This is a genomic window from Streptomyces sp. NPDC046870 (genome assembly GCF_040704595.1).
Taxonomy (GTDB): Bacteria; Actinomycetota; Actinomycetes; order Streptomycetales; family Streptomycetaceae; genus Streptomyces; species Streptomyces argyrophylli.
The window spans coordinates 1-55,818 of sequence record NZ_JBEYXM010000014.1 but is presented as its reverse complement, the minus strand read 5'-3'; the positions used below and the strand labels follow the sequence as shown (position 1 = coordinate 55,818).

The 55,818-nt window shown below is 69.6% G+C and carries 51 protein-coding genes and 8 pseudogenes (1 of these 59 only partly in view); 30 read left to right on the top strand and 29 right to left on the bottom strand.

Annotated elements, in window-relative coordinates; genetic code table 11:
• The 3 genes from AB0946_RS26610 to AB0946_RS26600 all read right to left on the bottom strand — a co-directional run.
• Nucleotides 1-957: the 5' portion of a sugar ABC transporter substrate-binding protein gene (locus AB0946_RS26610; protein ID WP_366763164.1), read on the bottom strand. The gene continues 120 nt to the left of window position 1, outside the view; only the first 957 of its 1,077 coding nucleotides appear in the window; the start codon lies at nucleotides 955-957; the stop codon falls past the left edge of the window.
• 101 nt (nucleotides 958-1,058) lie between these two features.
• Entirely contained in the window at nucleotides 1,059-1,817 is a 759-nt protein-coding gene (locus AB0946_RS26605) for an SDR family oxidoreductase (RefSeq protein ID WP_366763162.1), read from the bottom strand.
• Entirely contained in the window at nucleotides 1,814-3,121 is a 1,308-nt protein-coding gene (locus AB0946_RS26600; protein WP_366763161.1) for an enolase C-terminal domain-like protein, read from the bottom strand. Before AB0946_RS26600 ends, AB0946_RS26605 begins: the two co-directional genes overlap by 4 nt.
• 303 nt (nucleotides 3,122-3,424) lie before the next feature.
• On the opposite strand from AB0946_RS26600, the gene AB0946_RS26595 reads away from it, so the two are divergent.
• The 8 genes from AB0946_RS26595 (at nucleotide 3,425) to larE (ending at nucleotide 10,978) form a co-directional block, all read left to right on the top strand.
• A complete protein-coding gene (locus tag AB0946_RS26595; RefSeq protein ID WP_366763160.1) occupies nucleotides 3,425-4,129 on the top strand; it encodes a FadR/GntR family transcriptional regulator in 705 nt (234 codons plus the stop codon).
• 112 nt (nucleotides 4,130-4,241) lie between these two features.
• The gene (locus AB0946_RS26590; RefSeq protein ID WP_366763159.1) at nucleotides 4,242-5,093 is read left to right on the top strand and encodes a fumarylacetoacetate hydrolase family protein; all 852 of its coding nucleotides are present in this window, start codon (nucleotides 4,242-4,244) and stop codon (nucleotides 5,091-5,093) included.
• Nucleotides 5,093-6,088, top strand: coding sequence for an aldo/keto reductase (locus tag AB0946_RS26585; RefSeq protein WP_366763157.1), 996 nt, complete (start codon nucleotides 5,093-5,095; stop codon nucleotides 6,086-6,088). Before AB0946_RS26590 ends, AB0946_RS26585 begins: the two co-directional genes overlap by 1 nt.
• Nucleotides 6,085-7,020, top strand: a complete 936-nt coding sequence (locus AB0946_RS26580; protein ID WP_366763156.1) for an amidohydrolase family protein — start codon at nucleotides 6,085-6,087, stop codon at nucleotides 7,018-7,020. The genes AB0946_RS26585 and AB0946_RS26580 overlap by 4 nt, the downstream gene beginning before the upstream one ends.
• Entirely contained in the window at nucleotides 7,017-8,297 is a 1,281-nt protein-coding gene (gene larA / locus AB0946_RS26575; protein ID WP_366763155.1) for a nickel-dependent lactate racemase, read from the top strand. The genes AB0946_RS26580 and larA overlap by 4 nt, the downstream gene beginning before the upstream one ends.
• On the top strand, nucleotides 8,294-8,983 hold the full coding sequence (larB, locus tag AB0946_RS26570) for a nickel pincer cofactor biosynthesis protein LarB (protein WP_366763154.1): 690 nt from the start codon (nucleotides 8,294-8,296) through the stop codon (nucleotides 8,981-8,983). Before larA ends, larB begins: the two co-directional genes overlap by 4 nt.
• A complete protein-coding gene (gene larC, locus AB0946_RS26565; RefSeq protein ID WP_366763153.1) occupies nucleotides 8,980-10,161 on the top strand; it encodes a nickel pincer cofactor biosynthesis protein LarC in 1,182 nt (393 codons plus the stop codon). Before larB ends, larC begins: the two co-directional genes overlap by 4 nt.
• Complete coding sequence (gene larE, locus AB0946_RS26560) at nucleotides 10,151-10,978, top strand: ATP-dependent sacrificial sulfur transferase LarE (RefSeq protein WP_366763152.1); 828 nt, start codon at nucleotides 10,151-10,153, stop codon at nucleotides 10,976-10,978. Before larC ends, larE begins: the two co-directional genes overlap by 11 nt.
• 252 nt (nucleotides 10,979-11,230) lie before the next feature.
• On the opposite strand, the pseudogene AB0946_RS26555 reads toward larE, so the two are convergent.
• Nucleotides 11,231-11,356: pseudogene (locus tag AB0946_RS26555) on the bottom strand (IS5/IS1182 family transposase); the annotation flags it as partial.
• Nucleotides 11,357-11,414: 58 nt separating this feature from the next.
• On the opposite strand from AB0946_RS26555, the gene AB0946_RS26550 reads away from it, so the two are divergent.
• Nucleotides 11,415-11,687 carry a YrhB domain-containing protein gene (locus tag AB0946_RS26550; RefSeq protein ID WP_366763151.1) on the top strand — a complete coding sequence of 91 codons (273 nt, stop codon included), beginning with the start codon at nucleotides 11,415-11,417 and terminating at the stop codon, nucleotides 11,685-11,687.
• Between the two features lie 527 nt (nucleotides 11,688-12,214).
• Here AB0946_RS26550 and AB0946_RS26545 read toward each other — a convergent pair.
• On the bottom strand, nucleotides 12,215-14,614 hold the full coding sequence (locus AB0946_RS26545) for a right-handed parallel beta-helix repeat-containing protein (protein ID WP_366763150.1): 2,400 nt from the start codon (nucleotides 14,612-14,614) through the stop codon (nucleotides 12,215-12,217).
• Nucleotides 14,615-14,969: 355 nt separating this feature from the next.
• The gene (locus tag AB0946_RS26540; protein WP_366763149.1) at nucleotides 14,970-16,001 is read right to left on the bottom strand and encodes an aldo/keto reductase; all 1,032 of its coding nucleotides are present in this window, start codon (nucleotides 15,999-16,001) and stop codon (nucleotides 14,970-14,972) included.
• Between the two features lie 139 nt (nucleotides 16,002-16,140).
• Here AB0946_RS26540 and AB0946_RS26535 point away from each other — a divergent pair, with 139 nt between their 5' ends.
• From AB0946_RS26535 to AB0946_RS26500, 8 genes are all read left to right on the top strand, one after another.
• A complete protein-coding gene (locus tag AB0946_RS26535) occupies nucleotides 16,141-17,127 on the top strand; it encodes an alcohol dehydrogenase catalytic domain-containing protein (protein WP_366763267.1) in 987 nt (328 codons plus the stop codon).
• Entirely contained in the window at nucleotides 17,124-17,885 is a 762-nt protein-coding gene (locus AB0946_RS26530) for an SDR family oxidoreductase (protein ID WP_366763148.1), read from the top strand. The genes AB0946_RS26535 and AB0946_RS26530 overlap by 4 nt, the downstream gene beginning before the upstream one ends.
• 922 nt (nucleotides 17,886-18,807) lie before the next feature.
• Nucleotides 18,808-20,178, top strand: coding sequence for an extracellular solute-binding protein (locus AB0946_RS26525; protein WP_366763147.1), 1,371 nt, complete (start codon nucleotides 18,808-18,810; stop codon nucleotides 20,176-20,178).
• A gap of 1 nt (nucleotide 20,179) precedes the next feature.
• The gene (locus AB0946_RS26520; protein WP_366763146.1) at nucleotides 20,180-21,133 is read left to right on the top strand and encodes a sugar ABC transporter permease; all 954 of its coding nucleotides are present in this window, start codon (nucleotides 20,180-20,182) and stop codon (nucleotides 21,131-21,133) included.
• Nucleotides 21,134-21,135: 2 nt separating this feature from the next.
• On the top strand, nucleotides 21,136-22,038 hold the full coding sequence (locus AB0946_RS26515; protein ID WP_366763145.1) for a carbohydrate ABC transporter permease: 903 nt from the start codon (nucleotides 21,136-21,138) through the stop codon (nucleotides 22,036-22,038).
• A 31-nt stretch (nucleotides 22,039-22,069) separates the two neighbouring features.
• Complete coding sequence (locus AB0946_RS26510) at nucleotides 22,070-23,263, top strand: mandelate racemase/muconate lactonizing enzyme family protein (RefSeq protein WP_366763144.1); 1,194 nt, start codon at nucleotides 22,070-22,072, stop codon at nucleotides 23,261-23,263.
• Nucleotides 23,247-23,585, top strand: coding sequence for an L-rhamnose mutarotase (locus AB0946_RS26505; protein WP_132791680.1), 339 nt, complete (start codon nucleotides 23,247-23,249; stop codon nucleotides 23,583-23,585). The genes AB0946_RS26510 and AB0946_RS26505 overlap by 17 nt, the downstream gene beginning before the upstream one ends.
• Nucleotides 23,582-24,418, top strand: coding sequence for an amidohydrolase family protein (locus AB0946_RS26500; protein WP_366763143.1), 837 nt, complete (start codon nucleotides 23,582-23,584; stop codon nucleotides 24,416-24,418). The genes AB0946_RS26505 and AB0946_RS26500 overlap by 4 nt, the downstream gene beginning before the upstream one ends.
• Here the strand turns inward: AB0946_RS26500 and AB0946_RS26495 are convergent.
• The gene (locus tag AB0946_RS26495; protein ID WP_058084308.1) at nucleotides 24,403-25,185 is read right to left on the bottom strand and encodes a FadR/GntR family transcriptional regulator; all 783 of its coding nucleotides are present in this window, start codon (nucleotides 25,183-25,185) and stop codon (nucleotides 24,403-24,405) included. The genes AB0946_RS26500 and AB0946_RS26495 overlap by 16 nt on opposite strands.
• 324 nt (nucleotides 25,186-25,509) lie before the next feature.
• Between AB0946_RS26495 and AB0946_RS26490 the strand changes: the two are divergent.
• A pseudogene (locus AB0946_RS26490) lies at nucleotides 25,510-25,885 on the top strand (transposase); the annotation flags it as partial.
• Nucleotides 25,886-26,487: 602 nt separating this feature from the next.
• On the opposite strand, the pseudogene AB0946_RS26485 reads toward AB0946_RS26490, so the two are convergent.
• Nucleotides 26,488-26,620 (bottom strand): annotated as a pseudogene (locus tag AB0946_RS26485) (IS5/IS1182 family transposase); the annotation flags it as partial.
• A 45-nt stretch (nucleotides 26,621-26,665) separates the two neighbouring features.
• Between AB0946_RS26485 and AB0946_RS26480 the strand changes: the two are divergent.
• A pseudogene (locus tag AB0946_RS26480) lies at nucleotides 26,666-27,283 on the top strand (IS5 family transposase); the annotation flags it as partial.
• A gap of 392 nt (nucleotides 27,284-27,675) precedes the next feature.
• On the opposite strand, the gene AB0946_RS26475 reads toward AB0946_RS26480, so the two are convergent.
• The 3 genes from AB0946_RS26475 to AB0946_RS26465 form a co-directional block, all read right to left on the bottom strand.
• Nucleotides 27,676-28,599, bottom strand: coding sequence for a right-handed parallel beta-helix repeat-containing protein (locus AB0946_RS26475; RefSeq protein WP_366763142.1), 924 nt, complete (start codon nucleotides 28,597-28,599; stop codon nucleotides 27,676-27,678).
• 344 nt (nucleotides 28,600-28,943) lie between these two features.
• A complete protein-coding gene (locus tag AB0946_RS26470; RefSeq protein WP_366763141.1) occupies nucleotides 28,944-29,795 on the bottom strand; it encodes an SMI1/KNR4 family protein in 852 nt (283 codons plus the stop codon).
• A 74-nt stretch (nucleotides 29,796-29,869) separates the two neighbouring features.
• Nucleotides 29,870-30,511 carry a GNAT family N-acetyltransferase gene (locus AB0946_RS26465; RefSeq protein ID WP_366763140.1) on the bottom strand — a complete coding sequence of 214 codons (642 nt, stop codon included), beginning with the start codon at nucleotides 30,509-30,511 and terminating at the stop codon, nucleotides 29,870-29,872.
• A 239-nt stretch (nucleotides 30,512-30,750) separates the two neighbouring features.
• On the opposite strand from AB0946_RS26465, the gene AB0946_RS26460 reads away from it, so the two are divergent.
• Together AB0946_RS26460 and AB0946_RS26455 are read left to right on the top strand one after the other, a co-directional pair.
• Nucleotides 30,751-30,978, top strand: coding sequence for a hypothetical protein (locus AB0946_RS26460; protein WP_366763139.1), 228 nt, complete (start codon nucleotides 30,751-30,753; stop codon nucleotides 30,976-30,978).
• Between the two features lie 125 nt (nucleotides 30,979-31,103).
• Complete coding sequence (locus AB0946_RS26455) at nucleotides 31,104-31,700, top strand: hypothetical protein (protein ID WP_366763138.1); 597 nt, start codon at nucleotides 31,104-31,106, stop codon at nucleotides 31,698-31,700.
• A 991-nt stretch (nucleotides 31,701-32,691) separates the two neighbouring features.
• Here the strand turns inward: AB0946_RS26455 and AB0946_RS26450 are convergent.
• A complete protein-coding gene (locus AB0946_RS26450; RefSeq protein ID WP_366763137.1) occupies nucleotides 32,692-33,240 on the bottom strand; it encodes a hypothetical protein in 549 nt (182 codons plus the stop codon).
• A 56-nt stretch (nucleotides 33,241-33,296) separates the two neighbouring features.
• Between AB0946_RS26450 and AB0946_RS26445 the strand changes: the two genes are divergently transcribed.
• Complete coding sequence (locus AB0946_RS26445) at nucleotides 33,297-34,067, top strand: transposase (RefSeq protein WP_366763136.1); 771 nt, start codon at nucleotides 33,297-33,299, stop codon at nucleotides 34,065-34,067.
• Nucleotides 34,068-34,122: 55 nt separating this feature from the next.
• Here the strand turns inward: AB0946_RS26445 and AB0946_RS26440 are convergent, their stop codons facing one another.
• The 3 genes from AB0946_RS26440 to AB0946_RS26430 all read right to left on the bottom strand — a co-directional run bounded on the left by AB0946_RS26440 (nucleotide 34,123) and on the right by AB0946_RS26430 (nucleotide 36,535).
• Nucleotides 34,123-34,680, bottom strand: a complete 558-nt coding sequence (locus tag AB0946_RS26440; protein ID WP_366763135.1) for a hypothetical protein — start codon at nucleotides 34,678-34,680, stop codon at nucleotides 34,123-34,125.
• A gap of 368 nt (nucleotides 34,681-35,048) precedes the next feature.
• Nucleotides 35,049-35,747: an alpha/beta hydrolase gene (locus AB0946_RS26435; protein ID WP_366763134.1), complete on the bottom strand. Its 699-nt coding sequence runs from the start codon at nucleotides 35,745-35,747 to the stop codon at nucleotides 35,049-35,051.
• Nucleotides 35,748-36,226: 479 nt separating this feature from the next.
• Entirely contained in the window at nucleotides 36,227-36,535 is a 309-nt protein-coding gene (locus AB0946_RS26430) for a hypothetical protein (protein ID WP_366763133.1), read from the bottom strand.
• Nucleotides 36,536-36,906: 371 nt separating this feature from the next.
• On the opposite strand from AB0946_RS26430, the gene AB0946_RS26425 reads away from it, so the two are divergent.
• The 4 genes and pseudogenes from AB0946_RS26425 to AB0946_RS26410 all read left to right on the top strand — a co-directional run bounded on the left by AB0946_RS26425 (nucleotide 36,907) and on the right by AB0946_RS26410 (nucleotide 41,030).
• Entirely contained in the window at nucleotides 36,907-37,233 is a 327-nt protein-coding gene (locus tag AB0946_RS26425) for a hypothetical protein (RefSeq protein WP_366763132.1), read from the top strand.
• A 264-nt stretch (nucleotides 37,234-37,497) separates the two neighbouring features.
• Nucleotides 37,498-38,490 (top strand): annotated as a pseudogene (locus AB0946_RS26420) (amidohydrolase family protein); the annotation flags it as partial.
• Nucleotides 38,491-38,963: 473 nt separating this feature from the next.
• On the top strand, nucleotides 38,964-39,899 hold the full coding sequence (locus tag AB0946_RS26415; protein WP_366763131.1) for an SAM-dependent methyltransferase: 936 nt from the start codon (nucleotides 38,964-38,966) through the stop codon (nucleotides 39,897-39,899).
• 348 nt (nucleotides 39,900-40,247) lie between these two features.
• Entirely contained in the window at nucleotides 40,248-41,030 is a 783-nt protein-coding gene (locus AB0946_RS26410; RefSeq protein WP_366763130.1) for an alpha/beta fold hydrolase, read from the top strand.
• A gap of 112 nt (nucleotides 41,031-41,142) precedes the next feature.
• Here AB0946_RS26410 and AB0946_RS26405 read toward each other — a convergent pair whose 3' ends face one another.
• The 3 genes from AB0946_RS26405 to AB0946_RS26395 all read right to left on the bottom strand — a co-directional run bounded on the left by AB0946_RS26405 (nucleotide 41,143) and on the right by AB0946_RS26395 (nucleotide 43,874).
• The gene (locus AB0946_RS26405) at nucleotides 41,143-42,435 is read right to left on the bottom strand and encodes an MFS transporter (protein WP_366763266.1); all 1,293 of its coding nucleotides are present in this window, start codon (nucleotides 42,433-42,435) and stop codon (nucleotides 41,143-41,145) included.
• A 447-nt stretch (nucleotides 42,436-42,882) separates the two neighbouring features.
• A complete protein-coding gene (locus AB0946_RS26400; protein ID WP_366763129.1) occupies nucleotides 42,883-43,614 on the bottom strand; it encodes a nitroreductase in 732 nt (243 codons plus the stop codon).
• A gap of 14 nt (nucleotides 43,615-43,628) precedes the next feature.
• Complete coding sequence (locus AB0946_RS26395) at nucleotides 43,629-43,874, bottom strand: hypothetical protein (RefSeq protein WP_366763128.1); 246 nt, start codon at nucleotides 43,872-43,874, stop codon at nucleotides 43,629-43,631.
• 764 nt (nucleotides 43,875-44,638) lie between these two features.
• Here AB0946_RS26395 and AB0946_RS26390 point away from each other — a divergent pair.
• Together AB0946_RS26390 and AB0946_RS26385 are read left to right on the top strand one after the other, a co-directional pair.
• Nucleotides 44,639-45,172, top strand: a complete 534-nt coding sequence (locus tag AB0946_RS26390; protein ID WP_366763127.1) for a DUF4863 family protein — start codon at nucleotides 44,639-44,641, stop codon at nucleotides 45,170-45,172.
• Between the two features lie 128 nt (nucleotides 45,173-45,300).
• The gene (locus tag AB0946_RS26385; RefSeq protein ID WP_366763126.1) at nucleotides 45,301-46,068 is read left to right on the top strand and encodes an IclR family transcriptional regulator; all 768 of its coding nucleotides are present in this window, start codon (nucleotides 45,301-45,303) and stop codon (nucleotides 46,066-46,068) included.
• 282 nt (nucleotides 46,069-46,350) lie between these two features.
• Here AB0946_RS26385 and AB0946_RS26380 read toward each other — a convergent pair whose 3' ends face one another.
• The 4 genes and pseudogenes from AB0946_RS26380 to AB0946_RS26365 form a co-directional block, all read right to left on the bottom strand.
• On the bottom strand, nucleotides 46,351-46,680 hold the full coding sequence (locus AB0946_RS26380; protein WP_030939023.1) for a nuclear transport factor 2 family protein: 330 nt from the start codon (nucleotides 46,678-46,680) through the stop codon (nucleotides 46,351-46,353).
• 383 nt (nucleotides 46,681-47,063) lie between these two features.
• Nucleotides 47,064-47,223, bottom strand: a pseudogene (locus AB0946_RS26375) (alpha/beta hydrolase); the annotation flags it as partial.
• 38 nt (nucleotides 47,224-47,261) lie between these two features.
• On the bottom strand, nucleotides 47,262-47,540 hold the full coding sequence (locus tag AB0946_RS26370) for an antibiotic biosynthesis monooxygenase family protein (RefSeq protein WP_366763125.1): 279 nt from the start codon (nucleotides 47,538-47,540) through the stop codon (nucleotides 47,262-47,264).
• Nucleotides 47,537-48,100 carry a cupin domain-containing protein gene (locus tag AB0946_RS26365; protein ID WP_366763265.1) on the bottom strand — a complete coding sequence of 188 codons (564 nt, stop codon included), beginning with the start codon at nucleotides 48,098-48,100 and terminating at the stop codon, nucleotides 47,537-47,539. The genes AB0946_RS26370 and AB0946_RS26365 overlap by 4 nt, the downstream gene beginning before the upstream one ends.
• A 349-nt stretch (nucleotides 48,101-48,449) precedes the next feature.
• Here AB0946_RS26365 and AB0946_RS26360 point away from each other — a divergent pair, with 349 nt between their 5' ends.
• Both AB0946_RS26360 and AB0946_RS26355 read left to right on the top strand, forming a co-directional pair.
• Nucleotides 48,450-48,821 carry a RidA family protein gene (locus AB0946_RS26360; protein ID WP_366763264.1) on the top strand — a complete coding sequence of 124 codons (372 nt, stop codon included), beginning with the start codon at nucleotides 48,450-48,452 and terminating at the stop codon, nucleotides 48,819-48,821.
• 744 nt (nucleotides 48,822-49,565) lie between these two features.
• The gene (locus AB0946_RS26355; RefSeq protein WP_366763124.1) at nucleotides 49,566-50,570 is read left to right on the top strand and encodes an aldo/keto reductase family protein; all 1,005 of its coding nucleotides are present in this window, start codon (nucleotides 49,566-49,568) and stop codon (nucleotides 50,568-50,570) included.
• A gap of 678 nt (nucleotides 50,571-51,248) precedes the next feature.
• Here the strand turns inward: AB0946_RS26355 and AB0946_RS26350 are convergent.
• The 7 genes and pseudogenes from AB0946_RS26350 to AB0946_RS26320 form a co-directional block, all read right to left on the bottom strand.
• Nucleotides 51,249-51,389 (bottom strand): annotated as a pseudogene (locus AB0946_RS26350) (trypsin-like serine protease); the annotation flags it as partial.
• Nucleotides 51,390-51,437: 48 nt separating this feature from the next.
• Nucleotides 51,438-52,367, bottom strand: a complete 930-nt coding sequence (locus tag AB0946_RS26345) for an aldo/keto reductase (RefSeq protein ID WP_366763123.1) — start codon at nucleotides 52,365-52,367, stop codon at nucleotides 51,438-51,440.
• 208 nt (nucleotides 52,368-52,575) lie between these two features.
• The gene (locus AB0946_RS26340) at nucleotides 52,576-54,042 is read right to left on the bottom strand and encodes a catalase (protein WP_366763122.1); all 1,467 of its coding nucleotides are present in this window, start codon (nucleotides 54,040-54,042) and stop codon (nucleotides 52,576-52,578) included.
• Nucleotides 54,012-54,533 carry a Fur family transcriptional regulator gene (locus AB0946_RS26335; protein ID WP_366763121.1) on the bottom strand — a complete coding sequence of 174 codons (522 nt, stop codon included), beginning with the start codon at nucleotides 54,531-54,533 and terminating at the stop codon, nucleotides 54,012-54,014. Before AB0946_RS26335 ends, AB0946_RS26340 begins: the two co-directional genes overlap by 31 nt.
• A 416-nt stretch (nucleotides 54,534-54,949) precedes the next feature.
• Nucleotides 54,950-55,038: pseudogene (locus tag AB0946_RS26330) on the bottom strand (IS5/IS1182 family transposase); the annotation flags it as partial.
• Nucleotides 55,039-55,266: 228 nt separating this feature from the next.
• Nucleotides 55,267-55,452, bottom strand: coding sequence for a hypothetical protein (locus AB0946_RS26325; protein ID WP_366763120.1), 186 nt, complete (start codon nucleotides 55,450-55,452; stop codon nucleotides 55,267-55,269).
• Between the two features lie 102 nt (nucleotides 55,453-55,554).
• On the bottom strand, nucleotides 55,555-55,818 hold a 264-nt coding region (locus AB0946_RS26320), incomplete at its 5' end, for an alcohol dehydrogenase catalytic domain-containing protein (RefSeq protein WP_366763119.1).

Genomic DNA, 55,818 nt, shown 5'->3' with positions numbered 1-55,818 from the left:
GCGGACCTGGATGATTGTGCTGTCGTGATCGGTCTTGCCGGGCTTGAACGTCTTGCCGTCGATCGCCGCCTTGAGGTAGTAGAGGGCGTACTTGGCGTAGAGGTCGGCCGGCTGGGAGACGGTGGCGTCGATCCTGCCTGCGGCTATGTCCTTGAGCTCCTCGGGGATGCCGTCGTTGGAGACCACGAACACGTGCTTCTTGTCCTCGGGTCCGACCAGCAGGCCCTTCTGCTTGAGCACCTGCAGGGTGCCGGAGAGCGCGAAGCTGGACTGCATGTAGACGCCCTTGATGTCGGGGTGGGCGGTCAGGTCGGTCTGGAGTTTCTGCGCCGCGACCGCGCCGTCCCAGTTGGCGGCTTCGCCGAAGACCCTGATGTCCGGATAGTTCTTCTTCATGCAGTCGTTGAACGCCTCCGTGCGGTCACGGCCGTTGACGGAGGCGAGATCGCCCTGGAGCATGACGACCTTGCCCTTGCCGCCCAGCTTGCTCCCGAGGTACTGGCAGGCCTTCTCGCCGTAGGCGCGGTTGTCCGCGCGCACGACCATGTACACGTTGCCGGTGTCGGGGCGGGTGTCCACGGAGACGACCGGGATCTTCTTCGCCTCCAGCTGCGCCAGGGTGGGTGCGATGGCGGCGGTGTCCTGAGGTGCCATCGCGACGCCCTTGACGCCCTGGCTGATGAACGTCTGGACGTCGGCGGTGAGTTTGGCGACGTCGTTCTGCGAGTTGGTGGTCTTCAGGTCGAGCTTGAGCTCCTTCGCGAACTGTGGGGTGTACTTGATGTACGAGTTCCAGAAGTCGGTGTCGGAGCGCGGGTAGTCGACCCCGACCACGGTGGAACCACCGCCCTGGCCCGAGGCCGACGCGGATCCCGAACCCCCGCAGGCGGTGAGTGCGGGGACGGACAGGGCGGCGAGGGCGCCGAGACAGGCGTACCTGGTGAACCTGAGCTGCATTGCACGCTCTCCTTGCTGACGGGGTCGCGCGGACGGGCTGCGTGCGCGACCGGTCGTGCGGTGTGCGGGTGCCGGTCGCGAGAGGAAGGGAAGGAGCGGAGTCAGGTACGCGGACGGATCCGCAGGCCCTGCATACCGCCGTCGACGGGGAGGTCGGTGCCGGTGGTGGAGCCGGACAGGGGGCTTGCGAGGTAGGCGATGGCCGCGGCGACCTCGTCGGCGGAGACGAGACGGCCCATCGGCTGACGGGCGTTGAGAGCGGCGCGTTCGGCCGCGGGGTCCGCGGCGCGGTCCAGGAGGCGGCCGATCCAGGGAGTGTCGGCGGTGCCGGGGTTGACGCAGTTGACACGGATCCCGCAGTGCACGAGGTCGGCCGCGGTCGCCCGGGTCAGGGCCAGCACGGCGCCCTTCGTCGCGGAGTACAGCACCCGGTCGGGGAGCCCGGCGGTGGCGGCGATGGAGCAGGTGTTGACGATGGCCGCGCTGGCGGAGCGGCGCAGATGGGGGAGGGCGGCCCGGGTCACCCGGACCATGCCGAGGACGTTGACGTCGAACACCCGGTGCCACTCGTCGTCGGCGTTCTCCTCGATGGTGCCCTGGGCGCCGATGCCGGCGTTGTTGACCAGGATGTCGATACCGCCGAGGACGCGCGCGGCCTCGGTGACCGCCTCCCGCACGCCCGCGTCGTCGGCCACGTCCGCCTGGATTCCGGTCAAGGGCTCGGGCAGGCCGTCGGGTTCGAGGTCGAGGCAGGCGACACGGGCCCCGCGGGCGGCCAGCAGGCGTGCGGTGGCCAGTCCGATGCCGGAGGCGCCGCCGGTGACGAGGGCCGTCAGTCCCGCACAGTCGGGAGCGCTCATCCCTCGGCCTCCTCGCTCCACACCGGGCCGTCGGGGTAGCGGTGGTCCGCCAAGGACCGCGGATGGAGTTCGGCGCTGATGCCGGGGGCGGACGGGGCGAGATAGCGGCCGTCGCGGATACGGACCGGGTCGGTGAAGTGCTCGTGCAGGTGGTCGACGTACTCGATGACGCGGTTCTCGGTGGTGCCGCTGACGGCCACGTAGTCGAACATCGCCATGTGCTGCGCCATCTCGCACAGCCCGACCCCGCCGGCGTGCGGGCAGACCGGGACGCCGAACTTGGCGGCCAGCAGCAGGATGGCGACGTTCTCGGTGACGCCGGCGGTGCGGCTGGCATCGAGCTGCAGGATGTCGAGGGCTCCTGCCTGGAGGAGCTGTTTGAACATCACCTGGTTGTGGGTGTGTTCACCGGTGGCCACCTTGACCGGCGCCACGGCCCGGCGGATGGCGGCGTGGCCGAGGATGTCGTCCGGCGAGGTGGGCTCCTCGATCCAGTACGGGTCGTAAGGGGCGAGCGACGCCGTCCAGTCGATGGCCTGCTGGACTCCCCATGCCTGGTTGGCGTCGACGGCGATCCTGATGTCCGGGCCGACCGCCGCGCGGGCCAGCCGCATGCGGCGTTGGTCTGCCTCGCGGTCGGCGCCGACCTTCAGCTTGATCTGCCCGAACCCGTCGGCGACCGCCTCCTTGGACAGCCGCACCAGCTTCTCGTCGTCGTAGCCGAGCCAGCCGGGGGTCGTGGTGTACGCGGGGTAACCGTGCTCCAGCAGGTGCGCGGTGCGCTCGGCGCGGCCGGGCTCGGCGCGGCGCAGGATGTCCAGGGCCTCGTCGCGGGTGAGGGCGTCCTGGAGGTAGCGGAAGTCGACCAGGTCGACCAGCTGTTCGGGGGAGAGTTCGGCCAGCAGCCGCCAGACCGGCTTACCGGTGCGGCGTCCGTACAGGTCCCAGACGGCGTTGACGATCGCCGCGGCGGCCATGTGGATGACCCCCTTCTCCGGGCCGAGCCAGCGCAGTTGGCTGTCGCCGGTCAACCGCCGCGAGAAGGCGCCGAGATCGGCCAGCACCTCCGCCACCGGGAGCCCCACGATCAGCGGGGCCAGGGCGCGTACGGCGGCGACCTCGACGTCGTTGCCGCGTCCCACGGTGAAGGCGAGTCCGTGTCCCCGGCCCCCGGCGCTCGTGCGGATCGTCACGTACGCCGCCGAGTAGTCGGGTTCGGGGTTCATGGCATCGGAGCCATCGAGGTCCCGCGAGGTCGGGAACCGCACGTCCACGGCCTCGACCGCGCTGATGAGCTCACTCATCGGGCCCGGCACCTTCGGTTCGCAGGGTCCGGTGTCGTGTCGGCTCCATGGCGACCACCCATCGTCGTGTGTCAACGAGATGTCCGCTCTGCTACGGCAGACGCTGGACATGGGATGGATTTATAGAGTCGCCCCGCCTTGGTGTCCATACCTCGGGAGGACTTATGTATGTGGTCGCCTTTCACCTGCATGTTTGCAGTGAAGGTATGTGTGTGGATGCCTTCGGGTCATCCCATCTCTTCCTGAGTGATGGGATGTATTGCTACGCTGCCGCCGCCTGGGCAACGAGCAGGGAGCAGCCGCATGTCACTGACCGACAAGGCCATCGACCGCATCAGGGACCTCATCCAGTCCGGCGAGCTGCCGCCGGGCGCCAAACTGCCGCCCGAGCAGCAGTTGGCCGCGGAGCTGGGGCTGTCGCGCAACCTGACGCGGGAGGCGGTCAAGGCTCTGGTGGTCGCACGCGTGCTGGAGATCCGCCGGGGCGACGGCACCTACGTGACCAGCCTCGAACCGGAGCTGCTCCTGAGCAGCATCGGATCGGCGGTCGAACTACTCCGCGGCGACACCCTGCTGGAGCTGACCGAGGTGCGCCGGCTGTTCGAACCGGTCGCCACCGGACTGGCCGCCACCCGCATCTCGGCCGGTGAACTGGACGAGGTGGAGCGGCACTTGGAGGCAATGCGGGCGGCCCGGGAGGACGTCGAGCGGCTCAACGAACACGACGCGGCGTTCCACCGGGCAGTGGTGGCCGCCACCGGCAACGCCACCCTCGCCACCCTGCTGGAGGGGATCTCCAGCCGGACGGTGCGCGCACGCGTCTGGCGCGGTCTGGTCGACGACAACGCCGCCGCCCGCACCGTCGCCGAGCACGAGGCGATCTTCCAGGCACTTGCCGCCGGCGACGCCGGCCTGGCGCAGGCCGCCGCGCTCCTGCACGTCAGCACCACCGAACAGTGGCTGCGAGAGCACCTGGAGCCGAACAGCGCCGTCCCGGACCGGCCGTGAACACCAGGCGGCTTACGACCCACCCTCGTCCATCACACGTCACCAGTCCCGTGCCCGGCCCCGACAGCCGTGGGCCACGGGCAGGCACGTTCGCTCAGTGAGGAGCACTTCGATGAGGTTTCTGCGCGTGGGCCGCGCGGGCTCGGAACGCCCCGCCGTCCTCGACACCGATGGCCTCGCCTACGACCTGACCCCGCTGACCGCCGACATCGACGGCGCCTTCCTGGCCGGTGACGGCGTGGAGCGCGCCCGCGCCGCGCTGGCCGGGGGAGCCCTGGCACGCATCGACATCAGCGGGCAGCGCACCGGAGCACCCGTGGCCCGCCCGGGCAAGGTCGTGTGCATCGGGCTGAACTACGCCGATCATGCCGAGGAGACCGCGACCCCGCCCCCGGCGGAGCCGGTGATCTTCATGAAGGCGTCCAACACGGTGGTCGGACCCGACGACACCGTCCTCATACCGCGCACCAGCACCCGGACGGACTACGAGATCGAACTCGCGGTCGTCATCGGCCGCACCGCCCGCTACCTGGACTCCCCGGCCGCCGCCGCCGACGTCGTCGCGGGCTACGCCATCGCCGACGACGTCAGCGAGCGCTCCTTCCAGCACGAACGCGGCGGACAGTGGGACAAGGGCAAGTCCTGTGAGACCTTCAACCCCCTCGGCCCATGGCTGGTGACCCCCGACGAGACCGGGGACCCCCAGGAGCTGGCGCTGCGGCTGTGGGTCAACGGCGAGCCGCGTCAGCACGGGCACACAAAGAACATGATCTTCGGGGTGCACCACGTTGTCTGGTACCTGAGCCAGTTCATGGTGCTGGACCCCGGCGACGTGATCAACACCGGAACCCCGGCGGGCGTGGCCTTCGGCGCCAACGACTTCCCCTACCTACGGGCCGGCGACGTGGTCGAGGCCGAGATCGACCGGCTCGGCCGTCAGCGGCACGTCGTCGGGCAGGCCTGATGTCCGCCGCGGCGCACCCCTGGTATGCCGAGCGGGTCCCCCTCGGCCGCTCCCGCGTCACCGTCAGCCGCATCGGGCTGGGCACCGCACCGCTGGGCGGTCTGTTCTCCGCGGTCGGCGGCCGGGAGGCCACCGGCACGCTGGAGGCGGCCTGGGCGGCAGGGATCCGCTACTTCGACACCGCCCCGCACTACGGTGCCGGGCTCGCCGAACGACGGCTCGGCGCCTTCCTGACCGGCCTCGGCCACGCGCGCGCGGACTGCACGGTGTCCACCAAGGTCGGCCGGCTGCTCGTGCCGGGCGCATCCGCACCAGGCGACGAGGACTTCCACGGCGACCCCGGCCTGGTCAGGATCCGCGACTACAGTGCCGACGGCGTCCACCGCTCCCTCACCGAGAGCCTGGAGCGTTCCGGCCTCGACGCCTTCGACATCGTGCTCATCCACGACCCGGACGACCACTGGAAGGAGGCCCTCACCGGCGCCTACCCGGCACTGGCCCGGCTGCGCGCCGAGGGAGCGGTCCGGGCGATCGGCGTCGGGATGAACCAGACGGCGATGCTCACCCGCTTCGTCACCGAGACGGACCTCGACTGCGTCCTCGTGGCCGGCCGCTACTCCCTGCTGGACCGCAGCGCGGCCGACGAACTGCTGCCCGCGTGCGCCGAACGCGAGGTGGGCGTCCTGGTCGGCGGGGTCTTCAACAGCGGCATCCTGGCGAACCTCGCATCCGACGCCACCTACGACTACGCGCCGGCCCCCGAAGCGGTGCGGCGCCACGCCCTCGCCCTCAGCGAGCGCTGCGCCGCCCACGGCGTGGCGCTGGCCGCCGCGGCGCTGCGGTTCCCGCTGCGGCACCCCGCCGTGACCGGCGTCGTCGTCGGGGCGCGCAGTGCGCAGGAGATCACCGTCAACGTCGCACACGCCGACGCGACGATCCCCGAAGAGCTGTGGACGGAGCTCGACGTCCTCGAATGCGAACGAGAGGGATCATGAGCAGGATCGACGCACACCACCACGTCTGGCGGCCCGCCTCGGCCCCCGGATTCGCCTCGGGCCCCGGCCCGCGGCGCCGCGCGCACCCATGGCTCGACGCGCCCGGCATGGCCTCGCTGCGCAGGGACTTCACCCTGGCGGACCTGGCGCCGGCGGCCCTGACGGCGGGCATCGACCGTACGGTCCTGGTCCAGGTCCTGCCCGACCTCGACGAGACCGTGGAGTTCCTGTCCCTGGCCGCGGCCGACGACCTGGTCGCCGGCGTCGTGGGCTGGGCGGACCTCACCTCGGACGGCCTCGCCGACACCTTGCACGCCCTGCGGGCGGCGCCCGGCGGCGACCGTCTGGTCGGCCTGCGGCACCTGGTGCAGAGCGAACCGGACCCCGGTTGGCTGAGCCGACCGGACGTGCGCCGGGGCCTGCGCACGGTCGCGCAGGCGAACCTCGCCTACGACCTGCTCGTCCTCCCGCACCAACTGCCCGCCGTCATCAGCACCGTCCGGGAGCTGCCGGAACTCACGTTCGTCCTCGACCATCTGGCCAAGCCGCCCATCGCCACGGGCGCACTCCAGCCCTGGGCGTCGCTGATCCGTGAACTGGCAGCCCAGCCCCAAGTGTTCTGCAAGCTGTCTGGCATGGTCACCGAGGCCGACCCCGACGACCGGAGCGTGGCCGCCCTGCGCCCCTACGCCGACGTGGTCCTCGACGCCTTCGGCCCGCAGCGGGTGATGTTCGGCTCGGACTGGCCGGTCTGCCTGCCGGCCGCCTCCTACGCGGAGGTCGTCGGCGCGGCGGAGGCACTGACCGCAGGCCTCACCTCGGCCGAGCGCTCCCAGGTCTTCGCCACGACGGCGGAACGCGCCTACGGACTGGACCAGAGCGACCAGCCGGGACGATCCGCGGACGACGGCTCAGTGGGGGTGGTCCGGTGAAAGTACGCCTGGCCTACGGGCAGTCGGGGCTCGACATCGAGGTCGATCCGCGCACGGCGACGGTCGTCGAACCCGTCCATCACGAGGGAGCCGCGGACCAGATGGCCGTCCTGCGCGCCGCGCTGCGTGACCCGGTCGCCGGACCGCCGCTGCGCGAGCGGGTCAGCCCGGGACAGACGGTGGCCATCTCGGCCTGCGACGGCACCCGCCCGCAGCCCCGCCACTTGATGATCCCGGCCGTCCTGGACGAACTGGAGGGCGTCGTCCGCCGGGAGGACGTGGTGATCCTCGTCGCGACCGGCACGCATCGCGGCAACGACGAGTCCGAGCTGCGGACGATGTTCGGCGACGAGATCGTCGACGGGGTACGGATCGTCAACCACGACGCCCGCGACACCGACCAACTGGCGTGGATCGGCACCTACGGCAACGGCGTCCCGGTGTGGCTCAACCGCGCGTGGTGGGAGGCGGACGTCCGCATCACCACCGGCTTCGTCGAACCCCACTTCTTCGCCGGCTTCTCCGGCGGCCCGAAGCTTGTCGCCCCCGGGCTCGCCGCGCTGGAGACCGTGCTCGTGCTGCACGACGCGGCGCGCATCGGAGACCCGCGCGCCACCTGGGGCATCACCCAAGGCAACCCGGTCCACGACGACGTGCGCGCCATCGCCGAGGCCACCGGTGTCACCTTCGCGCTGGACGTGGTGCTCAACCGGGACAAGGACATCGTGGCCGCGTTCGGCGGCGACCTGCTGCCCATGCACGCGGTCGCGACCGCCACGGCCAAGCGCTTGGCGATGCGCCCCGTCGAGGCGCCGTTCGACGTCGTCGTCACCACCAACTCCGGCTTCCCGCTGGACCAGAACCTGTACCAGGCGGTCAAGGGGATGTCGGCGGCCTACCAGGTGGTCCGGCCCGGAGGGACGATCGTGTGCGCGGCCGAGTGCCGCGACGGCTTCCCCGACCACGGCTCCTACCGCCGGGTGCTGGCCTCCGCGCCGTCCCCGCAGGCTCTGTTCGCCGACATCGGCGCGCGCACCGAAACGGTTCCGGACCAGTGGCAGGTACAGATCCAGGCCCGCATCCAGTCCGGCAGCCGCGTCATCATGCACACCTCCTTCCTCAGCGACGAGGAGCTGGCCACGGCCCATCTGCGGCAGACCCACGACATCACCGCCACCGTCGCGGAGGCGCTGGCCGCCGCGGGCCCGGACGCCCGCGTGTGCGTCCTGCCGGAAGGCCCGCAGACCATTCCCTACATCGGACGGGGGCGGCCGTGAACGAGGTGCTGGACCTGGGATACGCCCGGCTCGACCTCGGCCGTGAGGCCCGCCAGGGCCTGCCGGAAGTGGTCTACGGCCCCGGCAAGACCGTGGAGCAGATCGCCGGAATCGTCACCGGCCTCCTGCGTCACAACACCGGTCCCGTCCTCACTACCCGCGTCGCCCCCGAAACGGCGGCGGCGGTCCTGGGGCAGGTGGAAGGCGGAACGTACGACGAGAAGGCCCGGCTGCTGACCTGGCGGCCGGCCGCCACCGGGGAGTTCTCCGTCGTGGTGGCGGCCGCCGGCACCTCCGACGGCCCGGTGGCCGCCGAGGCCGCCGCCGTGGCATCGGCCATCGGGCTGGACACGACGGCCGTCCACGACGTGGGCGTGGCGGGACTCGACCGCGTCCTCCAGGTGCGCGACCGGCTGCAGAAGGCCGACGCGGTGATCGTGGTGGCCGGCATGGAAGGCGCCCTCGCCAGCGTCGTCGGCGGTCTGGTCCGCGCCCCGGTCGTCGCGGTGCCGGTCTCCACCGGGTACGGCGCCTCGCTGGAAGGCGTCACCGCGCTGCTCGCCATGCACGCCTCCTGCGCCGCCGGGGTGACCGTGGTCAACATCGACTCCGGATTCTCCGCGGCCATGGCGGTCCACCGCATCGCCCAGGCCCGGCCGGCGGCAGACCGTGGAGGCGCCGAGTGATCTGCTGGGTCAACCCGTTCACCGGGCTGGCCGGAGACATGCTGCTGGCCGCCCTGATCGACGCAGGGGCACCGCTGGACCGGATCCGGTCCGCCGTCGCCGCCACCGGTCTGACCGGCTGGAACCTGACCGCCGAGCGCGTCACCGACCACGGACTGGCCGCCACCAGGATCCAGGTGAAGGTCACCGACCCCCACACCGAGCGGCGGGCCGCCGAAGTGCTGGAGATGGCCGCCCGGGCGGCCCCCCGGCCCGTCGCGGCCCTCGCCATAGCCGCCGTGACCGCGATCGCCGAGGCGGAGGGGCGGCTGCACGACGCCGACCCGGCCGACGTCCACCTGCACGAACTTGGCGGCCACGACACCCTCGTCGACATCGTCGGCAGCGCCGCGGCCCTCCACGCCCTGGGCGTCACCGACTTGGTCAGCGCGCCCCTGCCGCTCGGCCGGGGCCGCGTCGATGCCGCGCACGGCGTCCTGCCCTGCCCCGCGCCGGCTACCCTCGCCCTTCTGGCGGGAGCCGCCGTCACGGGCAGCGACCTACCGGGCGAAACGGTGACACCCACCGGCGCCGCGCTGCTGCACGCCGCCGGAGCACGCTACGGCCCGCCCCCGCCCATGACCCTGGACGCCACCGGCTACGGGTTGGGCACCCGCCGCCTGCCCGACCGGCCCAACGTCGTCTCTGTCAGCCTCGGTTCCCCTCTCCTCAGCGCACCGGACGAGGACGTGGTCGTGCTGGAGACCAACCTCGACGACGTCACCGGCGAACTCCTCGGGCACGTCATCACCAGGGCGCTGGACGCCGGCGCCCTCGACGCCTGGACGACCCCGGCGGTGATGAAGAAGGGCAGACCCGCGCAGGTCCTGCACGTCCTCACCAGCCCGCACCAGGAACGACGGCTGCGCGATCTGGTGCTGACCGAGACCGGTGCCCTCGGCATCCGGCGCGTCGGCGCCACCCGCACCACGCTGCCGCGCGCCTTCGAGACGGTGGAGGTGGACGGGCACCCCATACGTGTCAAACACGGTCCGTACGCGGCCAAGCCGGAGCACGACGACGTGGTGGCCGCGGCCGCCGCACTGGGTCTGTCCCTGCGCGTCGTCGCCGTGCGCGCACTGCGTCTGAGCCGAGCGGGAACGATGACGACGAGCCAGGAGGAAGAACGTGCCCAGTGACGCCAACTTGGAGCACCGGCTCACGGACCGTGTGCGCGCGCTCGGCGGCCCCGTAGCCGTCGCCTATTCCGGCGGCGCCGACTCCGCGCTGGTCCTCGCCGCGGCCGCACGGGTGCTCGGGCCCGACCAGGTCCTCGCGGTCACGGCCGTGTCGGAGAGCCTGGCCGACGGAGAGCTTCTTGCCGCCCGACGGCTGGCCGACGACCTCGGGGTCACCCATCTCAGCCCGCGCACCCACGAGTCGGCACTCCCCGGCTACCGGGCCAACGGCCCTGACCGCTGCTATTTCTGCAAGTCCGAGGTGCTGGACACCATCGCGGCGCTGGCCCACGAGCACGGCTTCGAGACGGTGGCCACCGGCACCAACGCGGACGACGCCGCGGACCCCTACCGGCCGGGCATCCGCGCCGGCCGGGAACGCGGCATCCGCACCCCGCTCCTCGACGCGGGGCTGACCAAAGCGGAGGTACGCCGTCTCAGCCGGCACTGGTCGCTGCCCACATGGAACAAACCGGCGACACCGTGCCTCGCCAGCCGGGTTCGTTACGGCATCGAGGTCACCCCTTACCGCCTGGCCCGCGTCGACCGCGCCGAGGCGGCCGTCCGGACCCTCCTGGCCGAGGCCGGACTGCAGGTGACCGACCTCCGGGTCCGCGACCTCGGCGACCGGGCCCGCGTCGAGGTGGACCCGGCGCTCGTATCTCGGGTCGCGGCACTTCCGGCACTCGGCGAGGTGCTTGCGGCCGCCGGCTTCGCCGGCCCGCCCCACCAGGTCGAACCGTTCCACTCGGGACGGCTCAATACCGAGCCCTACTGACATAACAGCCCCCGGAGCACCACTGCGCCACACGGAAGACTCCGGGGCCCCGAGCGTCCTCACGACTGCTCCAAGACCCGCTCACTAGGGTCCGTCTTCAAATGATCGTTTGACGGTGGATCATGGGGCTGTGATCCGTCGTCATGAACTCACCGATGCCCAGTGGGAGTTACTGGCTTCCTTGATACCCAGTGCCGGCAGAGGCCGGCCTCGGGTGGAGGACCGCCGGGTGATCAACGCGAGGGTCTACAAACCCTTGCGAACGGCATCCGCACCCTGGCGCCGCAGAAGCGTCACCAGCTTCCCGAACTGCCTCGGGCTCAACCCCGTGAACGGGGCAATCCATGAAGGTTCCGACGCCGTGATCACGCCAGCCACACGGAGATCATTCCAGGCCGGTTAGTGTGCCTTCGTCGAGCCGGCGGACTGGAGACGGATGATGGAGCAGGACGAAGCCTTGCAGCTCGCGGTGGCGTTTCTCGCACGCAGCCAGCGCGATGACGAGCCGCCTCTCGCCATCGACACTCAGCGAGTCCGCGAGAGCAACGGGCTCCTGATCGTGCCCTACAACTCCGTGCAGTACCTCGCCTCGCGTGATGCGAGAGAGCAGCTGTTGGACTGCTGGCCCATCCTTGTCGACCTTGCACATGGAGACGTGCGGTTCGGGACTCTGGACGAGCGGCACCTGTGGAGGAACCTCAGCACCTGACGAGGCTGCGGCTGTCCCACAAACACAGTTACGGGGCAACTCTTAGTAGTCGTACTCCCACTGCCATTCCTCCTTCAACGGGGAGGGCGCTTCGAACAGGCGCGGTGCGGTGGCATCGAAGGGGCCCGGCTCATCCAGTACTCCGCTTCCCCCACAGCCCGGCTCTCCGGCCACGAAGGTGCGATACAGCTCCGGCAACACCACACCGTGGTCCTTTTCCCAGGCGTGAAGGGCCGGCTAGCCCAAAGGGCAGCGACGGACATCCACAGGAAAGGCTTCGCTCAGGAGGGCTGTCGAACCCGACATCGCATCATCCACGCCTTACAGGTATCACCGGCCGCCCATCCCGCGTGTTGATCCGCACAGAACCGCAGTGAGGTGCCGAGTCCTCGAAGGGCTTGCCCAGTGCCCGTGAACACCGCGCCGGCTGTAGGAACAGAGGGCCGTGCGGGGCGAGCGTACGCCCGTCCCGCACGGACGGTCGGCCGCACCTGTCGCGGCCTGAGTGATCGGCACCTACGGCGTGGTCACGGTGTGACGGCGACCGCGTCGAACTGGTTGATCGCTGCCTGGCTCACGTCATGGGACGTGGAGAAGATGCCGGCGTCCTGCTTGGCTGCGGCCGAGGTCAATGTCACGGGCTGTCCGATCGCGACGAAGTTTGCGCCGTCGTAGGAGTACGAGGCGCCGAACGAGGTTCCGGACCGGGTGAGTTTCACCCAGATGGGGCGGAAGACGTCGACAGCGGCGCGGGCATCGGCGTCCAGATACCCGTCGCCGTCGGTGTCCCACTGGAACACGACGCCGTTGCGAGCGGTCACCGCGACGACGGCGTACCCGGCGGATCCCCCCGCCTTGGTCATGTCGTTGCGGACCATGACACCGGACTTGGCCCACGGGCTGGCGTCGTTGACCGAGACGACTCGCGTGGAGACGCTCGAGCCGGTCCCCAAGGCACCGGCCCGGTAGACCGAACCGAACTGGTCGTCACGCTGACCGCCCGCACCCCATACGTCGGCGCCGGCCGCCGCGATCCCGAATCTGCCCCCGCTCTGGCCGAAGTAGGGGCTGACAGCCGAACCACCGGCGGTGGTGAACCCGGCTGCCACCGGTGCGTCGACCTCGCATCCGCTGAAGCCGAACTGGTTCGCGTTGAGCGACGTCCGGAACTGCGGCGCGACACCCGCCTGGCAGATGACCTCTCGTGCGCCCGCGGGCCAGTTGTCCCCGGAGACCTTGACGTTGTTGATCAGCTTGTTGTTGTGCGCCGCGGCGTTCGGCGTCGAGGCTCCACCCGAGTTGTACCAGTTGTTCTGGATGACGTTGTCGCTGGTGTTGTTGCGGAGGCTGTATGCGTTGGTGAAGAGGAAGGATCCGCCCTGGACCACGTTGTTCTCATACGTCATCGAGCGCGAGCCCTCGTCGAGGTAGAGGCCGACTCCTGAGATGTTGAACAGGTAGTTCTTGGCGACCACGGTTCCCGGGCTGGCGGAGAGGTTGTAGATCGATCCGCCGTCGGCGAAACGTGCCTTCGTGTTGTGCACGAGGTTGCCCTCGATGCGGTTGTTCTTGAGCGTGGTCGGAGTCGTGTACAGCGTGTTCCACTTGTAGTAGCCACGGTCGACGTAGTCGTTCGACCCTCCGGCGTCGTTGATGCCCCAGCCGTAGCCGGTGTCGATGCCGTCGTAGGGGACGTTGGAGACCTCGTTGTGCAGGATGCGGGCGTCCGTGACGTAAGTGCTGAGGATGCCGCTGTTGTCCTTGTAGTCCACCGCCACGCGGTTGATCGTGTTGTCGGCGATCAGGATGTCCCGGTTGGTCATTCTCGGGTCGCCGGGGTGGTGCGCGTCGGGCAGTACGCCGCCGACCGCTATGCCGTGACCACTGTTCTCCGTGAATCGGTTGCCGACGACGTCGATGTCGCTGGCGCCCAGTCCGACGCCGGTCCGCGTGGCGTTGGCGTCATTTCCGATGCCCAGGGCAGACTGGCCCAGGTTGGTGAACGTGTTGCCGGTGAACGAGACGCGGCTGGCGGCGGAGACCTGCACGGCGGCGGGCTCCTGGTACCAGCTGGTGCGCGCTCGTTCGAACATCTCGCAGCCGCGCGAGCAGCTGGTGAAGGCGTCGGCGGGGCGGTACTTGTAGGCGCCCTTGATGAAGAGGCCGTTCTGCTGGTCCGCGTACCCGTCGGTCGTGGGGCCGAGCCAGGAGGTCCCGGAGAACTGGATGCCGTCGAAGGCAAGACCGGTCACCGGCCTGTCATACGTCCCGCCGATGCTGATCAGTGTCTCCAGGCGGGGAAGCTCGATGTCGAGCCGGTTGGGGTCGACCCCGTCCGCCGGCTTGTAGTAGAGCTTCCCGGCACCCGGATCCACGTACCACTGGCCGACCTGGGTGAGGAACCTCAGCGAGTTGTCGAGATACCAGCTCGGTCCGGCCAGGAACGAGTTCTGGACGGTGTCCCAGCCCCACGTGTTGTTGTCCCACGCCGGTTGCGCCATCGTGATCTCGCTGCCGCTGATGCTCTGAACCGGCGAGTAGCGGTTCGTGAAGTCGCCGAGGGACTCGAACTCGATGCGCTCTTGACCGGGGAGCGCGGCGAGGTAGTTCAGTGCCGGGTTCTTGATGGTGAGTCCGGTTGCGGTGGGAGTGACGTCCGTGTTGGCCAGCCGGATGGCGGCGCGAGGTGCGATCACGCCGTTCACGTAGAGCTGGCGGGTGTCGAGGCCGCGGGGGGTGTCCGCCTCCCAGATGCCCGCGCCTGCCTGGGACTTGGACCACCCGGTGACCTTCTTGGCGCCGGTGATGACGGGGTGGGCGTCCGGGGCGGCGGTCCAGTGGATGGTGTGGTTCCCGCCGCCGTCGCCGGGTCCGAACCGGAGGGGCTCGGAAAGTCGATAGGTGCCGTCGGCAAGCTGAACGCTCACGTCACCCCGCTTGGCCGCCGGGCGGGCGACGTGCTGAGCGCGCTCGAGTGAGCACGGCTGCGACGGGCTGCAGTGTCCGGAGTCCTTCCCGTCCGGCGCCGCGAAGAACACCGTCCGGGGCGCGGCTTGCGCCTGGAGGGGAATGAGCGCTGATGCGATGACGGCGCAGGTGCCGAGCGTCGCGAGGAGTCCCGCCCTGCGCCTCCATCGAGCGCTCACCGAGCGTGTCGAGTCTGACGTCGATGTCATGTTCGATCGCTTCCTGTGACTGGGGCCTTGAGGCCCGCCACAGGGTTAGCATACGTATGATGTTTGCGACAAGATTCGTACGATGTTTGCTTGAGGCCCTGGAGTCCTAGCTCGTGCGGGCGGGGTCCGGAACGAGTCCTGTGAAGTGCAGTTCCTCCCACAGCGCCTCCGGTATCACCGCCCGATACCGCGCGACATTGCTGCGCACGTGCTCAGCGGTGCGCATTCCCGTCACCACCGAGGTGACCGCGGGATGGCGCAGCGGGTAGTGGATGGCGGCGGCGGGAAGCTCGACGCCGTGCCGCTCGCAGACGGCTGCGATGCGGGCGGCGCGATCGACGACGGACCGCGGCGCTGCCCCGTAGTCGTAGTACGCCGAGCCGTCCACGGCCGTAGTGCTCAACAGCCCGGAGTTGTAGACCGCCGCGGCGACGACGCCGACGCCGCGCGCTCGGGCGGCGGGCAGCAGGTCGTCCAGGGCCGATTGATCGAGAAGAGTGAACCGCCCGGCGACCATGACCACATCGACGTCGGTCCGCCTCACGAACTCGGTCAGCATGGCCGCCTGGTTCATGCCGGCACCGATGGCACCGACGACGCCCTGGTCCCGAAGCTCGGTCAGTGCGGTGATCCCGCTCGACGATGCCGGCCCCCAGTGGTCGTCCGGATCGTGCAGGTAGGCGATGTCGAGCCGGTCGGTCCCGAGCCGCGCAAGCGACTCCTCGACGGAACGAAGGATCCCGTCGCGGCTGAAGTCCCAGACCCGTCTCATCGTCGCCGGCACGACGAACCCGTCGTCGTCGAGCCGGTCAGCCGTGTCCGGGCTGTCGACGAGCAGACGCCCGACCTTCGAGGAGATGACCACACCTTGTCGAGGGGTCGCACGCAGGGCCTCCCCCAGGCGCCGTTCGGACAGCCCGAGGCCGTAATGCGGCGCTGTGTCGAGGTAGCGGATCCCCTCCTCGGCTGCGGTTCTGACGGCTCGACACGACTCGTCGTCGGTCGTCTCGGTGAACAGATTGCCGAACTGGGCTGTGCCCAGACCCAGTTCCGTGAGCCGGTGCCCGGTGCGCAGGCTCCGGACGGGCAGCGCTTTCTCCGTGGGCGCGTGGTCGCGCGGCGGTTGCTTGCTGGTCATGAGGTCGAGTTCTACCATGACAGCATACGTATTATGTTTCAGCTCAGGCTGCGCCACCCCTGTGGGCCGGTGCGGCCTGCGACATGGCGAGAGGGAGTCGATCGGTATGTTGGCGGCAAGCTACGCGGGCGTCCGCAAAATGACGGTCGAGGAGCAGGAACCGGTCGAGCCGAGTGCGGGGGAGGTGCGCATCGCCGTTGCCTACGTCGGAATCTGCGGCACGGACCTTCACGTGTTCCACGGGGACATGGACGGTCGGGTCAGCAGGCCGGCGACGATCGGACACGAGATGTCCGGCACGATCGTCGCCCTCGGCGCCGGCGTGGAGGGCTGGTCGGTCGGCGATGCGGTGACCGTCATGCCACTGGCCTGGGACGGCACCTGCCCGGCCTGCCGTGCGGGGAACGAGCACATCTGCCAGAACCTGGACTTCATAGGCATCGACAGCCCGGGAGCCCTTCAGGAGTACTGGAATGTGCCGGCGTCGACACTCGTGCGGCTGCCCTCGGACATCTCGCTGCGCAACGCCGCGCTCGTGGAGCCCGTCGCGGTGGCCGTTCACGACGTACGACGATCCGGACTCGCCGCAGGCGACAAGGCGGTCGTCATCGGTGCGGGCCCGATCGGCGTGCTGATTGCCATCGTTGCCGTCGCGCTCGGCGTCGAGGTCGTGGTCGCCGAGGTCGACGCGACCCGGCGGGCCGCCGCCGAGAAGATGGGGCTGACGACGCTGGACGCGTCGTCGGTCGACCAGGTCGCCTGGGTGGAGGAGTGGACGGACGGCGCCGGAGCGGACGTCGTGTTCGAAGTCTCCGGTTCGGCCGCCGCCGTGCTCGGCGCCACCAGCCTGGCGAAGGTCCGCGGCACGCTCGTGGTGGTGGCCATCCACTCGCAACCGCGGCCGATCGACCTGCACCGCGTGTTCTGGCGGGAACTGACGTTGCTCGGTGCACGGGTCTACCAACGCCAGGACTTCGAGCGCGCCATCGAGCTCTTGGCCGAGGGAGCCATCCCGGCCGAGCAGCTCATTACGGGCGTCGTGCCCCTGAGAGAGGTCGAATCGGCCTTCGGCCTCCTCGAGACCGGGCGGGCGATGAAGCTGCTCGTCGAGGTGAGCGCGTCATGAACCCGTACGACCTGACCGGGCGCCTGGCCGTCGTGACGGGGGTCAAGCGTGGAATCGGATTCGCCGTCGCCGAGGCTCTGGCCGCCGCAGGCGCCGACATCGTCGGACTCTCCGCCACCCTCGATCCGGCCTCATCGGCGATCGGCGACCGCGTACGCCGGCTCGGCCGTGAGTTCTCCGGACACCGCGTCGACTTCGCGGACCGGCGGCAGGTGACCCGCTTCGCCGAGGAACTCGCCGCAGGCGAGCGGCCGGTGGACATCCTGGTCAACAACGCCGGGACCATCCGCCGCGCCCCCGCGGCCGAGCATCCCCTGGAATGGTTCGACGAAGTGCTCGAAGTCGATCTCACGAGCACCTTCGTACTCAGCCAGGTTCTCGGGCGGCGGATGCTGGAGGCACAGTACGGGCGCATCGTCTTCACCGCCTCCCTGCTCTCGTTCCAGGGTGGGATCAACGTACCGGGCTATGCGGCCGCCAAGTCCGGCGTGGCGGGACTGGTCCGGGCGCTGTCGAACGAGTGGGCCGGACGCGGCGTGACCGTCAACGGCATCGCCCCGGGCTACATCGCGACCGACAACACCCAGGCCCTTCGGAACGACCCCGACCGGTCCCGCGCGATCCTCGAACGGATCCCGGCAGGGCGGTGGGGAACAGCGGAGGACATCGCCGGTGCCGCGGTCTTCCTGGCGTCCGACGCCGCGCGCTACGTCTCCGGCGCGATCCTGCCGGTCGACGGTGGCTGGCTCGGCCGATGAGGCCCTGACGCCACGGGGGTGCGGTTCCACCGGCTCCGAAGCGTCGGCGGCCTCCGGACCGTGGAGGGCGTCGGCGCCCACTCGGCGCCGGTGTACCACGAGGCGGGGCGCCGAGGACCTTGTGTGCGCCGGCGCGCCGGATGAGCGCGAGCAGACGGCCACCGCATGGCCGCGTCGCCACCCGCCCCGGGGGATCACCAGCGCCATCGCTGCCGCACCCGTTCGGTGTTCCGTACAGCGGGCAAAGCAGGTGTCGACAGGGTCGCGCGGCGCGTTCCGGGCCATGGGGGGCGGCTCGCGCAGGGCGTCGGTGCTCGGCCGGTGTCACGCGCTCCATGACCACTGCCGTGTGCGGGGCGTCCCGAGCGAGGTGGGCCGGGGAGCCGACCTGCGACGGGCGAGGGCGGGGAGACCGACGGCTGTGACCGTGCCGCCGCACAGGGCGCGCAGTGCGTTCCGCTGGCCACCGCTCCCGCAGGCGTGGCGCCAATTCACGGCGTGCCTCCCGCAGTCGGGTGCCGCGGACATGCGGGAGCCACCCGTCCCTGCTGGAGGGTGCTCCGCCCGCCGGGGAGTGGGTACCGACCGTGGACACCCGTGTCCGGCCACTCACCCCGGCTCTCTGACCGCCGGCGCCATCGACGGCGACCGGCCACGGCTCACCTCGCGTCCGTCATGAGCGGCTTGATCCCAGGCGGGCGGGGCGAAATTGGGACGCCTCCTGATCGCGGGTCGACCTCGGCAGCCCCCGAGTTGCCGAGAGGCCCTGCCTCCCTGCCCGCAGCCGACGGCGATCACGAGGACCGCACCGACCACAGCAGCTCGCAGGAAGACGTATCGAGCTCGTGACAAACATCATACGTATGCTCTACAGTCCTCGGCGCGGAGTCGTCAACGAAGTCGGCAGGACAAGGGACATCTCATGGTCGGAATCCACACAGGGGCGCGTTCACGCGGCAGGGCGTCGACCGTCGCCGTGACGGGCGTAGCAACGGCCCTCCTCGCCCTCGCTGGTTGCGGCAGCGGAGGAAGCTCGGCGAACGGGAAGTACGGCTTTCCCGAGGCCAAGCAGGAGGCATCCTCGACGATCACCGTCTGGGTGGACGCGGACCGGCAGGCTGCCGCGAAGGCGTTCCAGGCGGCGAACCCTGACATGAGGATCAAGGTCGTCACCTATGACGGGTCGGCCAACGGGTCCAACTCCTTCCGGACGAAGATGCAGCTCTTCGATCGCGCCGGCAGTGGCTGGCCGGATGTCGTCTTCTCCAGCCAGAACAACGATGCGGCGTGGGCCAGCCAGAAGAGCGGCGGCAAGCAGGCGTTCGCGGCTGTGCTGGACAAGGGCCTGGTCCCGAAGGAGACGCTCGGCAATTTCACCAAGGGCTCGCTCGATCCCTGCACGGTGGACGGCCGCGTGTACTGCCTGCGCAACGACCTCGCCCAGACGGTGCTCTGGTACAACAAGCCCCTGCTGGAGAAGTTCGGCTACACCCTCCCGACCACGTGGGAGGAGTACCAGGCGCTCGGGGAGAAGGTCGCCGAGGAGCACCCCGGCTACGTCATCGGGACGGCCGGCGATGCCTGGACGCCCGAGGTCTACATGTGGGCGAGCAAGTGCCAGGCCAATGACGTGACCGGACCCAAGTCCGTCACCGTGAACACCGGTTCGGCCGAATGCAAGCGTGCGGCCTCGATGCTGGACACCCTCCGCGACAAGGGGACCGTACCGGTGGTCAGCGTGTTCACCCCCGAGTTCTTGAAGAAGTACTCCGGCAAGGTGCTGATGATGCCGGGGCCGGCGTGGTACGCCGGTGCGATCTTCCACAACCCTGAATCGCTCGACGTTCCGGCCGGACAGCTCGGCGTTGCCGCGCCGTTGACGTGGAAGGGCGAGAGCGAGGCTGTGACGGGGAACGTGGGCGGCGGAACCTGGTTCATCTCCAGCCATTCGAAGAACCTGAAGGCCGCCCAGAAATTCGTGCAGTTCGTCACCACTGCCGACGAGTACCAGGTCGATGCCGCGCCGGGTTACCCGGCGTACGCCCCCGCCGCCGAGAAGTGGATCGCCAAGCAGGAGGCGAGCAAGTACTACGCCACCTCGCTGCAGCCGGTGGTGACCGCTGCGTCGCGTGTCTGGGATGGTTGGGGGTACCCCACGTTCAGCCAGGAGGCGATCTGGGCGAAGACGATCACCCCCGGTATCACCGGCGGCAAGTCGATCGCGGGCCTGCTTCCGACGTGGCAGACGGCGATCGAGAACCAAGCCAAGGTCAACGGATACGTGGTGAAGTGAGATGACCCTCGCTCCATCGAGTGACCGGGCGACCGCCGACGCCGCAGAGGGTCGGCGGTCACGCCGGGAGGGCGGCAGGCCGTCCGGCCGCACCGTCGCCCACAGTCCGATCGGCTATGTCTTCGTCTCGCCCTACGCGTTGCTCACGATCGCCTTCGGGATCGTTCCCTCGCTCTACGCGGTACTGCTGGCCTTCACCAACGCCGACGGTGGATTCGCGGGGTTCGACAACTTCACCAAGGTCATCGACGACTTCCGGTTCTGGCCGGCTGTGCTGCACGTGACCGTCTATCTCGTCTTCTGGCTTCTCGGGCTGGTCGTCTTCGTCGTCGGCCTGGCGTTGATGGTCCATGCCATCGGCGTCCGGTGGGTGAGCACGACCCTTCGCTTCGTCTACTACCTGCCCGGCGCGCTCGCGGGCGCGTCCAGCGTCCTGTTGTGGCTCTTCGTCCTCGATCCGACCGCGAGCCCGGTCAGCGGTCTGCTCAGTGCGATGGGGTTCGACAGCTTCGTGCAGGTGATCCAGCCTGGCCATCTTCCGGCCATCTTCGCCATCATCGCGTTCTGGACCGGAGCCGGCGGGTGGATCATCATCATGTACGGCGCCCTCAACAACATCAGCACCGAGGTGATCGAGGCCGCCCGTATCGACGGTGCGAACGCCGTCCAGATCGCGTTGCGGATCCAGGTTCCGATGCTGCGCAAGTGGGTCGCGTACATGGGCGTCATGTCGCTCGCGGCCGGCACTCAGCTGTTCGTCGAGCCACAGCTGCTCAGCCAGGCCAGTAACGCGGTGGTGCCCAACGACTACTCGCTCAACCAACTGGCCTATCAGTACGCGTTCCAGCAGAACGACTTCAACGGCGCGGCCGCGATCTCGTTGATCCTGCTGGTCGTCGCACTTCTGCTGTCCTGGGTGTTCGTGACCCGTGGCGGCCTCTTCGAGAAGGAATGACCATGGCAGCACTCTCCACCGAACGGCGTCGGTCGAGCCTGAGCGGCTGGAGCGGGCGCTCCATCATCGGCGTCCTGCTCGTCGTCTTCATTCTGTTCTTCGCCGTCCCGATCGTCTGGCTGCTCCTCGCCGTCACGAAGTCTTCCAGGGCGCTCGTCGTCGACCACCCGTTCTCTCCCGGGTCCTGGTCGGCCTTCGCCGCGAACTGGCATCAGCTGTTCGACTTCCAGGACGGCGCGGTGACGACGTGGCTCGGGAACTCCGCGCTGTACGCGATCGGCGCTCTGGTGATCACGCTCCTCGTCAGCATCCCCGCCGGCTACGGACTCGCCCTCACGGAGTTCAAGTTCCGGCAGGCGCTGCTCGTGCTGACACTCGTCGTCATGCTGATCCCCAGTACCGCCTTGGTGCTGCCCATCTTCCTCGAGCTGAACAGTGTCGGTCTGATCGGCAGCCCGCTGTCGGTGATCCTGCCGATGTCGTTCTTCCCGTTCGGCGTCTACCTCACCTATATCTACTTCTCGACGAGCATCCCCCGGGACATCCTCGCCGCCGCCCGCATCGACGGCTGCACCGGCTTGCAGGTCTTCACCCGCGTCGCCCTTCCGCTGGCCGCCCCGATCGTCGCGCTGGTGGCGTTCTTCAGCTTCGTGCAGAACTGGAACAACTTCTTCCTCCCGTTCGTGATGCTCCCCTCCAGCGACGGCTACCCGATCCAGGTCGGGCTCACCTCACTCCTGGCCGCCACCCCGGCCTTCAACCCCAGCTCCGCGGGATCCGACTCCGTTCAGCTGCCCACCTTGGCGCTGGGGACGATCGTGTCGATCCTGCCCGTCCTGATCGTCTTCCTGTTCTCCCAGCGATTCCTGGTCGCGGGCATGACAGCCGGAGGAACCAAGGAATGACCACCAGCGCATGCAAGGAGAACCACGGCCGATGAAGATCACTGGGTACCGCAGCCTGAGCACCGTCCATGACTGGGGCAGGATCACCGGGGACGTCAACGGGGTCCAGTCCAGCCATGCGACGCCGGTCCCCGTCCTCATCATCGAGACCGACACCGGGATCGAGGGGGTCGGCCTCGGGTCCCATGCCGACATCGCGCGTGTCTTTCCCGCGATCGAGGGCGACGACCCGCGGTCGGTCGTGGCGCTCTACGACCGGATGCTCGCCTGGGTGTTCAAAGCCGGTCACTCGGGATCCACCTTCGGCACCATCGGGGCCGTCGACATGGCTCTCTGGGACATCAAGGCCAAGGCCGCCGACGAGCCGCTGTGGCGGACCCTCGGGGCCCGCTCGCGCTTCGTTCCCGGGTACGCCTCCGGACTCGAATACGGCCTTCCCGACGAACAACTCGCCGAACTCTACGGTCGGTTCGCGGATCGCGGCTTCAGGGCCGGCAAGCTCAAAGGCGGCCGCGACCTCGACCGCGATCTGCCTCGACTGGAGATCATGCGCGACGTGCTCAGCCGTAACTCGCGCCGACCGGCGCTCATGTTCGACGCCAACGAGTCGTGGAACCACGCCCAGGCCACCCGGTACGTCGCCGCCATCGAGGAACGCATGGACCTCACCTGGGTGGAGGAACCGCTACGCCGGTGGGACGCGGCCGGAATGGCCTCGCTGCGCGGAAAGGTGCGCGCGGCGATCGCAAGCGGCGAGAACCTGACCGGCCTGGAGCAGTACCGCCCCCTGCTGGACGCCAACGCCGTCGACATCGTCCAGATCGGCAACGTGTGGGGCATCACCCACTTCCTCCGTGTCGCGACACTCGCCCACGCCCACGACCTGCCGGTGAGCCCCGTCGCGTACAACGCCAACCCGGTGGCCCACGCGGCCGCCGCCGTGCCGAACCTCCTGACCTACGAAGTCCAGGATCTTCGCTTTCCGACCGGTCTCGACGTGGACCAGCAGTTCGAAGACGGAGGTATCGTCCTGGGCGACCGTCCAGGGATCGGGATCGTGGTCGACGAGTCCCAGATGTCACCGGTCGGCGCCACCGCGCCCCAGCCCGCGGCAACCGGACCGCACATCCGACCCGAACGCGCTGCCCTGCGGCTGGTGGCCGAGCCGGACCGGATGGACGCCCCGTCGCACGCCGGAGGAGGCCGTCGTGACCCTTCGACCTGAGCGCAGGGCCCTGGTGGTGGGTGTGCGCCCCGAGAAGCGCGAGGAGTACCTGGCGCTGCACCGCGCCGTGTGGCCGAGCGTCGAGCGCAAGCTCACCGAATGCAACGTGCGCAACTACAGCATCTTCATCTTCGGAGACATCCTTTTCGCCTATTACGAGTACATAGGAGAGGACCACGAGGCGGACATGCGTCGGATCGCCGAGGACCCGGCCACGCAGGAATGGTGGACGCACACCGACCCCTGTCAGGTGAGAATCGCCGAGGAGCGTGTCCCCGGGGCACTCTGGCAGCCCATCGACGAAGTCTGGCACCTCGCATGAGTGCCGGTGTCGACGCCCATGTACACCTGTGGGACCGCTCCGTGGACCCGCAGGACTGGATCGACGCGGAGACCATGGCCCCGATCGCCCGCGACTTCGACGCCTCCGATCTGAGCGGGATGCTGGCTTCGACCGGACTCGACCGTGCCGTGGTCGTGCAGTCGAGCAACAGCCTCGAAGAGAGCATCCGGCTCGCCGGGCTGGACTCACCGGTCGTCGCCGGTCTCGTCGCCTGGGTCGATCTCGCGGCGGAGGTGGGACCCCAGCTCGACCGGATCCGCACGAACGCCGCCGTTCCCGTCGTCGGGGTGCGGCATCTGGCGCACATCGACCCGGACCCGCAGTGGATGATGCGCGAGGAGGTCAGCGCGGGTCTCACCGTGCTCGAGCGTGAGGACCTCTGCTTCGACCTCGTCGTGCGCGAGTGGCAGCTTCCCCAGGCGATCCACCTGGCCACGCGCCACAGCGGACTCCGCTTCGTGCTGGATCATCTGGGCGGCCCGCCCGAACCGGGACAGGACAGGAGTGGATGGGCGTCGCGGCTGCGCGAACTCGCACGGCGACCGAACGTCGTCGCGAAGGTCTCGGGACTCACCTCGGGCCTCGCTCCCGGGTCATGGCGTGCGGCCGACCTTGCCGCCTCGGTGACCGTAGCCGTGGAATCCTTCGGCCCTGAGCGTCTTCTGTACGGCTCCGACTGGCCGCTGGCCGAGCTCGGCGGGGGAGCAGCGCCCTGGAAGACCGCTGTGGAGGCCCTGCTCGACGGGCTCTCCACGGTGGAACGGGCGCGGGTGTTCGGCGGCAACGCCGCAGACGTCTACTCGCTTTCCTGACCGCGCGCCCGGCCGCGCGCCCGCGGCGCGTGGTCGGGCAGCCGACGGCGCTCCCACGAGACGTGGATGTGATCATGCATCGCCTTCTGGGCCGCGGCGACGTCCTGCCGTGAGATGGCATCAACGATCGCAGCGTGCTCCTTCAGCGTCAGCTCGAACGCGTCAGGAGGGTCGATCCCCTGGTAGCGGCTGGACTCCACGGCGCGCTTGTACAGTTGCTTGGCGATGTTCTCCGCCAGCCGGTTGCCGGAGATCTCCATGAGTGCGTAGTGGAACACCACATCCGCTTGCCGGAAGGAGTCCGTCTCGGACGCGCTCTCACGCATCGTGGTCAGCGCGTTCTCCAGCCTCCTCAGCCCGTCTGCGCTGCGAGATCCGGCAACAGCGCCCGCCATCGCCGACTCGAGGCTCGCCCGCACGACCGTCAGTTCGTCGAGGACGCCGAGCGTCTCGTCGTTGTCGATCAACGCGGACAGCACCACCGGATCGAGCATGTTCCAGTAGCCCGGCGCCCGCACCTGAGTCCCGCGACCCTGAGAAACGATCACCAGACCCTTCTCCTCCAGTCGCTTCACCGATTCACGCAGGACCGTGCGACTCACGCCGAAGTGCTCGCTCAGCGGACCCTCGGGGGGCAGCAACTCGCCTTCCTGCAACTGGCCCGTCACGATCAGGTCGACGAGCTCGGAAACGACGGCAACACCCAGGCGGCCGGCGGGCAGGCGTCGCGGGAACAGGCGGGTTGCGGGCTGCGACTCGGTTGGCATACGTATGACCTTACCGCTCGATCAAGGAGCGATGCAGGCACCCGCCTGTCCAGAGGCCGGAGGGTGCCAGTCCGCGGGCAGTCGCCTGGTTGCACTGCGTGATGTGCGGTGCGGAGATGAGGGCTGGTCGGGGAGCCGGAGCTGGATCCCGCCGCTGCCGACGACCTGTCCAGCCGCGGTGGAGCATCTGGCAGGCGATGTACCACGGCCGCGCCCAGGTCGTCATCGGCGGCTCCGCCCGCGAGACCCAGGTGCGGTCTGCACCGAGACTGAGGCCCGCGAGTGGGCCACCACCGGCAAGAAGGCCACCGAAACGCCGACGCCCTGCGCGACGACATCCGTGCTTACGCCGGTGAGTCCCTTTGCCCCGATGGCGTGCTGATCATCGACGACACCGGGTTCGACGAGAAGGGCACCACCTCGGCCGGAGTCGGCCGGCAGTACACCGGCACCTCAGGAAAGATCGACAACTGCCAGATCGGCGTGTTCGCCGCCTACGCCACCGGCTCGGGCCGGGCCCTGGTGGACCGGGAGCTCTACCTGCCCAAAGCCTGGACCCTCCGACCGTGACCGCTGCCGGGCGGCGAAGATCCCCGACGAACGCGGCTTTGCCACCCAAGGCGAACTGGCCCGGAACATCGTCCGCCGGCGTCTCGGTGTGGGTCTGCCCGCCGCCTGGGTCACCGCGGACGAGGCCTACAGGCAGCGGACCGGCGCCGCTCCCGGACGGCGTGGGCACAGCCGGTCGCCCCTCCGGTACCCGCGCCCCACCCTGGATTTACGAAGAGTATCCGAAATTTCGAGACGCCAGCGGGTGCGGATCGAGCGGGCCCTCGCCACCCGGGACCGAGGCACGCAGCCACCCGCCACCGCTACCCCGCGGCTCCAGCCGGCTGCTGCCCGATCCGCGGGCGCAGTGGGCAGCCGGCTGATTCGAGGACGGCGGCCTCGCGATGGTTGCCCTGCCCCGGACCGACGATCCCCTTCAGCCCTTCGCGCCGACGCGCCGCCGGCATCGCGGTGGTGCGCGGCGAGCATGACGCGCCGTGGTGGCGCGCACCGTGTGTGGGGGCTCCGGACACGGCGACCCGCCCCCTCGGTCATCAGCACCAGGCGGACGTTCCGCACCGATCGCTGGTGGTCCACACGCGACATGGGTGGTCCGCGGATCGTCGACGATGACAACCGTTGGGCCGCCCGGCCTCGCACGGCGCCGTCCGACCAGTCGCCCTGGGATCCGCTGCCGGTCAGGCGGCGGATCGCCCAGCGGTTGTGCGAGGCGATCCGCCCTGAGGTATGGGTGCGGGTCGCGATGCCGCGGAAGCCTTCGAGGCGGTTGAAGCAGCGCTCGACGGCGTTACGGCGGCGGTGGGTGTCGTGGTCGAAGGCGGGTGGCCCGGCCGCCTCTGCGGCCACGGTTGTGGCGGTTCTCTTCGGGCGCCGGGTGGAGTTCGTCCGGTCGCTGCTGCCCGAGTCGCCGCGGGGCAGGAAGCGGCTGGACGACCGCACGGTGCTCAACGGGATCGTGTGGAAGTTCCGTACCGGGCCGCTTGGCCGGACGTGCCCGAGCGGTACGGCCCGTGGGCCACACTGCACACCCGGTTCCGCCGGTGGCCCCTGGACGGCACGTTCGAGCGGATGCTCCAGGCTGCCCAGGCGAGCGCGGACGCAGCCGGGGACATCGACTGGCTCGTGTCTGTCGACTCCACCATCGTCCGTGCCCACCAACATGCTGCCGGGGCCCGAAAAGAGGGCTCCGTCACCCGGGACTCGGACGCTCCCGAGGTGGCCTGACCAGCAAGATTCACCTGGCGTGCGACTCCCTGGGGCGTCCGCTCGCCTTCACCGTCACGGGCGGGAACACCAACGACTGCACCCAGTTCACCGCTGTCATGGACGCGATACGGGTGCCCCGCCTCGGACCGGGACGGCCGCGCCTGCGGCCCGACTCGTCGTCGGCGACAAGGGCTACGGCTCCAAAGCGATCCGGACCTGGCTCAGGCGGCGGGGCGTCGGCCACACCATCCCGGAACGGTCCGACCAGATCCACCGGCTCCGGCGCGGCCATCGCGGCGGGCGCCCGCCGGCCTTCGACAAGGCCGCCGAGTCCTGCCAAACAGCCGTTCAAACAGCCGTCACCCTCGCATCGCTACTGACGCGGGCGTGACATTTGAAGACAACTCCTCGCCGCCCGCGCTGGTGTAGCGGACCTCGTCAAAGCGGGGGCCCCAGCCGACAGTGGCCGAATGTCGCCCAGGATGCGCTTCACGATGCACAGTGCTCATGCGTACACCCTGCGGACGGCGTCGGTCGGCCCGATGCGGAACGGGCCGTCCTCGGCGAACTGGCTGTGCAATCGTTCCGGGCCGGCCCACCCCCAGGCCGTCCGGGGACATGGACGGAGTATCTCTGAGGGCGGGTGAGACGGATCACCGTGGCGTCGGCGGAGGTGGCCGGACTGCTTGCGTCCGGCGGCGCGGCTCTTCGGGGTCAGGCCTGCGTGTTCCCGGTCACCGTGGGGATCGCGGCGGGGCAAGAGGTCATGCCTTCGTCTGCGCCACTCGTGACGATGATGCCGGGTTTCGTCTCGTCGGACAGGGTGCTGTAGGTGTTGTTCGTGACCGAGTTCCGGGCGCCGCAGGCGAAGCTCCCGTCCGAGGCGTGCACCCAGTACGAGACCATGGCGTTCGTTCCTGACCGGCGGAACTGGTTGTGGTCGATGAGGTTGTCGCTGCTACTGCGCCGCAGGCGCACCGGGTCACCGGTGATGCCCTGGAAGGTGCTGTTCTTCACGGTGTTGTGGTGGCTTCGTTCGGCGATGTAGACGCCGTGCATGCAGCCGGGGCATTCGTTGGCGACGTTCTTCAGGTAGAGGAAGGAGACGTTGTCCACGATGTTGTACGACGAGCCTGCGTTCATGTGGATCCCGGCGTATCCGTCTCCCGTGCCGGCGTAGGCGTTACCGATGAAACTGAACTGAGTGCCGGTGAAGGTGTTCCGGTCGTTCTTCAACAGCACGCCGCCGGTCCGGTAGTACTGGATGATCAGCCGCTTCATGTGAATGCGCGGCCCGTCGGCTGCGACCTTGAGGAAGTAGTCGAGGTGTCTTGCCCCGTTGGTCCCCTTGATCACCGGCGCGCTGCTGCCGCCCACCCGCGTGAAGGTGATCGACTTCTGCTTGTACGCCTTGCCCAGCGAGAAGCCCGCCCCGGGCCGGTAGGTGCCCCCGAAGATCCGCACCGTGGTCAGGTTCCTGTTGTTCCTGACGCGTTTCAACGCCTCCCCGATGGTGCGCACCGGCTGGCTCTTCGTGCCGGAGGCCGAATTGCTTCCCGTGGTGCTCACGTAGACGCTGGTGGGCGCCGCGCTGGCGGGGGTGGCGGTGACGAGGCTTGCCGTGCTGACGGCGGCCATGAGGCCGGCGACCGCGAACTTCCGCATGCTGTCTGCTCCTTCGCGTGGATCAGTATCGGGCTACGGGTCATGACCGCCCGGGACGGCGGGACGCTCCTGCGGGCGGCGGCCCCGTCCGGCAAGGAGAACGGCAGAGTCCCCATCCGTCCCACAGACTGAAGGGCGGAATGCGGACACGGCAGATGTACGCCTCTGCCCCGTTCTGGGTGTTCGGTATTCCGGATGCTCTCGATGCGGTCTGCTCCCCGATGCGGCACGGCACATGAGCACCAGGGGAAGAGTGGCCGGAAGATTCCGCGCTGTTTGTGATGGACCGGCGTACTCCTCACGAAGGTGGGCAGCCCTTAGCCGGAGGTGCGGCGGTCGTTGACAACAGCGCGTACGGCGCGGTCGCCGCGGGGGTCGGCCATCAGGCGGGCGATGTCCCACCACCGCAGCAGCAGCGCCGGGTAGTGCGGCGGGATCGCGTCCATGAACTCCCGGTCGAACCGTGCGCGGACGCTCTCGTGGCGTAGGGCGGCGCGGATGTCGTCCATGGACGGTGGGAGGTGGCGGATGGCGGGCGGCAGCGTGGCTTCGTACTCCGGCGCCAGCTTGCGGCCGGGCTGGACCATGATGTTCCCGCCCAGCGCGGCGGCAACGTCGTCCTCCAGTTCCTCTTGGGCCTGCACGGCACGCTCCCACCAGTAGTCCCGGAAGGCGGCGACGGCCTCGGGGTCGGACAGGTCGAGGGCGTCGCGCTGCTGGTCGAATTCCGCACCCTCATCGCTGGGCAGAGCATCCCGGATTGCGCCGAGAGTCTTCGCGGGATGGCGCGGCGGCGCCTGACCGAGGTGGCGCACCCACTGGTCACTGTGCTCCCCGTCAGAAGGGGGTCCCCACACCAGGGCGCCGCCCATCATGCCGGGCTTCTCCGGGCCGGCCGCCGCCAAGGGGGCTTCCAGGCTGACCGCCATGAGTTCCAGGTAGGCGGGCAGCGACTCGTACTCCCGCTCGCGCTCCCCGAACCTGGTCCACTTGCATACCTCCCCGCTCTCGCCGTTCAGGTAGAGGCCGTAGACGGTGTCGTCGGGGCTGGAGGAGCAGAACGGTATCCACGATGGCTTCCACAGCACCAGGGCGTCCTCGTCCTCGCCGTTCTCCTCCTGCAACCACATCTGCATCCGGTAGACCTCGATCACGGCGTCGAGCGGCATCAGCGCCGCTCGCCGGTCTGCCGCCGGGCCTGCGGGGCGGCCGCGGCGCGGCCTTGCGTGCCACTCAGGAGCCGTCAGAGCGCCACGATGCGGTAGTCCGAGACAGGCCGGTAGCCGATGCGCTGGTACAGGCGGTTGCTGGTCGGGTTCGAAAGGTCGGTGAAGAGCAGGACGTGCTCCGCGCCGGCGTCCCGCGCGGCCTGGGAAACGGCTGCGGTCACGGCGGCACCGTAGCCTCGTCCGCGGTGGTGGCGCGACACGTACACCGGCGTGACGCGGGCGGTGGCGGCCACGACGGTGGTTATCGCTGCGATGGCCACCGGTTCGCCCGCGACCATCCACAACCGCCAGCCGCCCTGGGTGATTCGCTCATCGACGAACCTGTCGAGATCGGCTCCGAGCGAGCCGGCTTCCGCTACGAAGCGGGTGCACCAGTCGTGGAGAAGAGGCCGGTCGTCCCAGGTCGCCACCCGCGGTGCACCCGGCGGGGCGACGCCGGGCGGCACGAGCTGTTCGAGGCGGTGGAGGCGAAGACGCGGTCCGTCGCTGGGGGCCGTGCCCGTCGTTGCTTCCCAGGCCTCGGAGAAGGCGCGGACCGACGCTTCGTCGGCCAGCAGCCCGGTGCACGGGTGGGCGTCGGTGGACAGCAACCGGGTCAGGCCCGTCGCCGCGGCCCGGGAAAGGCTACTCGCGGTCAGCAGATGGGGGGCGTCCATACGAATGCGGCCGTCGTCGGGGCCCCGTCCGCGTCACGCCACCATCCTAGGCACGTGGGCGGCGTTGTATCCCTGGACTGCAGACGCTCGACTGAGTCGAGCCCGGACAGCAGCATGGTGTGCAGGTCGGGACGTGCGGAAACGAATGACCCCGCCGCGGACCGGAACACCTCGGGACTGTCGGTAACAGACCATGCCATCGATTCAAGTCTCACAGCAGCAAGGTCATCAAGGTGGCGGTGAGTGAGCACCCCGAGAGAGGGAGCACGAAGACCCGCAAGCTGTACGGCGCGGTGTTGTACGACCGTCTCGGCATCATTCCCGCTCGTGTGAAGGTCGTCGCGCAATACCACTGGGAGACCGCTGATCACAAGTGCAAGCTCGCCGACCATGACGACAAGATCGGCGTGATCACGGCTTACTGCCAGGGTGTCAACAAGTGCCCTGACGCGTTGAACCGAGTGTGACGGATCAATCGATGATGTGGGACCAGACAGGCCCATCCGGTCTGCAGGCGCAGCTGGCACATGAACTGTTGGGCAGTGTCACAGCGTTCGCGTGTGGGCGGAGCGTCCGGCTTGTGCGGGGGGTCATGAATGACCCGGAGCGACGCGGTGTCGGCCGTATCGTTTTGTGGGACGGTCAGCAGCTGGACACGTCAGTTGCCTTTGACGTGCCACTCACGGACACACACGGAGCGATCATTTCCGCAGGGGACCTCGAGGCGGCCCTGCGAAGCGCTTTGGCCGACTTCTCCCGCGGCGAGATCGAGGAGGCACCGCGCGATGCCTTCGGAATCCCGGTAGTCGACGCCTCCGCTGCTGTTCACGGATTCGTCGACCATCCCCGGTTCCATCTCTCGGATGCACTGCGGGCCGCAGCCGCAGCCTTCTCCGTTCCAGCAGAACCTGATGAGCCTGCGGAGCTGCGCCTGCGCGGCTTCCTGCTCCTCGACCACGGAACGTGTCGCCTCTACCTGGACACCCCCACATCACAGGACGCCCCTCCAATCGGTGTCGACCTTCCCCTTCGAGACGAAGACGGCTCTGTCGTCGTTGGAGTGACAGGAGCGCAGGCCGTGCTTCCGGTCCTCTTGGAGACAGGGGAGTTGGAGCGAATGCGGAAGGACGTCCACGACCCCTACTGCCACGCTGTCTACGACTTGGTGGCCTGGCTCACGGGTCGCTGACAGGCGTTTAGACCGAGATGGGTCCCCCGACCTGGTGGCTCATGCAGGAGCCACCAGGTCGACGCTGCTGATACATGTCGGTCACCGTCAGAGGCTGGCTGGGGCGGCGTACAACGGCCGGCAACCGGCTCTGCCGGGACTGCTGCGGCAAGGCCGAGCGACTCGCCGCCCAGCAGCCCTGCCCGCGCTGCGGCAAGGCCAGGCTATCTGCGCGAGGACACCGGCTGGTGCGGGTCGTGCTCCCGTCCGGGCCCGCCGAGACAGTCGCCCCAGATCTGCCGCGAGTGCGGCCAGCCGAGGCGGCATGCCGGACCAAGCCTGTGCTCGGCCTGCTGGCAACGGAACCCCGGCCGCCCCTTCATCCGCGGCGAACACCTCCGCGACCAACTCTCCCATCCGCCCGCCTGGCTCGAAGACTTCGCCGCGCAGCTCGCGGCCCGCTTCTGAGTTCGCCCGGGCCTGCGGCCTCGTCACCGGCCGAGGGCGACTCCTGAGCGACGAGTACTCCAACTCGCCCCAGGCCCTGCTGAAGCGACCTCTGCGACCCTCCCATGACGGCCCCGGTGCCCTCAGCTGGCCCCGCCTCCGCCGCCGCGACCGGACGAGACCTCTTCGAACTCCGGGACGTCCTCGAACGCACACCACCGCCGCCGCCCGACATCCTGCTCTGTGAGTACTGCGGCCACCCGCCCCGACCGAACGTCGAGGCCGGCCCGGCTCCCTGATGGTGCTCGGCCCGATGTCGGCGCAGAGACGATCTCTTGAAGAGCGCACCCTTCAGCAACGGCATCCTCCCGGACCAGAAGCAGGTCCTGCCCTGCCCCGGCTGCGGAGCCCAGTTCATCCGCCCCGCGGTCAGCCCCCGCAGCGCCTGCTCACCTCGCTGCCATGGCAGAACATGCGTGCGCAACAGGCTGAGCTGCTCTTTACGAGAACCCTGACGCCATCGAAGACAACGACTCCGAAGCAGGTGAGCCGACCGGGTCTGCCCCTACGATTCAGCATCTGCCTGGCGAGCTGTCATCCAGTGTTCCTCGAACTCGCTCCGGCTGATCTCTTCTCTCGGCAGCACAGGGTCGAAAGGGTCCACGATCGGTGGGTTGTACGGCCAATCGTCAGGGCCGCTGCGCACGGCGGTTCCGTCCTCGGCCAACTCCACTTGGCGAATCCGACGCCCATCGGACCCCACCTCCATCAGATACACGACCGGTTCATCGCCCTCCTCGTCCCAGCGGCGCCGCAGGAATACGACGTCCCTCCCTGCAAGCGCACCGAAGCCTTCACACTCACGTTGGGCGTCACGCTTGGCGCACAGATCATCCAGACCTGGAGGCATCCGAGGACCGTCGATGTCGACTTCCTCCAGACCCTCATCCTGAAACCGGGTCACAGTGTCCGGGTCGGTGACCACCTCAACCCAGGCGAACGTTTCGAGGACCTCCCGCTTGGAACGCGCTCGGACCCACCACCATGAACCGCCCATTCCATAGTCGTGCAGAACGAGGAAGGGGCGCTTGTGCGCGTCAGCGTGGTCGGTCATGAAGGCTGAGCCTAAGGGCTTTCCCGTAACCGCTGGTCGGGTGTCATGATCTTGCCGTGTCTGGTGTGATTACGGCGTCGGAGCCGTCTTGGATAGCCCCGTTCACTGGATTGAGCCCACAGCAGTTCGGCAAGTTGGTCACCGCGCTACGCCGCGAAGGTGTGGCCCTGACCTGCAAGGGCAGGCCGTGGAGCCTGCCGCTGCAAGACCGGGTTCTGCTGGTCACCGTGTACTGGCGGACGAACCTGACGCTACGGCAACTCGCCCCGCCGTTCGGGGTGTCAAAGTCTGCTGCCGTCCGGATCGTCGAGCATCTCGGGCCGCTACTCGCGCTGCGACAACGCAAGCGGTTCCGCAAGGAAGCCGTGCTGATCGTGGACGGCACCCTGATCCCCACTCGTGATCACACGGTTGCCGTGTCGTCGAAGAACTATCGGTACTCCACGAACCACCAGGTCGTCATCGACGCCGACACCCGTCTCGTCGTCGCCGTCGGCAAGCCAGTCCCCGGCAACCGCAACGACTGCAAGGCTTGGGAACTGTCCGGCGCCAAGGCAGCTGTCGGCCGCACCACGGTGATAGCCGACGGCGGCTACCGAGGCACTGGCCTGATCATCCCGCACCGACGGGAACCAGGTCAGGGCAACCTCCCGGCCTGGAAAGAGGACCACAACTCCTCCCACCGCAAGGTCCGTGCACGGGTCGAGCACACCTTCGCCCGCATGAAGACCTGGAAGATCCTCCGAGACTGCCGCCTCAAAGACGCCGGCGTCCACCACGCCATGCTCGGGGTCGCTCGCCTGCACAACCTCACCCTCGCCGGGTGACCGGCAAGGCAACAGCCAGGACAGCCAGCACGACAGAGACCAGGAAGCAGGGTGGCTATAACTCCTCTCTCAATCGCGCCCAGGTGTGAGCGTCCAGGGAGTCATGGGGGCCCATCCGGGAGAGTTCGACGCCGTTGCGTCCCAAGGCCACAATCGCGGGACGGACTCCGCGGCTGATACGGGGAGAGGTCCAAACAGCGATGAGACTGCGCTGCTGGGGAACCTTGATCCGGCGAGCACCGATGAGAACGTGACTCACATCCCGCCCGAGGCGCACTTTGACGCAACTGATCCACGGGGCCGCGGTGATGGAGGGCGGAGGATCAAGGGTGCGGGCGAGGCTGAGCACGCCTGCTCCGTTGCGAACGTCGAGCACATCGACGTCGACAGGATCGTCTCCGGAGCCACTACCGCCCCCGACGTACCGCCACTGCTCGCCGAACCACTCCACAAGCGCAACGTGCTCACGCATCCGCGACGACTTCGGACGCCACAGGAGCCAGATCGCCCCGACACCGGCAGTGCCGTCGATATCGGCCGACACCACGGTCAGCACGCGCCGCGGAATCCACCACTGTTGCGGCTCATCTCCCGCCAGCGCCCGCTTCACCACGCCCCGCAGAAAACTCTCCCACCGGGTCCCGCCCACACGGCCTCTCCCCATGCCTGCATGCGCCTGCGATACCCGGCACGCGAGAGCATCAAGCCCGATGCCGCTGAGGCAGATGCCTCAGAAAGGGAAAGGTCGAAACATCTGTCGCTTCCGACTTACCTCCACGCTCCCTGCACGACGCCGTGGCGCGAAGTGTCCGAACAGACGTATGTGCCACGAATCCGGACACGTCTCGGCGGGCGAACGACGGCCGACCGGCCCCGGTGGCCGCCACCGGGCGAAGGTCTCGCCGGTTAGCCGGGCTCGGGTTCCCGAACGACTGCGCCCGCACCGGGCAGGGGGCAGGCCGATGCGGACAACGCCCCCGGTCAGGCGGTTGCTCTGCGTGCGATCTCGGTGAGGAGGTCGGCGCATTCTTCGGGCATGGACAGGAAGGGCGAGTGGTGGCTGGGCAGGCGCAGCACTGCTCCGGCGCGGCGGGACATGTCTTCCTGGAACTGAGGGAGGAGAGCTCGGTCCTCCTCACAGATGACATAGGTGGAGGGGATCGTGTGCCATCCCGCGCGGGTCAGCGGTTCGCAGAACGACTTCACGCTCTGCGACACCAGCTCCTCCGCTGCCGCCTCGGCCACGGCCCGCGGCAGGTCACCGTACAACGTCGTGGTCGGCTCACCGAGCAGCGGCTGGAAGCCCCGCGGTTCGTCGGGTACGGACCCGCCGTGGTAAGCCAGGAGGGACTCTCCGATGTCGAGCTGGTAGGCCGCCAGGTAGACGACGTGCGTGACACCGGTTGCCTCGGCGATGGCCTGGCTGACGGGCACGCCGCCATAGGAATGCGCGATCACCACCACTGGGCCCTCGATCGCGTCCAGCGCACGCCGCACTGCGCGGGCGTCTTCGTGGATGCCGGCGGTCTCGTCGCCGGCGCTGGGCAGGTCGACGACGTGGGTGATCCAGCCGGCGGTGTCGAGGACTGATCGAAGCCGGTCCCAGCAGCCGGATCTGTGCCAGGCGCCGTGTACCAGGAGCAGGCTGGGCAGGTCCGTGTTCGTTTTGTTGGTGGTCATGGTTACGTACGATGCCGACAGGCCACCATTCCAGCCGCCGTGATCCGGTCGTCAACCACCCGATTCGAGACACGCGAGGGGGTACCGGCCTCCCGGCCGCCCAGGCCAGGCACCGTCCCGCGTTCTGCGCGGCCTTTCGGTCGACGCCTGACCAGCCCGTGAAGTCCGTCGTGGAGTCCACGCCGACCAGAGACAAGTCCGGCTTGCCCTGGCTAGCGGATTCGGCGATCAGTCCCTCACTCGCCCAGCAGGAGCGTCGGCCCCAGGCCCGGGACACGGCGACGCTCCGGGACGCTCAGCGCGTTCATCGCACGAGTACCGACACCCGGCTCGGCTCCGCCGCGGCCCTGGGACACGTCTTCCCGAGCACTGACACAGCCAGCCCCAGCCCCAGCCCGGTCCCGGACGGGCCGCGCCGAGCCGCGTCGTCGGAGGGGTGTCGGCGGCGACCGCCGGCGACCCGCGACCGCGCCGGTCGCCTACAGAAGGCACCACGACATCGGAGGGAGGCGCCGGACCCGGGCCACACTGCGGCGGACCAGCGGGTGGGACGACGCGGCGAGGCGGCGCATCGCGTCGGCGTCGCCGTGCAGGTCCTCCACCCAGGGCAGTGTGCGCGACATCTGCGTCAGGTCGAAGTCGTTGCGGACCGCGGCACGTTGCTCCTCGGTGAGGTCGGGGCACAGCGCCACCGCGGAGCGGTTGTCGCCCTGCGGGTCCTCCGCCAGTACGGCGACCCCGTGCGCACCCAGGCCCGGATTGGCGGCCAGCGCCCGACGTACCTCCACCTCCCCGTCCCGGATCAGCTCCGCCTTCAGCTCGGGCGCGAAGCGGCACCGTTCGAGCGCCCGCCACGGGTCGGGCAGGGCGGCGAAATCCCGCGAGGCATGGGCACGTCGGTGTGGTGGGCGAGCAGCGCAGCCGTTCGCACCGCGTCGTCGGTGTCGGCCAGCAGCCGCTCCCGCAACGCAGGAGGTGCCTGTGCCATCGGGGGAGGCGTTCGAAGTCTCAACCCGTCGGCACACGGCGTGCCAGTTCGTCCTGCGGGCAGTGGACGCCGTCGCAGTCGTGGCAGTGCGCGGGCCGTCGGAGAGAGCCGTCGGTCGACAAGGTCCCGCCGGTCGCCGGCGTCGTCGGCAGGCCGCAGCGACGGCCGGACATGCTGTTGGCGGACCGCGGCCAAGACCACGACAAGTACCAGCGGCTGCTGTGGCAGCGCCGCATCCGCCCCGCGATCGCCGAACGAGGCCGGTCACACGGCACCGGCCTGGGCATCTCCCGCCGGGTCGTCGAACACACCATCTCCTGGCTCCACGGCTTCCGGATGTGGGCGGAGGCCGCCTTCCCGGGCGGGGCGGTGTCCGGCGCGACCGCGGGCGATCGAGCCGCGCTGAGCACGGAACCGCGGATCACCGGTCAGTACTCACCCGCGCGTCTCGGAGTCACGGCAGTCAAACGCCATATGCCCCGCCCGCACAACGGCTGACCGCGTGGCGGGTGCGACGACCGGGGCGCCACTACCGACTCGCGCTTCCCCAGTCACGCGACTGATGCCCCCGGCCGCCCGCCTCCCCACACTGGCTGCGACGGTTCACCGGTGAACACGGCGCATTCGCATACGAGTTCACCACCGAGCCCGACCCGCACGACGCGTCCCGCTCGTCAAGGAAGAACAGCGCCGCGTGGCGCCAACGCGGTTCCTCCGCACCGCGGAACCGATCGACCTTTCCCATCCGAAGGAGGCACAGGCGTGACAAGCGTGCCCGTCGGCGGCGTCGAACCACTCGCCGCAGCGGACGGCGCCGCCGATCTGGTGGTGCGCAACGCGAGATACACACCGGCGATCCGCACCGTCCGCAGGCCGAGGCATTGGCCATCACCGACGGCCGGATCACGGCCCTCGGGGACGACCGCGACATCGCCCCGTTCGTCGGAGGCTCCACCCAGGTCGTCGACGCCCTCGGCCGCCGCGTGATCCCCGGGCTGAACGACGCTCATCTGCACGTGATCCGCGGCGGGCTCAACTACGTGCTGGAGCCGCGCTGGGACGGCGTGCCCACCCTGCGCCGGGCACTGGAGATGCTGAGGGAGCAGGCCGGCCGCACACCGAAGGGCCAGTGGGTGCGGGTGGTTGGAGGCTGGACGGCCGAGCAGTTCGCCGAACGGCATGCCCACCCCCGCCGAGCTGAACGAGGCCGCCCCCGACACCCCGGTGTTCGTCCTGCACCTGTACCAGTCGGCGATCCTCAACCGGGCCGCCGTCAAGGCCGCCGGACTGACCCGCGACACGCCCGACCCGCGCGGCGGCCGGATCGTGCGGGGCGGGGACGGCGAACCCACGGGCATGCTGCTCGCCGCGCCCAGCGGGCTGATCCTCTACTCCACTCTGGCGAAGGCGCCCGTCCTCGACGCCGCGGACCAGGGGCTCTCCACCCGCCACTTCCTGCGCGAACTCAACCGGTTCGGCCTGACCTCGGCGATCGACGCCGCTGGCGGCCTCCAGTCCTTCCCGGAGAACTACGAGACGGTCACCGAGCTCGCCCGCCGAGGCGAACTGACCCTCCGAATCGCTTACCACCTGTTCCCGCAGACACCCGGGCAGGAGCTGAGCGACCTGAAGCGGTGGATGGGCATCGTCCGGCCGGGCGACGGCGACGCGTGGCTGCGCCTGAAAGGGGCGGGGGAGAACCTCGTCTGGGCGGCTGCGGACTTCGAGAACTTCGCCCAGCCCCGCCCATACCTTCACCGCGCTTTCCCTGGGCCACCTCGGCACGACAGGTCAATGACTCGCCCAAGGGGCATGAAGCTCGTGGCGACGGACTTGGCTCTTCCTCGCATCGGCATCCGACTGGACGGCCGGACGCCGGCACGGTCGACCTCCCGTACGGCACGGCCGGGAAGGTCGACGTGGAGCCCGCGTGGGAGGAGTTCGGCGACGCCGTCGCCGAGTCGGGGCGGGCAAGCGGCTCCACTCGTGCGATCCCGAGCCGCCGGGCCCCCGGCCACGACAACGCCCCCGCCACCTCGGCGCATGGCCGACGGCTGTGGGGAGAGCCGACGGAACGGAGGAGGGATCCACCGCCAGGTTCGCGCGGTGGGGCGAGACGGTCTCGCCGCTCGTCCTGGGTGCCGGTCCCCGAGTCCTGGGCCGTCGAGACGAACGAAGGACACCCCGGGCCGGTCGCGGCCGGCCGTCAACGGAACGGAGAGGTACACGTGCAGCGTGAGACGTCGCATCAGCCACAAGGGCGGGCGGACGAGGGGCAGGTGATCCTGCCGGGGGACGTCGGCTGGACCGGGCTGATGACGGCCCACATGCGGGCGATCGAGTCGGCCCGGCGGGACCGGCTGTTCGACGACCCGCTGGCGACGGCGGTGGTGGACCTGGCCCGCCACGCCATCCGCACGGAGCCGGACGGCGCCCTGCCGACGGGACCCAAGGACGATCAGGGGGAGTTGACCGAGACCTGGTACATGCTGTCGACGTTCCTCGGCGTGCGCACCCGGTACTACGACAGCCGGGTCACCGCGGCCTGCGCCGCCGGCATCCGCCAACTCGTCGTCATGGCAGCGGGGTTGGACGCGCGGGCCTACCGTCTGGAACTGCCCGCGGACACCACGGTCTACGAGGTCGACACCGAACCGGTGCTGCGCTTCAAGGAGAGCGTGCTGACGCGCACACGCCTGGAGCCCACCGCGCGTCGCCGCACGGTCGTCGCCGACCTGCGCGGCCCCTGGGAGGCGGCGCTGACCGGCGTCGGGTTCGACCCCGCGCTTCCCACCATGTGGCTGGTGGAGGGGCTGTTCATGTACCTGAGCGGCCCGCAGTCCGAGCGGCTTCTCGGTGGTCTGACCCGATTCAGCGCCCCCGGCAGCCGCCTCGCGCTGGAGTACTACGAGTCCATTCCGCGCCCGGAGGACGTGTCGACGGTCGACGCGGCAGAGGAGGCGGTCATCGCCCGGATCCTGAGCTTCTTCCAGGACGGCCCGCCCACCCCGCCCGACCGGTGGCTGCCGTCCCACGGCTGGCGCCCGGAGGTGACCACGCTGGCCGCCGAGATCACCGCGCGGGGTCGGGTGATCCCGGAGATGTTCCGCAAGGGACGCCCGCACGAGGTGAACCTCTGGCTGGCGCACGGAACGCTGGGATGAACACGCGCCCGCCGCGCCGCCTCGCGGGGCCGGCGCGGCGGACGCCCGCGCGGTCGGACGTCGCTCGTGGCGACATCGGTGCGCTGTGCCTTTGGTGGTCGCGGACAGCCCGGCGGCGGGCCGTCGGCCCACGCGGATCACATGTCCGGCACACCGCGGTCGGTGACGTCGTACAGGAGCCGGCCGCGGCATTCCGTCTCACAAACGCCCCGAACAGGCACGTGTGGCGCTCAGTCAGGGCGGCGAGCACGCCGTGGCATCCCTCCGCGGGATGCCATGCGGCACCAGTGCGGTCGTCACGGGACACCGCCATCGTTGACATGCGGCAAACAGGAAGGAAATACCGCAATGCCCCCGACCAGCAGGCGAGTCCAGTTCACCGGATCCCAGGGCACGCCGCCCGCGGCGCGACTGGAGCTTCGCGAGGCGGTGCCCCGGGCGTACGCCGTGTTCGCGCACTGCTTCACCTGCGGCAAGGACACGTTCGCCGCAGCGAGGATCTCACGGGCGCTGACGGAGTACGGGATAGCGACGCTGCGCTTCGACTTCACCGGACTCGGTGAGTCCGGTGGCGATTTCGCGGACAGCACGTTCAGCTCCGACGTGGACGACCTGGTGCACGCGGCGAACCACCTGCGTGACCACTTCGCGGCGCCCTCCCTGTTGGTCGGCCATTCGCTGGGCGGCGCGGCGGTGCTCGCCGCGACGCACCGAATCCCTGAGACCAGAGCGGTGGCGACCATCGGCAGTCCGGTGTCGCCCCAGCACGTGGTGCACAGGTTCGAGGACGACCGGGCGACGATCGAGCGGCGCGGCGAGGCGGAAGTCGACCTGGGCGGCAGGACCTTCCGCATCCGCCGGCGCCTCCTCGAGGATCTCGCCGCCCAGCCGCAGCGGGAACGCATCCACCGACTGAACACGGCGTTGCTGGTCATGCACTCCCCGACCGACGAGACGGTGGAGGTGGACAACGCACGGCAGATCTTCGACGCCGCCCGTCACCCCAAGTCCTTCGTCGCGATCCCGGGCGCGGACCATCTGCTCACCGACCGGCCCGACGCCGCCTACGTGTCCGCCGTGCTCGCGGCCTGGGCCACGCGCTACCTCGCCGGTCCCGAGCAGCCGTGGTGACGCCGCGCACCCTCCCTGCCGGACATCGTGCCGGCCCGTGCCGGACACGGCGCGGGCGGCGCAGCCGTTCACCCGCGACGGCAGGGGTGAACGGCTGCGACCGAACCGGCCTCTAGGCCGCCGCGCGGCTGGTGGGCAGGTCGCCACCGAGGCTGTCCGGCAAGGCGGCGTCGGCGGTCCGGACGGTGCGGGAGACCTTGCTCAGGGCGACGACGACCAGGCTGGCCACCAGGAAGGCACCGGCCATCGCGAGAAGGACCACGCGCACGGCGACTCCCGAGTCCAACGCGACGCCGACGAGCAGGGGGCCGGCGATTCCACCGATGCGCCCCACGCCGAGGGCCCAGCCGATGCCGGTGGTGCGCATTCTCGGCGGGTACAGCACCGCCGCCAGCGCGATGACGCTCATCTGACCACCCGTGACACAGGTCCCGGCGAGGAACGCGGTGAGGAGCAGGCCGCCCGCCCCACCGTCGACGGCCGCGCCGAGCAGCACCACGAACACCGCCCCGAGCAGGTAGACGACGCCCAGCGTCCCGAAGGGGCCGTGCTTGTCCATCGACGGTCCGATGAACGTGGCCGCGACGATCCCGCCGACCGTGGTCAGCGCGGTCGCGGCGACGGCGGTCGACTGGGAGTGGCCCAGCTGGGCGAGGACGCTGGGAAGCCAACTCTGCATGGAGTAGAACACGGCGAGGTTCAGCATGAACGCCAGCCACAGCAGGGCGGTGCCGGGCAGCCTGTGCCGCCGGAACAGTTCCAGCAGCGGCGCACGCTCGGTGGTGACCGCGTCGGCCTCGCGGCGCTCGGGCGCGAGGACCCGTGTGTCCGGGCCGAGGTCCGGTGCGAGACGGCGGAGCGTGGCGTGCAGCCGGGAGTCGTCCGCCGAGCGCAGGCGCAGGTGGGTCGGGGAGTCGGGCAGGGCCCGCAGCAGCGCCAGGAGCAGCAGCAGGGGCAGGACGCCGCCGACGACGAACACGGACCGCCATCCCCAGGCGGGGATCACCACCTGGGAGATGAGCCCGGCTGCGACGAACCCGGCGGCCAGCCAGCAGTAGAGGTGCATGACGAACGTCGAACGCCGCCGCGCCGGCGCGTACTCACTGGCCAGGGCCACCGCGCTCGGGATCGCTGCCCCGAGGCCCGTACCGGTCAGGAAGCGCAGGACGAGCAGCTGTGGGGCACTCTCCGCCACGGCGCACAGCAGCGTCAGGGCTCCGAACCACGCGACGGACCAGATGATGAGCCGGCGGTGGCCCGTTCTGCCGGCCAGCGGTGCGAGGAGGAGATAACCGGCCATGAGCCCGGCGACCGAGGCCGAGAAGACCGGGCCGAGGGTGGAGGCGGTCAGATGCCAGTCCCGGGCGACGACCGGGGCGGCGTAGCTCATCGCCTGTGTGTCCAGGCCGTCGACATCACCGAACCGGTCATGGTCAGGAGCAGGTAGTGGAACCTGCCGACGGGCCGCTGGTCGATCAGAACGTCGAGACGCACCGAGGCGTCGCGTGGAACCTACGAGGACACGGAGATCCCACCTTTCAGGTGTGGCGAGGGCCTACTCGGCCATTCGCGCGGGGACTGCGCGAAGAGGGGAGGCGTAAGGAAGAGAGGAGGCGTAAGGAAGAGGGGAGGCGGATGAGGGCCGGAGGCGTACGAGACTCCTGGGCGGGCACGGCAGGAGCCACGGCGCGCGCCGCACGGCGGCGTGCCTGCCGCGGAGCACGGGGACGTGGGGAACGTGCCGCGGAGTGCGGGGACGCGTGGCCCGCGGCCGGTCTGCGGAGGGCCGGTGTGTGGCCGTCCACGGGGGACGGGGACGCGGGGGAAGACGTCCGACGGGCTCGAGAGGCCTCTACTCGGCTTCGTCGCCGTGGAAGGTCGCGAAGGAACCGACGGGTTCGCGCGGGGTGCGCAGCCGGTTCAGGCGGTGCGCGCGGTCGGCGTACCCGAGGGCGAGTCCGCAGACGATCAGCTGGTCGTCGGGGATCAGCAGGTGTCGGCGCAGCACCGGGGAGAAGTCGATGAGCGATGCCTGGGGACAGGTGTCCAGGCCGTCGGCGCGAGAAGCGAGCATCAGGGCCTGGAGGAACAGGCCCGCGTCCACGAGGGCGCTTTGCAGCGGATGACGGCTCGTCGTGAGGATGATGCCGACGGGTGCACCGAAGAAGTCGTAGTTGCGCCGGTGATGGTCGAGCCGGGCGCCGATGTCGTCCGCGCCGATCCCCAGCGTGTCACGGTACAGGCCCTCACCGAACCGGCGGCGGCGTGAACGGAACGGCTCCCGCCATGCGTCCTGTTCGGGCTGGTAGTCGTAGTCCCGTCCCCGCCCGTCGCCGTCGGCATGGGCCCGCAGGAGGTCCGCGGTGAGTGAACGTTTCGCCGCCCCGGTGACGACGTGGACCTGCCAGGGCTGGCAGTTGGAGTTGCTGGCGGACCGGGCAGCCAGAGTCAGGAGCCGCTCGACTGTGGACCGGGGGACGGGCGTCGGCAGGAACGCGCGCACGCTGCGCCGGCTGCGGAGGGCGTCCTCCACCGTGACCCGGGGCGGGGCCGGGACCGGCGCCGCGGCCGGGGTGTGGTTCATGGTCGTTTCCATGGTCAGGCCGTGGACGGCACGAGGTGACCGGCCGGTGCGGGGGAGGGCACGCTCGTCGTCGCGCCCCGGACGCCGGGGTGGCCCGTCACGGCCGCGCGGCTGGTCACGGCCGTGTGGCCCGTCGTTTCGCCCCTGGCGGCCGCGAGGTGGTCCCCGGTCAAGGGGATCGTCCGGGTTCGGGCGTTCCGGTCCCCGGCGGCGTCGGGGACCGGGACGATGTGGTCGGTCGGCTCCGGAGCAGTCACCATCGCGAACTCCTCGCTTTCGGTCGCGTCACCACGCTCTGTGGTTCGCGTCACGCTAAAGGTGAGTTCTGTTACGGTCAAGAGCTGTAAAGAAAGTCGGACTTGTCTCCCTGCGCCTGACGGCAGTTGTGCTGCGGCCGGCGCACCGGGGTCCCGGAGTGTGCTGGTGCGGTGGGGGAATGAATGGGCAACCCGGCTCTGGTCGCCTTGATCGAGGAGTGATCATCCGGGCCACGCGCAAGCGGCTGGCCACCGATGTCTACTCCGCATGACGATCGGTGGCATTGTCGTCGATGCCGACGTCACGCGGCCGACATGTACCGGGGAACAAGCGACCTCGTCATCGACGCGTTGGGGTACGAGCCGCGCAAGCAGCGCGAGGCCTGCCCTCCGCTGGACATGGAGCGGTTGGCCCCTCGTGACGCTCGCGCTGACGCGCCGCGGTGCCGTGCGTGCGGACGTGCACCTCAACATGGTCGTCACCTGTGTTTCGGCAGCTGCTTCGCCGACCACCTGCGGGCCGGCCGGGAGGTCCCGGCCGACTTCGCGGAACGGGTCGTCGCCACGGCCTGGCCGGCACTCGGCGTGGGTGGCGAGGCCCGTTCCGCCCGAGGGGGCCCTCCGGGGTCGCGCTGCTGAGCGGCCGCAGTCCGGGCGTGCGGGGGTGATCGCCTGCCGTACCGCTTTCGTTACAGGTATTGACTGTAATGAAATGCCGAGGCATGGTTCTGGATCAGACCAAGTGGCGACACGAGAGGACTCCACGCATGAGCGAGGACAGCCGCAAGGCGCTGATCGAGCGCAGCATCCCGTTCCTGGCCGAGGTCAGGAACCGCACGGCCGGCAAGGACCTGGAGAGCTGGCTGAACACCACCTACGGCCCGGACAGCGAGCTCTACCAGGACCTGGCGCGCCTGATCAAGATCGGTGTGCTGGAGGAGGGCTGGGCGGCGAACATCGAGGTCGACGGTCCTCGCTACCGCCGCAGCCTCATCGCCGAACCGACGGAGGAGACGCACTACTTCAGCATCACCGCCGTCTACATGGACAGCGTCGAGCGCTACCGGGGCCAGTACCACGCGCACCCCTACGGTGAACTGAACCTCGTCGTCCCGATCGACCCCGGCGCCGAACTGGCGGGACCGAACGGCTGGCAAGGACCGGGCTGGACCGCGCCCGCCCCAGGCAGCCACCACTACCCCGAGGTCCGGGGAGGCGCACTGATCGCCCTCTTCTACCTGCCCGCCGGACGCATCTCCTACGACATCCGTCCTTCCCGGTCCGCCGATGCCGCCGCGTAGTACGGCGCCACGAGGGGCCAGTAGGGTACGGCGCCCCGCCGCCGTGAACGGATCCCGGCGGCCCGGGGGCACTCCGTCGGGGCCTCCGGCGGCGGCCGTGGACCGGGCCGGGCGAACGGAGACGGGACATGGCGCGTTCCCCGGCCGGTGAGTCGGTGCTCGTCCGTGCCGCACGCGTCCTGGTGGCGTTCGGTCATGACAGCCGGGTGCTGACCGTCGCCGAGATCGCCCGCCGGGCGGCCCTGCCCGTACCGACGGCACACCGCCTGGTCGCCCAGCTCCTGGACGTCGGCTTCCTGGAGCGCACCGAAGGGCACGGAGTGCGCGTGGGCCTGCATCTGTGGGAGATCGCCTCTCTCGGCGCCCGGGCCCTGGACCTCCGGGAGGCCGCCATGCCCTTCCTGGAGGACATCCACGCAGCGACGCGGCAGCACACCCAGCTGACCGTGCTCGACGGGACCGACGTGCTCGTGCTCGAGTGGCTCAGGGCCCGTGAGGCCCTCCCGGGACTGCGCCTGCACGCCGGGCGCCGGATACCCGCCCACGCGGCGGCGGCCGGCGCCGTGCTGCTGGCGCACGCCGAGGCCCGGGTCCAGGAGGAGGTCCTCGCCGGACCGCTGACGAGGCTGAGCGATCGAACGCCGACGGAGCCGAGCGACCTGCGCAGTCTGTGGGCGCATGCCCGTCAGCGGGGTTACGCCGTGTGCGACGGCTTCGTCGACGCTCGGGCGACAGGCATCGCCGTCCCCGTACCGGGGAGGAACGCCCGGCCCGTCGCGGCGATCGGTGTCGTCGTCCCCGCCGATGAGGCCCGGCCCATGGAGCTGGTCCCGGCGCTGCTGGCCGCGGCCCGTGGTATCGGACGGGCGCTGAGCACCCCCGCGCCCCCGGGGTGATCGGTCGCTCGCCCGGACACGGCGCAGTCTCCACGCCTGGCCGGACATCGCACCGACCGCGGCTCCTGAAATGCACCGGCCGGGTCGCGGAGATGCGGGCGGCGGCCCACCCGCCGCCCGGAGGCTGAGCCAGGCAGACCGTCGCCCGCACGGCCATTCCTCCCCGTTCCGAGCAGCCCGACGCTGCTGGGAGTGACGCTCTACGCCGAGCAGCCCCGTACGGGGCCGTGGATCCTGTCGGCTCTGCTCGGTGGCCGCGGTGCAGCACCGCTCGCTGCGGGGTCAGCCGATGCGGAGGTCGGCGATCAGGCCGTCGCGCAGACGGAAGGTCATCGGTCCCGTGCCGTTGTACCGGTTGCTGGTGACCGCGAGCGTGACGACGTAAGTGTCCCGGTCGGGACCAGCCACCGCGTCGACCAGGTCGAAGTGGGCCTGGACTCCGATGTTGTCGGTTCGGTCCCAGTCGCGCACGTGGTCGCGTCCGCGGAACTCGCGCCCGTAGTCGTAGAGATGGGCGTCCTCGGTGAAGGCGGAGGCGAAGGCCTCGCTGTCGCCGCGGTTGGTGGCGTCGATGAAGGTGCGGATGGCGGCCGGGACCTCGACTGCGGTCATGGTGGTCTCCTTTCGGTCGGGCGTTTGCTGACGTAGGGCCGTCGGCGCTGCCGGCAGGCCATGGCGTTGAGGGTGCCGGTGGCCTCGTCCGGCGTGCTCGGCGTGCCCCCTTCGGGAAGGGTGCTTCCCCCGAGCTCCCTTTCGCCCGCGATCGGCGCCCCGTGCCCGCTCCCATCGTGGCGCCCGCCGGGTGGTCGGGCCATCAGTCATCCGACGGTGGATCACGGCGGTGGCCGGTCGGTCGCGGTACGAGGCCGGCCGATCGCGACAGGCCGGGGAAGAGCCGCGCTGCGCAGGTCCGCAGCGCAGGCACGGAGCAGCCGCTCACCCTGGGCCGGCCGCACCAGCGCCAGGTCGGACGGCCAGGGGCCCGCGGGCCGGTTGTCGGCCGTTCCGCGCAGGATCGGAGCCGGCACGTCGACGGCGGAGACGTCGCCGTGGAAGTCGGTGCACCAGGTCGTCGGCGCTGCGGCGACCGCGATGGGCACCGCATCCGGCAGCCACCTTCCAGCCGGTGCGCACGGCTGCTTCGCTGAAGCGCGTGTCCTGGCCCCTTCCCGCCGCGGACGACCGCGCCACGCTTACGTGTGCTCCACCTCGGGCGGCGTCGCGAAGTGGGGACCTGCCAGGGCCCGCCACTGGCGGAAACCGTCGGAGGCGCGGAACGTCACGGTGTGGTGCTCCACGCTCTCCCAGCACACGACGCGGCGGTAGCGCCGCGGATGCTCCACGACGCGGTGCAGTGCGATGCCGCGGCGGCCGGCCGCGTCGAGGAACACCGGGATGGCCTCGGCAACCGCCTGCTCGAACGCCTCCTCGCTGCCGGGCCGGACGTCGATCCGGGCGACCTCCGTGATCACGGCTGACCTCCCGTCCCGGTCTCCGGTTCGGCGGGCCGCGTGTGTTCGGCGTCGACGCGGGCGGTGGCCCCCGTCGCCACGATGGTCCGGGTGGCGTCCACCGAGGCATACGTCCACAGGGTCCGCAGGGGGGCGGTCGTGGAGGCGTTTCGGAAGCGGTGCGGTGTACCGGCGGCGACGTACGTGGTGTCGTACGGGGACAGCCGGTGCTCAGTGCCGTCGATCTCCACCACCGCGTCACCCTCGAGGACGACGACGCTCTCCGCGCAGTCGTGGGTGTGCGGGGGGATCCCCGTGCCGGGTCCGAACAGGGTGATGCCGTTCAGGAAGACCTGCGCGCCGACCGCCCGGGTGACCAGGGAGTGGTGCTGACCCCGCCACCGCGCTGGAACGCCGGCAGTTCGGCGGGGCGCAGCACGGCGGGCGGGAAGGAACCGCAGGGTGCGGTTCGGCGCGGGCCGGTCCGCCGTGGCGGGGCCGATCCACACGGTCTTGACGTTGACGAACTCGCGGATGCCCTCAAGTCCCAGCTCGCGCGTTCCCACCCGCTGGAGCGGCATGGCCACCGACCGCCCGTCGACCGCCTACGTCGCCTACCCGAACGGCTCGGGGACGATCGTCGGCTTCAACTGACACCACCTCGCCCGCCTCACGGACGTCACCGACGCCGGCGCGCAGAGCCGGATAGGAAACACCTCTAAGCAAGATGACCGATGCCCGATCGGAACGAGGCCTGAAAGGTTCGACGGAGCCGGCGCACAGGCAACGAAAGGAAAAGCCATGTCCCTCGTCTCCCGTAGATCGGTAGCCAAAGCGGCCGCTGTCGCAGGAGCCGCCGCACCGGTCGGCTGGGCACTGGGCGCCCAGGAGGCCCAGGCCGCTGGCCGGGCGGAGGCGTTCGGCTTCGGTATGCCGTGGGAATCCCTGTACGGCTACAGCCAGGCGATGCGGGTCGGTGACACGCTGTACGTCTCCGGACAGCTTTCCCACGACCAGGACGGCAACTTCGTCGGCGTGGACGACTTCGAGCTCCAGGTGAGGACGGCACTGGGCAACCTCGACGTGGTGCTGCGGCACTTCGGGGCCGGGCGCGACCAGATTGTCGAGACCACGGTGCTGGTCAGGAATCTGCGGGACAACTTCGATGTCACCGCGCGCCTCCACGCGGAGTACTTCGGCCGGCACCGCCCCACCAGCACGGTGATGGGTGTCTCAGATCTCGCGCTGCCGGACCAGCTGGTCGAGATCGGCGCTGTCGCCCGCCTCGACGTGAAGGCATAGCCGTCCCGGACGAGCCGGACCCGCCCCGGACACCAGGTCCGGCCGGGGCGCGGGTGGCAGCCGCCGGGACGGGCGCGATGGCACCCACGGGCCTCGATCGGGTCGATGAACGTGGTCGTCCGGGACCTGACGGCCTGACGACCGCTGCCGGCGTGTGACCGTCGCTGGCCCGCAGGCGCTGCCGGTCGCCGTCCCTGTGGCGGCCGGCAGCGCCTGCGGCAACCTCCCGTCGCAGCGAACGGCGATGACCGCCAAGGGGTCGCCACCCACTACGGCGGTCCCGCCCGGGTCCGTGTCGATTCGCCAGTCGGCCCACGGGCGGAGCTGGTCCGTCCGCTCCAGCATCAAGCCCGCCGTGCGGCAGCTGCCACGGCGCCAGATCATGGTGCACCTATGTGAGTGTCTGTTGGGGTTTACGGCTGGTGCGCTACATCTCAACCCAGGTTTTGCTTGTTGACAAGACATAAGTTGGGGTTGTTGTCGACACAACCGCCCATCCGCACCCTCCCGGAGCCACCCGTGCAACGCGTCGTTCAGTTCACCGACCGCCGCCAGGCCGAGACCGCTGAGGAGGTCGGAGCTGAACCGTCGCCCGGCCACCCGAGAGTCCGCACCCGTTACTCGTGCGTCTCAGCGGGCGCGCGCTCCTTCTGACGCGCCTGCAGTGGCCCGACGAACACCTGCCAAGTCCTCCTGCACCCGGCTGCGCCGACGGTGCACACGCACCACCGAAGGATTGCTCTCATGGAGTACCGTCACCTCGGCCGCAGTGGCCTGGTCATCAGCGAGATCGCCTACGGCAACTGGCTCACCCACGGCTCGCAGGTGGAGGCGGACGCGGCCACCGCTTGCGTCCATGCGGCGCTGGAGGTGGGCATCACCACCTTCGACACAGCCGACGTCTATGCGGCGACACGCGCCGAATCGGTCCTGGGGGAGGCACTGAAGGGCGAGCGCCGCGAGGGGCTTGAGATCTTCACGAAGGCCTACTGGCCGACCGGTCCGGGGCGCAACGACCGGGGCCTGTCACGCAAGCACCTCATGGAGTCGATCGAGGGGTCGCTGCGCCGGCTGCGGACCGACTACGTGGATCTGTACCAGGCGCACCGGTACGACGTGGCCACGCCGCTGGAGGAGACGATGGAGGCGTTCGCCGACATCGTGCACTCCGGCAAGGCCCACTACATCGGTGTCTCCGAGTGGCCCGCGGAGCAGATCCGGCGCGCCCACGCGCTGGCGCGGGAGCTGCGCATCCCCCTGGTGTCCAACCAGCCCATGTACAACGCCCTGTGGCGGGTCATCGAGGCGGAGGTCGTGCCCGCTTGCGAGGAACTCGGCATGGGTCAGGTGGTCTACTCGCCGATCTCGCAGGGAGTGCTGACGGGCAAGTACCAGCCCGGCGCCCGGCCCCCGGAGGGCTCGCGGGCCACCGATGACAAGGGCGGGGCCGACATGATCGCGCGGTGGATGCGCGACGAGGTGCTCGAGGCCGTGCAGCAGCTGAAGCCGCTGGCCGCCGAGGCCGGGCTGTCCCTCGCCCGACTGGCCGTCGCGTGGGTGCTGCAGAACCCCAACGTCTCGGCGGCCATCATCGGTGCCTCACGGCCGGAGCAGGTCGTGGAGAACGCCAAGGCGTCCGGCGTCGTGCTGGAGGCCGACCTCATGGCCCGTGTCGAGGAGGTGCTGAAGCCGGTGGCGGTCACCGACCCCAAGCGGGTCCACGACAATGTGCCGGAACGCCGCCCCTGAGCCGACAGGACCTCGCGAGCGATCGGAGGGCCGTCCTGGCAGGTGTTCCCCTGGAGCATCGCTGACGGTCACGCCTGGAGGACTGCCCTGCCAAGTCACGGCCGCACCCGTTGTGCGTCCGCAGGCGGAGAGCACCAGATCGCCCGCGAACTTCCCACCTCCGGCAGACTCGTGAGGTCACACAGGACCGGCTCGACGCCGTGCGTGTGCGCTTGCCGATGCCCGGGGCGTGAGGCCCGGCCCACCCGGGCATGTCCCCGGGCGGGCAGGGCGGGCAGGGCGGGCCGGCGCGGCCCGCCGATACCTTCGGTGGAGATGAGGAGCAGGCGGTCCCAGCCGTGGAACTCAGCCGTCGGCTCCCGGCCGGCCCCGGTCGTCGCGCACCCGGAACGGCCGGCGCGGCCGGCGCCGTGGACGTCGCTCAGGGCGGCGCTCGTCGAGGTCGGGCAGTGCACTTGACCGCCCCGCCCGGCATCGTCGGCATCGTGCTCGTGTGGTTCTGGCGGGCATGGCGAGCCTCGCCTCGGCCTGCGCGTCACCGGCGCACGAGCGCGTCCGAGGCGGCGGCGCCCAGTGCGGTGCACGGGGGTGCCGCCGCCGGTCGGCAACCGCGTCAGGAGTCCACCAGCTCAACCACGCCCGGAACGGCAGGGAGGCGCGGTGCTCCTGTGCACCGGCTCAGAGCAGGCTGACCCCGTAGACGCTCAGCGCCTCGGTGACCGGCTGGAAGAACGTGGTGCCGCCCGAGGTGCAGTCACCGCTGCCGCCGGAGGTGAGGCCGATGGCCTTGTTTCCGTCGTAGAGCGGGCCGCCGGAGTCGCTGTGCCAGTGGATCCTGACACCCCAGGATCCACTTCGCCGCACACCCTAGGGCACGATGTGGCCGGCCGCGCGGAAGAGGCGATACCACTCCTCGCGGGTCAACGGGAGCTCCGAGCCCGCAGCCGACTCGGCCACCCGAGCAGGGTTGGTCGTCCCGAGCACCACCTGCATGTTCGCTGGATGACGAGTGATCCACGCGACGGCGATCCCGGTCGGAGTCACTTCGTACTTCGCGGCCAACTCATCGAGAGCGGCGTTCAGTTCCGCGTAGTTCTCGAGGTCGCCGATGAAGACCCCGTCGAAGAACCCCTTCTGGAACGGCGACCACGCCTGGAGGGTCATCCCCCGGAGGCGCGAGTAGTCCAGCAAGCCGTTGTCGCGGTCGACCGACTGGCCGAGACCCGCCATGTTGGCGGCGATTCCGGAGGCGATCATCGGGCAGTGGGTGATACTCAGCTGCACCTGGTTGGCCACGAGCGGCTGGCGCACCGCCGTCTTGAGCAGTTCGATCTGTCCCGGCGTGTGGTTGGACACGCCGAAGTTCACGACTTTCCCTGCCGAGTGGAGTTCGTCGAAGGCTGCTGCCACTTCCTCCGGCTCCACGAGGGTGTCGGGACGGTGCAGCAGGAGCACGTCGAGGTACTCGGTTCGCAGGGCCGCCAGCGACTCGTCGACGGAACGCACGATGTGCTCTTTGGAGAAGTCGAAGAAGCCGGGCCTGATGCCGACCTTGCTCTGGATGACGATCGACTCCCGCTCCGCGGCTGAGAGTTTCACGGCCTGCCCGAACCTCGCTTCGCATGCGTGGCGAGTGGGGCCGTAGATGTCCGCGTGGTCGAAGGCGTTGATCCCGGCGTCCCGGGCGCTGCCGTAGAGAGCGCGGATGTCGTCGTCCGAGAGGTCGGCGATGCGCATCAGCCCCAGGACGACGTTCGATGCCCGTATCTGGGTCTGGGGGAAAGAGATCATCTTCATGGGACCATCCTGTCCGTTCGTGCCGAGGCAGCGCCAGTGACCCGGAGGAGGTCGTGGACCTGATCCCTTCCACCGACTCGGTGAGTACCGTGCCCTTGGGCCGGACCAGTTCCGTGACCGAAGCCTGCCTCGCACGGACGCCTTCGGCCTGCCCCTCGGGGTCGCCAAGGGGCAGGCCGGCCGGGACTGGTGTCTGTCCGGTGACGACTCAGAGCGCGCCGAAGGCCTCGCAGGCCTTCCGCACACCTTCGCCGTAGGCGGGATCCGCCTTGGTGCAGTTCTCGATGTGCCGCAACACCGTCGCCTTCCGCGCGCCCTTGATGGCGCGTGCGGTGTTGTCGAACAGAGCCTGCTGCTCTTCCGCGGTCATCAGTCGGAACAGGTCACCGGGCTGGGTGAAGTAGTCGTCGTCGTCCTCACGGAAATCGAAGCGATCAGCTGTGGAGCCGATGGCCAGGGCGGGGTCGGCGTAACCCGGCTGCTCGGCCCACCGGCCGAAGTTGTTGGGCTCGACGCCCGGGACGCTGCCTTGGTTGCCGTCGACGCGCATCGTCCCGTCGCGGTGGTACGTGTTGACCAGTCTGGCACCACGCGGGTAGTTGACCGGGATCTGGTGGTGGTTGACGCCGAGCCGGTAGCGTGCGGCGTCGCCGTAGGAGAACAGCCGGCCCTGCAGCATCTTGTCCGGGCTGTAGGAGATGCCGGGGACGAGGTTGGCCGGAGTGAAGGCGGCCTGCTCGACGTCGGCGAAGTAGTTGTCCGGGTTGCGGTTGAGCTCGAATTCCCCGACCTCGATGAGCGGGTAGTCCTTCTTGCTCCAGACCTTGGTGAGGTCGAAGGGGTGGAATCGATAGGTTGCCGCGTCGGCCTCGGGCATGACCTGTACGAAGAGGGTCCACTTCGGGAAATCGCCGCGTTCGATGGCCTCGTACAGGTCCCGCTGGTGAGATTCGCGGTCCTGTGCGATGACGTTCGCCGCCTCCTCGTCCGTCAGGTTCTCGATGCCCTGCTGGGTACGGAAGTGGAACTTGACCCAGTGCCGTTCGCCGGCGGCGTTGATCAGGCTGAAGGTGTGCGAGCCGAAACCGTGCATGTGGCGGTAGGACTTGGGGATCCCGCGGTCACTCATGACGATGGTGACCTGGTGCAGCGCCTCAGGGAGGTTGGTCCAGAATCCCCAGTTGTTCTCGGGGTCGCGGAGGTTGGTGCGAGGGTCCCGCTTGACCGCGCGGTTGAGGTCGGGGAACTTGAGGGGGTCGCGGTGGAAGAAGACCGGCGTGTTGTTGCCGACGACGTCCCAGTTGCCTTCCTCCGTGAAGAAGCGCACCGCGAAACCGCGGATGTCGCGCTCCGCGTCGGCGGCGCCCCGCTCGCCCGCGACGGTGGAGAACCGGGCGAACATCTCGCACTCGTTGCCGACCTCGCTGAAGATCGCCGCCTTGGTGTAGCGAGAGATGTCGTGCGTGACCCGGAACGTGCCGAACGCTCCGGAACCCTTCGCGTGCATGCGCCGCTCGGGGATGACCTCGCGGTCGAAGTGGGCGAGCTTCTCGATGAGCCACAGGTCCTGCAGCAGCAGCGGGCCACGGGCGCCGGCGCTCATGCTGTTCTGGTTGTCCGTTACGGGTGCTCCCGCCGCCGTGGTCAGCGGTTTGGTGTTTTCCTCGAAGGCCATCTCGTTTCCTTGACACTGGTGGGCGGTGTGTTCCGGTCGCGTTGTGGATCGATGGAGTCGGCGCATGAATCGGTGGAGTCGGCGCATGAAAGGCACACGCCCCAGAAGAGCACTTCGGCTTCCTGCACGACGAAGCCGTCGGTGGCTGACGGTGTCAGGCAGGGCTGTCCTTCGACGGCGCAGTCGGTGTCCGCGACGGCACCGCACGTGCGGCACACGACATGGTGGTGGTTGTCACCGGTGCGCAGCTCGAAGAGAGCGGGTGAACCGGCCGGCTGCAACTTGCGCACGATACCGACATCGCTCAGTGCCGCCAGCACGTCATAGACGGCCTGGAGCGACACCGTCCCGATCTGCTCTCGTACGGTGCGAGCGACGAATCCGGCGTCGGAGTGCGGGTGCTGCTCCAGTACCTGGAGCACGGCGGTGCGCTGCGCGGTGACGCGAAGGGATGCGTCCCGCAGTCGTGCCGCTGGGTCTGTGCCGGCCATCCAACACCACCTCACTGCTTCCGTAGCCGGTCCGCCAGGGTGGGCCGAACCGTGGCTCCGGCGCGCTCGGGAGCTCGCGAGCCGACGGTCTATCGTCATGCCGACCGGGCGGTGCTCTCTCGATCGTCTCGACGAGGACGGACCTGCCGAAGTGCTCGTGGAACGCCGACGACCATCCGTGTCACGCCAACTTGACTTGTTCAAGTGTTGGGGTGGTTCGGGCCTTGGGGCCACCGCGTCCACGGACGGCCGGCCCACAGATTCGGACACGCGTGGTGTTGTCCGCCAAGGTCTCGTACCCACCCGCCAGCCGCTCGGCCGAGCGGGAAACGGCTCGGCGCGGCACTTCCTGCATTGAACGCGGCCAGGAAACCCAACTGGTCCCGCTGTGTGGTCGACTTTTTCGGCACCACCGGGTGCGGTTGGTCCGACACACCTGCCTCGTTCCAGACGGTCAGGCGCCGCCAGCAGGTCTCGCCCGAGCCAATGCCAGCTCCTGGGGCAGATGACACCGCGGTCGGCCCACCACCAGTTCCGGACCTGGCTGGGGCAGCAATGGCCCGGTCAGCGACCGAAGTTCGCGCACGTAAGCCCGGGGATGCGCTTTGCAGGTCAGGCGAGTCGGAGCCGTCAGTCTTGGTCTCTTCGTAGCGACTCCACGAAGCATCCGGCAGCCGCAACGAGGGTGGCCCCCGCCGTGATGGCGAGGGGCCATGCCGGTAAGGGGCGACGGTCAGCCGCCGAGGTCACCGGCGAGAAGCCGGACATCATCGAAGCCCGCAAGGCGCTTCACGCCCTCAAAGGGTTCCCGCTGTTCTGCTGGGCCTCCGACGGCATGGTCGACAAAGGTCACCCCTGGCACACCGGCCAGAGCTGCCTCGACCTGCTCGCGGGTGAGCGCGCTCAGCGTGATAGTCATTACCCCTGCTGTAATGCGACATGCGCTGAAATGGCGTGCTGATGGTACCGATACGCCCACGCTCCGGGTGTGCTCGGACGATCTCGATGCGGGCAGCAGTGGTCATGGCGCCACACCGGCCCGGATCGAAGGTGACCAAGCCCTACTCGCGGCTGAGAAGCTTGTGGCCGGTCGGCGCACACCAGGAGAAGGAGTGAGGGTCGCAACGAGCACCGCGTACTCGGCGTAGCCGCCGTCGGTGACGACACCGGTGATCCGCTTGCTCGGGCACAGGATCTGCTCGCCGCGCACGCAGTAGTCGCAGTGGCCGCAGGAGTCGTACAGGAACTGGGCACCCACCGCGGTGCCGACCTCGGGCCAGGTGAC

Bases quoted from the DNA above. Each gene is read 5' to 3' on its own strand.
- AB0946_RS26605 (WP_366763162.1), bottom strand. From the start codon at position 1,817: ATGAGCGCTCCCGACTGTGCGGGACTGACGGCCCTCGTCACCGGCGGC.
- AB0946_RS26600 (WP_366763161.1), bottom strand. From the start codon at position 3,121: ATGAGTGAGCTCATCAGCGCGGTCGAGGCCGTGGACGTGCGGTTCCCG.
- AB0946_RS26595 (WP_366763160.1), top strand. From the start codon at position 3,425: ATGTCACTGACCGACAAGGCCATCGACCGCATCAGGGACCTCATCCAG.
- AB0946_RS26590 (WP_366763159.1), top strand. From the start codon at position 4,242: ATGAGGTTTCTGCGCGTGGGCCGCGCGGGCTCGGAACGCCCCGCCGTC.
- AB0946_RS26585 (WP_366763157.1), top strand. From the start codon at position 5,093: ATGTCCGCCGCGGCGCACCCCTGGTATGCCGAGCGGGTCCCCCTCGGC.
- AB0946_RS26580 (WP_366763156.1), top strand. From the start codon at position 6,085: ATGAGCAGGATCGACGCACACCACCACGTCTGGCGGCCCGCCTCGGCC.
- AB0946_RS26550 (WP_366763151.1), top strand. From the start codon at position 11,415: ATGATGGAGCAGGACGAAGCCTTGCAGCTCGCGGTGGCGTTTCTCGCA.
- AB0946_RS26540 (WP_366763149.1), bottom strand. From the start codon at position 16,001: ATGACCAGCAAGCAACCGCCGCGCGACCACGCGCCCACGGAGAAAGCG.
- AB0946_RS26535 (WP_366763267.1), top strand. From the start codon at position 16,141: ATGACGGTCGAGGAGCAGGAACCGGTCGAGCCGAGTGCGGGGGAGGTG.
- AB0946_RS26530 (WP_366763148.1), top strand. From the start codon at position 17,124: ATGAACCCGTACGACCTGACCGGGCGCCTGGCCGTCGTGACGGGGGTC.
- AB0946_RS26525 (WP_366763147.1), top strand. From the start codon at position 18,808: ATGGTCGGAATCCACACAGGGGCGCGTTCACGCGGCAGGGCGTCGACC.
- AB0946_RS26520 (WP_366763146.1), top strand. From the start codon at position 20,180: ATGACCCTCGCTCCATCGAGTGACCGGGCGACCGCCGACGCCGCAGAG.
- AB0946_RS26515 (WP_366763145.1), top strand. From the start codon at position 21,136: ATGGCAGCACTCTCCACCGAACGGCGTCGGTCGAGCCTGAGCGGCTGG.
- AB0946_RS26510 (WP_366763144.1), top strand. From the start codon at position 22,070: ATGAAGATCACTGGGTACCGCAGCCTGAGCACCGTCCATGACTGGGGC.
- AB0946_RS26500 (WP_366763143.1), top strand. From the start codon at position 23,582: ATGAGTGCCGGTGTCGACGCCCATGTACACCTGTGGGACCGCTCCGTG.
- AB0946_RS26495 (WP_058084308.1), bottom strand. From the start codon at position 25,185: ATGCCAACCGAGTCGCAGCCCGCAACCCGCCTGTTCCCGCGACGCCTG.
- AB0946_RS26475 (WP_366763142.1), bottom strand. From the start codon at position 28,599: ATGGCCGCCGTCAGCACGGCAAGCCTCGTCACCGCCACCCCCGCCAGC.
- AB0946_RS26470 (WP_366763141.1), bottom strand. From the start codon at position 29,795: ATGCCGCTCGACGCCGTGATCGAGGTCTACCGGATGCAGATGTGGTTG.
- AB0946_RS26465 (WP_366763140.1), bottom strand. From the start codon at position 30,511: ATGGACGCCCCCCATCTGCTGACCGCGAGTAGCCTTTCCCGGGCCGCG.
- AB0946_RS26455 (WP_366763138.1), top strand. From the start codon at position 31,104: ATGAATGACCCGGAGCGACGCGGTGTCGGCCGTATCGTTTTGTGGGAC.
- AB0946_RS26450 (WP_366763137.1), bottom strand. From the start codon at position 33,240: ATGACCGACCACGCTGACGCGCACAAGCGCCCCTTCCTCGTTCTGCAC.
- AB0946_RS26435 (WP_366763134.1), bottom strand. From the start codon at position 35,747: ATGACCACCAACAAAACGAACACGGACCTGCCCAGCCTGCTCCTGGTA.
- AB0946_RS26425 (WP_366763132.1), top strand. From the start codon at position 36,907: ATGCTGTTGGCGGACCGCGGCCAAGACCACGACAAGTACCAGCGGCTG.
- AB0946_RS26410 (WP_366763130.1), top strand. From the start codon at position 40,248: ATGCCCCCGACCAGCAGGCGAGTCCAGTTCACCGGATCCCAGGGCACG.
- AB0946_RS26400 (WP_366763129.1), bottom strand. From the start codon at position 43,614: ATGAACCACACCCCGGCCGCGGCGCCGGTCCCGGCCCCGCCCCGGGTC.
- AB0946_RS26395 (WP_366763128.1), bottom strand. From the start codon at position 43,874: ATGGTGACTGCTCCGGAGCCGACCGACCACATCGTCCCGGTCCCCGAC.
- AB0946_RS26390 (WP_366763127.1), top strand. From the start codon at position 44,639: ATGAGCGAGGACAGCCGCAAGGCGCTGATCGAGCGCAGCATCCCGTTC.
- AB0946_RS26385 (WP_366763126.1), top strand. From the start codon at position 45,301: ATGGCGCGTTCCCCGGCCGGTGAGTCGGTGCTCGTCCGTGCCGCACGC.
- AB0946_RS26380 (WP_030939023.1), bottom strand. From the start codon at position 46,680: ATGACCGCAGTCGAGGTCCCGGCCGCCATCCGCACCTTCATCGACGCC.
- AB0946_RS26365 (WP_366763265.1), bottom strand. From the start codon at position 48,100: ATGCCGCTCCAGCGGGTGGGAACGCGCGAGCTGGGACTTGAGGGCATC.
- AB0946_RS26360 (WP_366763264.1), top strand. From the start codon at position 48,450: ATGCCGTGGGAATCCCTGTACGGCTACAGCCAGGCGATGCGGGTCGGT.
- AB0946_RS26355 (WP_366763124.1), top strand. From the start codon at position 49,566: ATGGAGTACCGTCACCTCGGCCGCAGTGGCCTGGTCATCAGCGAGATC.
- AB0946_RS26345 (WP_366763123.1), bottom strand. From the start codon at position 52,367: ATGAAGATGATCTCTTTCCCCCAGACCCAGATACGGGCATCGAACGTC.
- AB0946_RS26340 (WP_366763122.1), bottom strand. From the start codon at position 54,042: ATGGCCTTCGAGGAAAACACCAAACCGCTGACCACGGCGGCGGGAGCA.
- AB0946_RS26335 (WP_366763121.1), bottom strand. From the start codon at position 54,533: ATGGCCGGCACAGACCCAGCGGCACGACTGCGGGACGCATCCCTTCGC.
- AB0946_RS26325 (WP_366763120.1), bottom strand. From the start codon at position 55,452: ATGACTATCACGCTGAGCGCGCTCACCCGCGAGCAGGTCGAGGCAGCT.